Source organism: Ruegeria sp. SATB045 (assembly GCF_059613525.1).
Map to the genome: position 1 here is coordinate 1 of NZ_JBXWSR010000021.1, position 57,671 is coordinate 57,671.

Sequence of the window (57,671 nt, forward strand, 5' to 3'; positions counted from 1 at the left end):
CCGCCGCCGGTTCCGCCACCGCCGCCGCCGGTTCCGCCACCGCCGCCGCCGGTTCCGCCACCGCCGCCGCCGGTTCCGCCACCGCCGCCGCCGGTTCCACCACCGCCGCCGCCGGTTCCACCGCCGCCGCCTGGGTTCGTCGGGCCACCGCCTGGATTAGTTGGGCTACCGCCTGGGTTCGTTGGGCCACCGCCTGGATTAGTTGGACCACTGCCACCGGTACCACCGCCGACAGTTGGGCCCTCGCCAGGATTTGCGTTTCCATCACCGGATCTTTGATTGTTTGAAATGCTGGCGGTGGGAATATCAGTCAACACCGCTGCGAAAGCCGGACAACTTTCCAATGTTCTGGCCAAGATGTCATCAAAATCAGGCCTGCGTTGCAGGTACCTCAACATTCTGGATTCAACGACCTCACACGCACAGAGCGTTTCCGTGTCAACGGACTGGCGAGCTGTTTTAATAGTGCACCTCTCGGCAGCCGTAGCTGCCGTTGTCGACACAATTGGAATAGTTGCTGACACAAAAACAATAGATAATAAACGACTTTTAACGCGCATGATTACGCCCCCTGGTACTCTTTAACTTGTGCTACCTGAGCACACCGTTGCCACAATTTAAACATAAATAGATCAATCCCTCGCCGTATTTTCAAGATGTGTGACAACAAGAAAACGGGAAAAAACTCCCGTTATGGTGGAACGATGTTGAAAAACAAAAGAAAAGCCCGCCGGGGTGGCGGGCCTTGTTTTTGTTAATTTTGCATTAATGTACGCAAAAATGTCACTAAAGGGGCAATGTTTCCAAACAGTGAACTATTTCACTGAAAGGTCTACGCAGATTTTGCCATGCGCTTGCGTTCGTGCGGATCCAAAAAGCGTTTGCGCAACCGGATGGCGTTAGGCGTCACCTCAACCAGTTCGTCATCGTCGATATAGGCGATGGCTTCCTCAAGTGAGAACTGAACATGAGGTGTCAGGCGGACGGCGTCATCCGATCCGCTGGCACGCACGTTGGTCAGTTTTTTGCCCTTAAGTGGGTTCACTTCCAGATCATTGTCCCGTGAATGCTCTCCGATGACCATGCCTTGATAAACATCCGTCTGCGGACCCACAAACATGCGGCCACGCTCTTCGAGGTTCCACAGGGCGTAGGCGACGGCCTGTCCGTTCTCCATCGAGATCAAAACACCAGCGCGGCGGCCGGGAATCGGGCCTTTGTGTGCCGCCCAGCCGTGGAACACGCGGTTCAGAACACCGGTTCCGCGCGTGTCGGTCAGGAACTCTCCGTGATAGCCGATCAGTCCGCGCGAAGGCACATGCGCTATGATGCGGGTCTTTCCTGCACCGGCGGGGCGCATTTCGACCAGCTCGCCTTTACGCGCGCCTGTGATCTTTTCAATCACAGCACCGGAGTATTCATCGTCAACGTCAATCGTGACTTCCTCAATGGGCTCCAGACGCTGGCCGTCTTCTTCGCGGAACAGAACCTGCGGGCGAGAGATGCTGAGCTCGAACCCCTCGCGGCGCATGTTCTCGATCAGAACACCCATCTGCAATTCGCCGCGGCCTGCAACCTCGAAGGCTTCGCCGCCGGGAGTGTCGGTGATGCGGATGGCGACGTTCGATTCGGCCTCTTTCATCAGGCGGTCGCGGATCACGCGGGACTGCACCTTTTTGCCGTCACGACCGGCCAGAGGCGAGTCGTTGATGCCGAAAGTCACGGTGATAGTCGGCGGGTCGATCGGTTGGGCGGGCAGGGCCTCTTCGACCTGAGGTGCGACCAGCGAGTCGGCTACGGTGGCTTTACTCATGCCCGCGATGGTGACGATGTCACCAGCTTCGGCCACGTCGATGGGCTGTTGCGCCAGGCCGCGGAAAGCAAGGATTTTTGAGGCACGGAAGTTTTCGATCAGCGTGCCGTCGCGCGACAGCGCCTTGAGGCTGTCACCCGCTTTCAGCGTACCGCTTTCCACACGGCCGGTCAGGATACGGCCGATAAACGGGTCGCTTCCCAGCGTGGTGGCCAGCATACGGAACGGCTCGTCTTTCTTTTCGGCTTGTTTGGGGGCCGGGACGTGGTCCACGACCAGATCAAACAGCGCGGTCAGGTCCTTGCGGGGGCCGTCCAGCTCCATATCGGCCCAGCCAGACCGACCCGAGGCATACATGGCTGGGAAGTCCAGCTGATCGTCATCGGCACCGAGGTTGGCGAACAGGTCAAAGCACTCATCCAGTGCGCGGTCAGGTTCGGCGTCGGGCTTGTCGACCTTGTTCAACACCACGATCGGGCGCAGGCCCAGCGCCAGCGCTTTCGAGGTCACAAACTTGGTCTGGGGCATCGGGCCTTCGGCGGCATCGACCAGCAGAACAACACCGTCGACCATCGAAAGGATACGCTCAACCTCGCCACCGAAATCGGCGTGGCCGGGTGTGTCAACGATGTTGATACGGGTGCCTTTCCACTCGACCGAAGTCGCTTTGGCAAGGATGGTAATCCCGCGCTCGCGCTCCAGATCGTTGCTGTCCATGGCGCGTTCCGCCACAGCCTGATTTTCCCGGAACGCGCCGGATTGTTTAAGCAGCTCATCCACCAGGGTCGTTTTGCCGTGGTCAACGTGAGCGATGATTGCGATATTGCGCAGGTCCATGAGGTCAGCCTTTGAACGGGAAGTTGCCGCGCGCATAACGCGACGCGGCAAAATATGCCAGCCCTAACCGCCCGTCAGTGACCCGTAGTGTTGGAAAACAGGTGAATAACCAGAATTCCAGACAAAATCATGACCAAACCTATCACTGCGGGCCAGTCCAGCCTCTGCCCAAAAACGATAAAACCGATCACAGCAATCAACACAATGCCCAAGCCCGACCAGATGGCATAAACGATCCCAACTGGCATAAACTTTAGGGTCAAGCCAAGCAGATAGAACGCGATTGCGTAGCCAACCACGACCAATACAGAGGGCCAGAGCCGCGTGAATTGCTGACTGGCTTGCAACGCGGTTGTGCCAATTGTTTCTGCGACCACTGCAAAAAGCAGGAAAAGATAGGCTTTGGGCAAAATAAGTCTCGGATTGAGTGTTGTTGAGCTCGTTGAACACAGATTTCAGGCATCTGGCAAGTTGTTTCGTTTGTTCCTGTGCACAAGTGAGGTGAGGTCAGGATAACCATACTGTTTTTACACGAGCTTTTTGAGATACTGTTCGACCAGTTATCAGTGTTTTTTTAATCAGTAAGCTATGACGAATTTTGCTAAATCTGTCATCGTCGTATCGGCGATTGTTGTGGCGCTTGGGTGGCTAGCTGGCGGGGGGTCCGCTGAGAGAAGCGCAGCCAAAGATGTTGAGCGGGTAAACGGTTCTCAGGTTTGAGCGTCCGCTGGTACTTGGGGGGGAAAGAGGCGACGTGCCTCTTTCTCTTTTACAATTCAAGTGGTCAACTTTTCTGAGAAATAGTTCTTGAGCTGTGGTTCCAACCAATTCCATAGTTGCGGCGCGCCACGGGTAATCGGGGTGCCAACGCGCGACTCGATCTGCGCGAATGTCACATCGTAGTCGACCCATGATCCGCCACCGGTGGCAAGGTTGCCAACAGGTGTTTGAAAGCGGTCGACAGCCTTTGCAAATTTGGCATCGGGGCTCTCGGCGGCTTCAAACTCAAGCCACAAGGCTAGGCATTCAGTTCTTTGCTGGTTCGGCAATAGCCCGAACAGCCGATCGGCCGCCGCTTGTTCCTCGGCTGCTTGCGCCGCGTGGTCGACATGACCATGAATTGGATGATCACCTGCGTCGATTTCGACGATGTCGTGCAGCAGCAACATCCTTAAAACGCGACCAATGTCGACGTAAAATTCGGCGCAGTCTGCTAAGACCCAAGCGAACAGCATGATGTGCCACGAATGCTCGGCCGAGTTTTCAAATCGATCACCAGACAAAAGCCTGGATGCGCGATAGACGGATTTCAGTTGATCGCATTCCGCAAGGAACGGCAGCCTATCAGAAAACTCTGAACGTGGAGCAGGTTGGCCGTCGAACAAAGCGTAAGCGGCCTTGAAAGCGTCAGGAAGAGCGGTCTCGAGATAGGCCGCGCGTCCACCGTTCAGATTGTCGCAGACGACCGTCAGATGCTCTGGTTTGGGTTCCGGAGCGTTTAGGACCTGAAACAGGGGTTGGCAGCGATCAAGGCATTTTGCGAATTTCGCATCGGGCGTAGAATCCGCTTCGAACTCCTGCCAAAGCGTCAGAAAAGCGTCGGATTGGTCATCGGGTAACATTCCGAACAGTTCCTGAGCGGCGTTCTGTTCAGCGCGCTCAACCGCCTTCCAGTCGGTTTTCAGATGGATGGGATGGTCACCGACGATGATTTCGACCAGATCATGCAGCAAAAGCATCCGAATGACCCGGTCAATCCGAACATTTGCGTCGGCAAGGGGGGCCATTACCAGTGCCCACAGCGCCAGATGCCAACTGTGTTCCGCCGAGTTTTCTTGCCGGGATTGATCCAGCAGCGTGTTCGCGCGTTCGACCGATTTCAGCTGGTCCGCGCGTTTCAGGAATTCTATTTGCGCGGACAGCCGATCCATCATTTCTTTTCTATCGCCTTAACTTTCTTGCGATGTTCCGCAAGGCGCTGGATCACGAATTGGCGGGCCTGACGCTCAGACAGCCGCACTCGAATTTCGGTCAGAAATGCCTCTTCCAGCGACTGTGAGGATGCCCCAAGCAGCTCGCCAACTTCGACATAAAAGCGATCCTCGCCGGTTTCATCCATCACCTTCAACGTGTCTTCGGCCAGTCTGCCGGCAAGTGTGGTGACTGTATCCGACATCAGCGTGTGTTCTCGGTCAGGCGGCGCTTCACGTAGTCACTGACATCTGTGATCAACGTGTCCATGTGGCGATCCTGGAAGAAATGGTCGGCGCCTTCCACTTCATTATGAGTGATTGTGATGCCTTTTTGCTCGTGCAGCTTGTTGACCAAGGCAGTGGTGTCTGCGGGCGGGGCCACGCGGTCCGACGACCCATTGATGATCAAGCCCGAGGACGGGCAGGGTGCGAGGAACGAGAAATCATACATGTTCGCCGGAGGAGACACGCTGATAAAGCCAGTGATCTCGGGGCGGCGCATCAGCAGTTGCATCCCGATCCACGCCCCGAAGGAAAACCCTGCTACCCAGCAGTGTTTCGAGTTGTTGTTCATCGATTGCAGGTAATCCAGTGCGGATGCCGCATCGCTGAGCTCACCCACGCCCTGATCGTACTCACCCTGGCTGCGACCCACGCCACGGAAGTTGAACCGCAGAACGGTGAACCCCATGTTGTAGAACGCGTAGTGCAGGTTGTAGACCACCTTGTTGTTCATCGTCCCGCCGAATTGTGGATGCGGGTGAAGCACGATGGCGATCGGTGCGTCTTTTTCCTTTTGCGGGTGGTAGCGGCCTTCCAGGCGGCCTTCTGGTCCGGGAAAAATCACCTCGGGCATGTGTGCGATGGTCCTGTCTTTTTCTTCTGGGTGCCCGGAAATACTTGACGATAATCGTCGGACACCTTAGAACGGTTCTAATTGTGATACTGGGCGCATGAGCGCTGCTTGTCGGAGATACGCACTGGCAGCGGCGGCGTCAATGATTTCGCGCGTAAACTGCCATGAGGGAATGCAAATGAAGCTGTCGACCAAGGGTCGTTATGCGATGGTGGCTCTTGCCGATATCGCCCTTCAGCCCTCGGACGGGCTGGTGACACTCAGCGAGATTTCAGCACGGCAAGACATTTCTCTGCCCTACCTCGAGCAGTTATTCGTCAAGCTACGCAGGGCCGAGCTGGTGTCTTCGGTTCGGGGGCCGGGTGGTGGTTATCGCCTTGCCCGTCCAGCGTCCGAGATTCGCGTTGTTGAGATTTTGGCCGCCGTTGATGAAACAGTCGATGCTTTACAAAAAGGCGCTGGCGCAACCGGAGCTTTGTCCGGCAGCCGGGCGCAATCCCTAACCAATCGTCTATGGGAGGGCCTGAGCGCCCATGTGTATGTGTTCTTGCATCAAACGCGCCTTTCGGACGTGATCAAGAATGACCTCGCACCTTGTCCGGCCGTACCCAGCCTTTTTGCAGTTGTGGACGAATAGGATGGCATTTGCTGAAAACGAACTTCTGCGCTCCGAAAAGGTGAATCCGTGAATCGTATTTACCTGGATCACAATGCCACCACACCTCTGCGTCCAGAGGCTCGCGAGGCGATGATCTCCGCAATGGAGATTTGCGGCAATCCATCCTCGGTCCACGCTGAAGGGCGCGCAGCTAAGGCGCTTGTCGAGCGCGCAAGAGCACAGATTGCGGCTGCCTTTGGGGCCGAAGGGGCTGATGTCGTGTTTACTTCGGGTTCGACCGAAGGGGCTGCGCTGACACTAGAGGGGCGGGGCCTGCATGGGGCTGCAATCGAACATGATGCGGTCCGCGCGTGGACAGTGGAAGATTTGAGCGTGTCGAAAGAAGGTATGGTTGCGGTTTCAGCGCCGGACCAATCGACGCTGCAATACGCGAATTCCGAGACGGGTATCGTTCAATCATTGCCAGCAGGGTTGGCGGTGACCGATGCGACTCAGGCGTTTGGAAAATTACCAATCGCGTTCAACTGGCTGGATGCCCAGATGGCATTGATCTCGGCCCATAAGCTTGGCGGTCCAAAAGGCGTTGGCGCGGTTGTGATGAAGCGCGGAACCGATCTGCCCGCCCGGATCAAGGGTGGCGGTCAGGAAATGGGACGTCGCTCCGGGACAGAAAATGTTATTGGAATCGCAGGGTTCGGGGTCGCAGCTGAAGCGGCCGCGCGCGATCTGGCCAATGGTGTTTGGGAGCAGGTCAAAGAATTTAGAAATATTCTAGAAAAGGCCCTTGAGGCCGGTTCTAAATCTACTATTTTTGTCGGGAAAGATCAGGAACGCCTGCCGAACACTCTGTGCTTCGCCACGCCCGGTTGGAAGGGTGAGACGCAGGTCATGCAGATGGATCTGGCTGGATTTGCGATTAGCGCAGGTTCGGCCTGCTCCAGCGGCAAGGTACGCGCAAGTGCGGTACTGACCGCGATGGGATTTGACGAGGTCACAGCTGCCAGCGCAATTCGCGTCTCGCTGGGGCCTGCGACAACGGAAGAAGATGTGCTGCGTTTCGCTGAAACGTGGCTTGAAAAAGAGAAAAAGCATCGCGCGTGGGCCGCGTGATCAGACGGAGGGTGTCTTATGGCCGCTTTGGACCAGACCCAGGTAAAAGAGGGTGTCGATCAGGAAACCGTGGATGCGGTGCGCGAGGTCGGAACCTATAAATACGGCTGGGAAACCGATATTGAGATGGAATACGCGCCCAAGGGCGTGAACCCTGATATCGTCCGCCTGATCTCGGAAAAGAACGAAGAGCCAGAGTGGATGACCGAATGGCGTCTGGCCGCGTTCGAGCGCTGGACTCAGATGGATGAGCCGAACTGGGCGATGGTCAGCTATCCCAAGATCGATTTTCAGGACCAGTATTACTATGCCCGTCCCAAGTCGATGGAGGAAAAGCCCAAGTCCTTGGATGAAGTCGATCCTAAGCTGCTGGCTACTTACGAAAAGCTGGGTATCCCTCTGAAAGAACAGATGATTTTGGCGGGTGTCGAAGGTGCCGAGGATGCCCCGGCTGAGGGTCGCAAGGTTGCCGTGGACGCGGTGTTCGACTCGGTTTCTGTTGGAACGACGTTTCAGGAAGAGCTGAAGAAAGCGGGTGTGATCTTCTGCTCGATCTCTGAGGCTATTAAAGAGCACCCCGAATTGGTCAAGAAGTATCTGGGTTCGGTGGTTCCGGTCTCGGACAACTTTTATGCCACGCTGAACTCGGCCGTGTTCTCGGATGGCTCGTTCGTTTACATCCCGCCGGGCGTGCGCTGCCCGATGGAGCTGAGCACCTATTTCCGTATCAACGCGGAAAACACAGGCCAATTTGAACGCACGCTGATCATTGCCGATAAGGGCTCGTACGTGTCGTATTTGGAAGGCTGCACCGCACCCCAGCGCGATACCGCACAGCTGCACGCGGCTGTGGTCGAGATCATCATCGAAGAAGACGCCGAGGTGAAGTACTCGACCGTTCAGAACTGGTTCCCCGGTGATGAGAATGGCAAGGGTGGCATCTATAACTTTGTGACCAAACGCGCCGATTGCCGGGGCGACCGGTCCAAGGTGATGTGGACGCAGGTCGAGACCGGTTCGGCTGTAACCTGGAAATACCCGTCCTGCATCCTGCGGGGCGAGGAAAGCCAGGGCGAGTTCTATTCGATCGCCATCGCCAACAACTATCAGCAGGCCGATACCGGCACGAAGATGGTTCATCTGGGCAAGAACACCAAGTCGCGCATCGTGTCTAAGGGTATCAGCGCGGGTAAGGCGCAGAACACCTATCGCGGTCTGGTTTCGATGCATCCCAAGGCTAAGAACAGCCGCAACTATACCCAGTGCGACAGCTTGCTGATCGGCGACAAATGCGGGGCGCATACGGTGCCTTACATCGAGGTCAAGAACAACTCGTCCCGTGTGGAGCATGAGGCGACGACGTCCAAGGTGGATGACGATCAGCTGTTTTACTGCCGACAGCGCGGTATGGACGAGGAAGAGGCCGTGGCGCTGGTGGTAAACGGGTTCTGCAAGGACGTGTTGCAGGCATTGCCGATGGAGTTTGCCATGGAAGCACAACAGCTTGTTGCGATCAGCCTTGAGGGTTCGGTCGGCTAAAGCCGCATCATTTCGAAATTCACAAAATATCGGGGCCGCGCGGTCCCTTGCGCTACGCAAAAGGGTAAAAAATGCTTGAAATCAAGAACCTGCACGTGAAGCTTGAGGAAGAAGAAAAGCAAATCCTCAAAGGTGTCGATCTGACGGTCGAGGACGGTAAGGTGCACGCGATCATGGGGCCGAATGGCTCGGGCAAGTCGACGCTCAGCTATGTGCTTTCGGGGCGCGACGGGTATGAAGTGACCGATGGGTCGGCGACTCTGGACGGCGAAGATCTGCTGGAGATGGAACCGGAAGAGCGCGCCGCCGCTGGTGTCTTTCTGGCGTTCCAATACCCGGTCGAAATTCCGGGCGTGGGCAACATGACCTTCCTGCGCACCGCCGTGAATGCCCAGCGCAAGGCGCGCGGCGAGGATGAGCTGTCGGCGGCTGACTTCCTGAAAGAAGTCCGCGCCAAGGCCAAGTCGCTGAAGATCGACGCAGACATGCTGAAACGCCCTGTCAATGTTGGCTTCTCGGGCGGTGAGAAAAAGCGCAACGAGATCCTGCAAATGGCGATGCTCGAACCCAAGATGTGCATCTTGGACGAAACCGACTCGGGTCTGGATGTGGACGCGATGAAGCTGGTGGCCGAGGGTGTGAACGCGTTGCGCGACGAGGGACGTGGGTTCCTGGTGATCACGCACTATCAGCGTTTGTTGGATCACATCAAACCGGACGTTGTGCACATCATGGCGGACGGCAAGATCGTCAAAACCGGTGGCCCCGATCTGGCGCTGGAGGTTGAAAACAACGGTTACGTAGACATTCTGGCCGAGGTGAACTGATGGCATTGCCCGAAGTGAAACAAACCGCAACCGAGGCGCGGCTGGCCAATCTGGTCATGCCCGACGCCGGTTGCACTCGAGCCGCGCGCGAAGACGCGCTGGCCCGTGTGCTGGAAATGGGTCTGCCCGGTCGCCGGGATGAGTATTGGAAATACACCCGCCCGGATACGCTGGTAGCGCCCGAGGCCCCTCGGGCCGCGCTGTTCGACCCGGATGAGGCCATGCTGTTCGCCGATCTGGACCGTTTGAAGATCGTTTTCGTTGATGGTGTTTTCAGCCCCGAACTGTCTGATGATTTGACGCTGGAAGGTGTCACTATCGATCGGATCGAGGATATCTGTTTCAAGGATATTCATTGGGCGAAAGAGCTGTACGGCGTGCTTGAAGCGCGTGGTCAATCGCCTGTGCAACGTCCTCTTGCGGCGCTGAACACGGCCTTCGCGGCGGATGGGATAGCGATCCATGTCTCGGGCAAACCGTCCAAGCCGATCAGCTTCATCTATCGCCATGCCTCTGAAACCTCGGACGCGATGCTGCACCATATCATCCGTGTCGAAAGCGGGGCCGAGGTGACGATCCTTGAAAACGGCCCGGCGGCTTCGCGTTTCAACAAATGCATGGAGATCGACATTGCCGATGGTGGGGTGTTGCATCACGTGCGGGCGCAAGGCCGCGATCACGAGCGTCGTGCCGCGACCCACATGTTCACGCGTCTGGGGCAGGAATCGGTCTACAAATCTTTCACCCTGACCGTGAATGGCGTGCTGACGCGCAACGAACAGGTGGTCGAGCTGACCGGAGACGATGCGGTAGCCCATGTTGCCGGTGCGTGCGTTGGTGACGGCGATTTCCATCACGACGATACCGTCTTCATCACTCATGACGCTGTGAATTGTGAAAGCCGTCAGGTGTTCAAGAAAGTGCTGCGCAACGGCGCGACAGGTGTGTTCCAGGGCAAGATCCTTGTGAAGGAGGGCGCTCAGAAGACCGATGGTTATCAGATCAGCCAGTCTCTGCTGTTGGATGACGACAGTCAGTTCCTCGCCAAGCCCGAGCTAGAGATCTATGCGGATGACGTGGCGTGTTCGCACGGCTCGACCTCAGGTGCGATTGATGAAACGGCGCTGTTCTATCTGCGCTCGCGCGGGGTTCCGACCAAGGAGGCAACCAACATGCTGACGCTGGCGTTTCTGGCCGAGGCCGTGGATGAGATCGAGGACGATGCCCTGTCGCAGGCCATTGTCGATCGCCTTGAAGGCTGGATGTCGCGGCACAGCTAATGCCGGTAACGTCGGATATAGTGGCCACGTATCGGGGGCCGGGGCGCGTTGTGCGCCGGCTTCTTGAACTGGGACAGCGCGAAGATCGGGCTCTGGTCTTTGTGATGGCGTTTTGTGTGGTCGCGTTCATCGCGCAACTACCCAGTTTGTCCCGCCGTGCGCATCTTGAAGGTCTTGAGTTGAACATGCTTATGGGCGGTGCGCTTTTGGGCACTGTCATCATCCTGCCGCTGTTTTTCTACGCATTGGCCTTTGTGTCATATGGCGCGGCACGGCTGGTCGGAGGCAAAGGATCAGCCTATGGCGCCCGGGTGGCGCTGTTCTGGGCGCTTTTGTCGTCGACACCTTTGGTGTTGCTGAATGGCCTTGTGGCAGGCTTTATCGGGCCGGGTCCGGCATCGACGGGTGTTGGATTGATCTGGTTTGTGGTCTTTCTGTGGTTCTGGCTCTCGGGCCTCAGACAGGCGCAGAGGGTGTCGCAATGACAGTTCAGTCCGTACTAAACCTAGCTGTTCTAACAGTGACCAAACCTTCTGATGCCGCGCGGCGATTACTGGCTTTGCAGCCAGGGCGCGAGGTTCTTTGGCTGGCATTTTTCCTGGCCATCGTGATGAACAGCTTGGGCCAGGTTGGTATCCAGCAGCTTGTCCCGGTGCCGCCAGGTGAAATCGCCTTACCACCCGAGCCTGTTGTCCTGGGTTTGCTGAGGTCGGCAGGGGCAATGATGTTCAGTATCGTTGCGTTTCTTGTGATCGGGCGCTTTCTTGGCGGGGTGGCCACGTTCAACGACTTCATGATCCTGATGGTCTGGTTGCAGTTCCTTCAGGTTGCAGCGCTGGTCTTAACGCTGGTGGTTTCGTTGGTGTTGCCCTTCTTGCTGGTGATGTTTGTGGTGGTGACTTTGATAATCAGCCTTTACGTCACACTCCATTTCATCAATGAAGCGCATAAGTTCGGTTCGATCTTAAAATCCTTTGGGGTCATCGTGTTGTCTGCACTGGTTGCAGTCCCATTTGTCCTCGTGTTGGTGCCCAGCGGCCCTGTCTAGGGAAGAAAATACCATGTATGACGTACATAAAATCCGTGCGGACTTTCCGATCCTGTCCCGAGAGGTGAACGGAAAGCCACTGACATATCTGGATAACGGAGCATCGGCGCAGAAGCCGCAGGTTGTGATTGATGCAGTCACACGCGCCTATGCCGAGGAGTACTCCAACGTACACCGTGGACTGCACTATCTGTCCAATCTGGCGACCGAGAAATACGAATCCGTGCGCGGCACCATTGCGCGCTTTCTGGGCGCGGCGGATGAGGATGAGATCGTTCTGAACTCGGGTACGACCGAAGGCATCAATCTGGTCGCTTATGGTTGGGCGATGCCGCGCCTGGAGGCCGGGGATGAGATCGTGCTTTCCGTGATGGAACACCACGCCAACATCGTCCCTTGGCATTTTCTTCGGGAACGGCAGGGCGTTGTCCTGAAATGGGTTGACGTGGACTCTGAAGGAGGGCTGGACCCTCAGGCTGTCATTGACGCTATTGGCCCCAAGACCAAGCTGGTCGCCGTCACTCAGTGTTCAAATGTTTTGGGCACTGTGGTTGATGTAAAGGCGATCACCCAAGGCGCGCACGCCAAAGGTGTCCCGGTTCTGGTCGATGGCAGCCAGGGTTCAGTACATATGCCGGTCAATGTTCAGGACATCGGTTGCGACTTTTACGCGATCACCGGGCACAAGCTCTATGGCCCATCCGGGTCTGGTGCGATCTACATCAAGTCCGAACGTATGGCTGAGATGCGTCCCTTTATCGGGGGCGGCGACATGATCAAAGAGGTCAGCAAGGATCAGGTGATCTATAATGATCCACCGATGAAGTTCGAGGCCGGAACGCCGGGTATTGTGCAAACCATCGGGTTGGGCGTGGCGCTGGACTACATGATGGATTTGGGGATGGAGAACATCGCTTCTCATGAAGCGGGTATTCGTGATTACGCGATGGAGCGGCTGACGGGGCTCAACTGGTTGCAGGTTCAGGGCACCCGTGCTGACAAGGCCGCCATTTTCAGCTTTACGCTGGACGGGGCGGGGCACGCGCATGATGTTTCCACCATTCTGGACAAGAAAGGCGTCGCGGTGCGCGCTGGTCATCATTGCGCCGGTCCGTTGATGGATTTCTACGGAGTCACTGCCACCTGCCGGGCGAGCTTTGGCCTCTATAACACAAAAGAAGAGGTCGACACACTGATCGACGCGCTGGAATTGGCGCATGATCTGTTTGCGTGAAACCTGACTTATCCGGGCAGATTTGCAGTTGCACCCGGATCGGAACAAGGTTAGCTAACAGCCAAGGCACCTGTAGCTCAGCTGGATAGAGCGCTGCCCTCCGAAGGCAGAGGCCAGAGGTTCGAATCCTCTCAGGTGCGCCATTATTCCGCTAAAACCGGTTTGAAAAGATTGGGTGTTTCCATTTTGGGAGTTCCCATGCATTTGGTTTTTCGGAAAACTTGCGGGCTTTTGGGAAAAGCTCTTGTTCGGTCTCTATCAGGGGATCAACGGAACTTTGAGGTTCGACTGTCGATGTTGAGCGAGAAACACCGGCCACGTGTGGCGACTATTTGAAAAGGACCCGCATGAACGGGCCCTTTGTTGGTTTACATCTACCGGTGTTTCACTCTTCGTAGACGATCTTCCATGCGCCGTCCTCTACAACGCTCACATAGACCGAGTCTGCGCCCTGGTGATCATCGGGGCCGTAGGTGATATGGTTGCCAACCAGCTCGTCCTGATAGTCCAGAGATTCCATTGCGGCGATAAAGCTTTCATGAGTCAGGTCGGGGCCGGCGGCCTCAAGCGCCTTGACCATCATTTCGGCGGCCGAATAGCCCAGCATGGAAAAGCCAACCGGGTCTTCGCCGGTCGCAGCTTTGTATTCTTCGATGAAGGCGGCCGGGGCAGGCTCATCAGCGCGCGCCCATAGATCTTGCCAGGACGCGGCCGCATAGAACCCGTCTGTCACACCACCAGGTACCTGCGCCACAACGGTCAGAAAGCTGGCGGACGTTCCGAGGAACTTCATATCAGCCAAGCCCATCTTTTTGGCCGTTCCAACCACGGTGATCGCCTGCCGTACGCCCAGCGCCATGGTGACGATATTGCATCCTTCTTCCTTGAGCTTGCTTAAAGATCCAACGAAATCCGTTTCATCCGGCTTATGCGTGGTTTCCGCCGCGAAGGCGATCCCGGCCTCTTCGGCACCGGCTTTGCTGCCTTCCAGAATTTCCTCACCGAAATCGGTTGGCAGATACATGGTGCAGACCTTTTGCCCTCCGAATTGCTCGGCCAGGTATTTCACGCCCACGCGGCTTTGGTCGAAATAGGTCGAGAAGGACGTGAATTTGTTGTCCATCGGTTCCTGCAGCATCTGCCGCGCTGCGGTCAAAGGCGCAACATTGGGAATACCTTTAGGGTCTAATAGCTTGAACCCAGCAACGTTCATGGGTGTGCCCAGCGATTGCAGCATCGCAAACACTTTGTCGCGGTTCAGCAGCTTGTTATAGCCCTGCATCGCACGCGGCATCTGGTACCCGTTATCCTCGACCACGAAACGGATTTTGCGACCATGCACGCCGCCTTCTGCATTCACGCGGTCAAAAACCACATTCGCGCCCTTGGTTGCGGGAACACCCACAGCGGCGAAAATACCGCTCAGGTCGTTGACCGAGCCGATGACGATTTCATCGTCGCTCACACCCTGCGTCTCGGCATTTGCGATTGTTGCCGCAGCCGTCAAAGCGGTGGCGGCCGCCAGTCGTTTGATCACGTTCCTCATGTTTTTCCTCCCTTTGGGTAGACCCTTATCTATTTGTACATGTCTTCAATCAGATGTGCGTGTTTCTTCTCAACAAAGCTGCGTTTGAGTTTCATCGTGGCGGTCAGTTCTTCGTCATCAGCGGTCAGCAGCACGTTGATCAGGCGGAAGTCCTTGATCTGCTCGACCCGCGCGAATTCCTTGTTGACGGCATCAATCTCGGCCTTGATCTGATCCAGCACCTCGGGCGCGGCGCAGAGTGAGGCAAAGTTCGAAAACGGCACCTTGCGATCCTGCGCGAATTTTTCGACGTTTTCTTGATCGATCATGATCAGTGCCGTTAGATATTTGCGCGCATCCCCGATGATCACCGCGTCCGAGATGTAGTGGCTGAACTTCAGGCGGCTTTCAATTTCGGCCGGGGTGATGTTCTTGCCGCCCGCCGTGATGATGATGTCCTTAAGGCGGCCGGTTATGGTCACAAACCCGTCGGCGTCGATCTTGCCCATATCGCCGGTGCGCAGCCAGCCATCGGCGGTGAATGTTTCAGCGGTTTTAGCATTGTTGCGCCAATAGCCCTGAAAGATGTTCAGACCCTTAACCTGGATTTCACCGTCATCCGAGATGCGCACGTCATTGCCAGGCACTGCACGGCCGATGGTGCCGACCTTGTTGTCTTCGGTGGTGTTCAGCGTCGCCAGACCCGCGGTTTCGGTCATTCCGAACCCTTCGACCAGTGGCACACCAATGGCCCAGTACCATTTCAGCAAATCTGCCGAGATGGGCGCGGCCCCGCTGCCGCCGCGGCGCAGTTTGTCCATCCCCAGCATCCGCCGCAGATTACGCAAGACCAGCCGATCCCACAGCCAGAACTGGGCGGCTACACCAGCGGGCACCGGTTTGCCGGCCAGCAGGTATTCGGCCCGTGCAAACCCGGCTTTCAGTGCCATGCCAAACGCGGCGCGGCCTGTGGGGGTGGCCTCTTGCGTCAGGATTTTGACCTGCGAATAGATCTTTTCCCAAACGCGCGGCACGGCGGTGAATGTGCTGGGCGAGACCTCTTGCAGGTTGGCAAAGACGGTCTCGGGGCTTTCGGCGAAATTCACCACGCATTTCGCGGCCAGCGGGAAATAGACCGACACGTCGCGTTCAAGGATGTGGCACAGCGGCAGGAAACACAGCTGCTCATCAGTTTCGAACGTGGGCAGGGAATGTGCCCCGGCCTCGATGGCGGCCAGAATATTCTCATGGCTCAGCATCGCGCCTTTGGGCGCCCCGGTGGTGCCCGAGGTGTAGACCAGCAAGGCCGTGTCCTGCGGCGAGGCCCGCGCGATCTCGGTGTCGAACCGGGTGGGGTCTTCGGCCTCGGCCTGCCGTCCGATCTCATAAAGGTCGGCGATCATCATGCAGCGGTCGTGGTTCAGATCGTGCAGGCCCTCATCCTCAAGGATGATGACGTTCAGCAGGCTGGGAAGCTCGGCCTCAACCTCGAAAAACTTGTCCAGCTGTTCCTCGTTCTCGACAATCAGGAACCGGCTGTCACTGTCATTCACAAGGTATTTCAATTGCTTGGCAGAATCCGTGGTATAGACGCCCGAGGCGATTCCGCCGACGCATTGAATGCCCATATCGAACCACGCCCATTCCTTGCGGTCTTCGGACAGGATCGAGACGACCTCGCCCCGTTGCAGCCCCAGTTTGCGCAGGGCCAGCCCGATCCACTTGGCGTGTTGCCAGTAATCGGCCCAGGAATAGGATTTCCAGATGCCGAAATCTTTCTCACGATGCGCAGTGCGGTCGCCCAGATCGGCGCAGCGTTTCTGGAACAGGTGACACAGGGTCGTGCATTCATCCACCAGCACCGGGCGTTGTCCGGGGGTGGCGTTGAGCTGGATTCCGTTGATCTTGGTCTGAGGGGGCAGGGTGCTGATATTCATGCCGGTCACCTCCATGTCTTTTTGCGCTTCCAGCGGCGGTTTTCCCGCGCGCCTTCTTCCTGCACGCCCAGATAGAAGTTCTGGATGTCCTCGGATTGCATCAACACGTCCGCCGCGCCGTCCATAACGATGCGCCCGACCTCCATCACATAGCCATGATGGGCCAGTTCCAGTGCCGCATTGGCGTTCTGTTCGACCAGCATCATGGTCATGTTCTGTTCGTCATTCAGGCGTTTGAGGATGTCGAAAATCTCCTGTACCAGCAGCGGCGACAGACCCAGCGAGGGTTCGTCCAGCAGCATGATCTTGGGGTTCGCCATCAGCCCGCGCCCGATTGCCAGCATCTGTTGCTGTCCGCCCGAAAGGGTTCCGGCCTCTTGATTTCGGCGTTCCTTCAGGATCGGGAAGTAAGAGAATACCAACTCGCGGTCATGGTCGATCTGCCCCTTGTCGGTCGCCGTAAAGGCCCCGAGGCTGAGGTTTTCGTCCACGGTCATCAGGGGGAACACCTCGCGCCCTTCGGGGACATGGACGATGCCTTTTTGCACGACCTTATGCGGCTCGGACCCTTGGATTTCGTCGCCATCAAAGGTGATCTTGCCCTTTTCGGGGTCCATCACGCCGGACACGGTCTTCATCAGCGTCGTCTTGCCCGCGCCGTTCGCACCCAGGATCGACACGACCTGCCCCGGATGCACGTCCAGCGACACGCCGCGAATGGCCATGATCGGGCCGTAGAAGCTTTCGACATTGCGGATGGTCAGGATCGGCGCGCTCATGAGGCTTTCCCCAGATAGGCTTCGACCACCGCCGGGTGGGATTGCACCTGAGCCGGTGTTCCCAGCGCCAGCATCGCACCATCAGCCATCGCCAGCACCCTGTCGGACACGCCCGAGACCAGCCCCATATCGTGTTCCACCATCAGCACCGTGATCCCCATCTGCCGTCGGATGTCGTCGATCCACCAGCGCATATCCGTCGTCTCCTCGACCGACAGGCCCGATGCCGGTTCGTCCAGCAACAGCAACTTGGGATCGGTGGCCAGAGCACGGGCGACCTCGACCACTTTGCGCACACCGTAAGGCAGGCCCGAGATCATCTTGTCGCGATAGGCCTGCAGGTCGAGGAAATCGATGATCTCTTCAACCTTTTCGCGGTTTTCCAGCTCTTGCCGCCGGGCCGAGGTCAGGAACAGAACCTCGGACAGCAGGTTGGTTTTGCGGTGCCGGTGCCGCCCGACCAGCAGGTTTTGCAACACGGTGGCGTGTTCGAACAATTCGATATTCTGGAACGTCCGTGCCACTCCATAAGTCGCCACGCCCGAGGGTTTGACCTGCAGCAGATCATGCCCGTCAAAGCGGATCGACCCGGCAAACGGGTCGTAGAAGCGCGAGATCAGGTTGAACACGGTCGATTTGCCCGCACCATTGGGGCCGACGATGGCAAAGACCTCGCCTTCCTCGACCGAAAAGGACAGGTCATTCACCGCCGTCAGGCCGCCGAATTTCAGGGTGACGTTTTCGAACGCGAGCAGGCTCATCTCAGGCGCTCCGTCTTGAGGTAGGATTTCTGACGCTTGAACATGTCCTTGCGGTAGAAGGGGAACAGCTCGAACCAGGTGCGGATTTTCAGCCAGCGGCCATACATGCCCATCGGTTCAAACAGGATGAAACCGATCAGGATCATGCCGAAAATGCCGAATTCCAGCCCCGGAATTGCGACGGTACTGCCGCCGAACAAGGCACCCACATATTCCTTTGAGATCGACAGGAATTGCGGCAGGAACCCGATTACGATGGCACCCAGAAACGCGCCATGGATCGACCCCAGCCCGCCGATCACGATCATCATCAGCAGCTGGATCGAGATCAGGACGCTGAACGTCTCATTGTTGAACGCGCCCGCATACATCCCCATCAGCGCGCCCGCCCAACCGGTGACGGCGCAGGACAGCGCGAATGAAATCATCTTGGTGCGCGCGATATCTACGCCCATCGCCTGTGCCGAAACCTCGGAATCCCGCACCGCGATAAAGCTGCGGCCCAAGGGCGCGCGCAGCAGGTTGATGTAGCCCAGCGTCACCAGAAATGCGACCGCCAGCACCAGCCAGAAAAACGGGGCGGGGGTGCCCCAGCGGTCGATCGTCAGGCCAAATATATCGACGCCGCCTATGAACTTGCCACCAACGCCGCCGGTGATCGGCTCGGCCAGGACGATGACATCATCCATCAGGATCGACAGCGCCATGGTGAAAATCGCCAGATAGATGCCGTGCAGTCGCAGAGCAGGGATGGCCACCGTCACACCTGCGATGCCGGTCAGGATACCGGCCAGCGGAAAGGCGATCAGGAAGGGCACACCGGCCTCAAGCAGGATAACATTGGCATAGCAGCCAAAGGCTAGAAACGCCGCGTGACCCAAACTGACTTGCCCCGTGTGGCCCGTCAGAACCATCAGGCCCAGACCGGCGATGGCCCAGATCAGGACGTTGGTCAGCTCACCCAAATAGAAATCGTCCAGCAACCATGGGGCTGTGGCCACTACGACCAGAAGGATCAAGTAGAGGGTCAATTGATAGCCGTCTTTCCACGGCCGGATATCCTGCATGTAGTTGGCTTTGAATACAATCCGCATCTGCCTAGACCTTCTTGATCCGTACCTGGCTGAAGAGCCCGTTGGGGCGGAAGATCAGCACTGCCAGCAACAGCGCATAAGGTGCGATCTGGCTGTATCCGGCCGCGATATAGCGGCTGGCAAAGGGCTCAATAACGCCGACGATCAACCCTCCAGCCAGTGCGCCGGGCAGGCTGCCGAACCCGCCGATCACAGCGGCGGCAAACGCCTTGATACCCAGCAGACCCGTGGTCGGATCGACCGAACCCTTGGCGGCAAACAGGATACCCGCAATCCCAGCAACCACGCCCGCCAGCCCCCAGATAAAGCCCTGCACACGCTTGACGGGAACGCCCATGTAGTAGGCGGCCAGCTGGTTCTGCGAGGCGCCCTGCATTGCCAGTCCCAGCTTGGTCCGGCTGAAAAACAAATACAGTCCCCACGTCAGCAGGATGGTGACGATGATGACGGCCACATCCTCCATCCCCAACACAAGCCCGCCGAACCGCACCTCTTTCCCGGCCAGCGGGTTCTGCAGCGTCTGCGGCTCGTGCCCCCAGATCAGCCCGGCGACAAATCGGATCACGAAGCCAAGGGCGATTGTCAGGATCACCACTGCCGTCTGGCTTTCGCCGAACAGCCGCCGAATGATCAGCCGATCCACCAGATACCCCAACGCCCCCATGATCCCCAATGAGATCGGCAGCGCGAGCCAGAAGGGCAGCCCCATATATTCGGTATTGGTCAGCCCGATGGTGACAAAGGCTCCCAGCATCATGAAATCGCCTTGCGCGAAATTCACCGCTTCGGTCGCCTTGTAGATCAGAACAAACCCGAGCGCGATCAGGCCGTAGACACAACCATTGGCCAGCCCGCTGATCAGCAGCTGTGCGTTATCCAAATTTACCTCCCAATGCCGGTTTGTCCGGCTTTTTGGTGCCTCTGACCATCCTCCTTGGTCCGACGCGTTATTCTACTATGGCGTGATGATCACCTTTCCGTCACCCTTTTTTAGAGCATTAGCCAGATTTTTAATCACATCCTTCAACGCAACCCTCTGGGAAACGTCGGTTTTCCAGCGCCCATCGGCGAACCGCGCCTGTACCTCGGCTACCACACGCATCTGATCGGCGGGTGGTGTGGTGGTCATCCACTGCGTCAGCCAGAACCCCTCGATCTGCTTGCCCATAAAGATCAGTTGACCCATCTGTGTCAGCTTGGGCAGGTCAGAGCTGAGCTTGCCATAACACACCCAGCGCGCGCCGTTGGGCATGGCGCAAAAGACCTGTTCTGATATCTGATCGGCTACGGCATCCAGAAACACACGAGGCTTCAGGGCGTGGCCAAGCGCGACCAGTTTCGTTCGCATCTCGGGGTCGGACGTGACCAGAACCTCATGTGCGCCCAGCTCTTTCAAGGGTGCAATCGCATTGTCGCGGCGGACAAGCGCGATGGGCTTCAACCCCAGGTCTAGGCCCAGACTGCACATCAGTTTGCCCAACTGGCTGGTCGCGGCGGAAACGATAAAGGCATCTCCTGCATTTCGCGCGATATCTATCATCGCCATTGCGGTCATGGGGTTCACGATCTGCGCTGAGCCGTCCTCGTCCGAGATGTCGGGGCGCAGTGGTATACACATCATCGCTGGTGTCGTGATGTACTCGGCCCATGCCCCCGCCTGCGCGGCCACAAAAGCCACACGCTGTCCTTGCAGGGCTTCAGCCCCTGCTCCGGTTGCAACTACGTCGCCGCAGCCCTCGAACCCGGCGGCTGTGCCTTGAACGCGGGGCTGGCCGTATTCACCCTTGATGAAGTGAATATCCGACGGATTAACAGAAGCCGCGCGCAATTTGATAAGAACCTCTCCAGGACCTGGCACAGGAACTTGCATCTCGGCTGCTGCCAGCCAGTCAGCGGCGTCATTAATGGTCGGACCGGTAGCCGTTTCGGAATAGCCATCATGGGTTTGAACAACCGCATACATGGTCGAGGGAAGGGTGGTCATGATCTATCCTGCACTTTTATAGGGCCGCCCCTTGTACTCGGCAGATTGCATCGAAAAGGGGCGGCACCAAGTTTGAGTAGCCAAGCAAACGGTTATCGAAACGTCAACTTTGCTGCTTGTTGACGTTACAGGAGGTCTGCCTGAAACTCTGATGTGCAGGCAAACTCTGCGCCTTCGCCGGTCGTGATCACTGTTGGGTAAGAAGTGCCCTCAGTTCCTCGAGCTTGGCGGCAAACACTTCGGGAGAAGCCTTGATTTCGTCCAGAATGGCTATCGCGCGAGTTTTCAGATCATTGGTCAGTGCGCTGTCCTTCACCGATGCGACCATTTTGTCATAGTCAAAGTTTTGAACGGCTAACGTGCCGTCCTCGATCCAGCTGTTCAAAAGATCCTGACCTTGGCTGGCCAAGGCGGCGACATCTTCGGACGCCTGATTTGCCAAGTCGGTCGCGGATTGCTCGACCTGGTCGGACGCGTTTGCAGCCTGTTCTGCAACGGATTCAACAGCGTCGCTGACCGCATCACCTGCGTCCTGAGCCGCGGATTGCAACTGTTCGGCCGGCGTGGGCTCGGGTTGTGTGAGATAATAGTAAATACCGGCGCCAATACCGGCAACGAGAACGCCGAGAACAAGAGTACGTGACATAGTAGTCTCCTGATTTATGAATAAGAATGAGATGTGGAAACGCTAAGAGAAATTTAAGGGGAAAACCTTAAGCACCGCAGCAATTTAGAAAAATGAGCCATGCTACGCCCATCACTTGTCAGCGCGTGGCAAGAAAGTGCCGCAAAGTTGCCTCGCGTCCAAGCGATTGTACGAAGCATGGCGGACAGATGGCGGCTCGAACCGTGTTGGGACTTGCACACATGACGGTTTTCGAGACCCTTTTCGAAATCAAATCAGACGTTCTTGCATCAAAAAAACGGTTTTAGTGGCCGTAAAATAGGCAGGTTGGGCTCAGGAAACCGCGTCACGCTATTTTCTAAAGTCCGTAGTGGCGGATGTTTAACGCACTGGAAACCAAATTGCTTGAAACTTTTATTGACAATATCTTTCCGTAAAATAATTTTAGTAACTAAAATAAAATATGGGTGGTTTGAAAATGTATCTCGGTCTGGACTTGGGAACATCCGGTCTTAGGGGAATTCTTGTCAACGACGCGGGTATCGTTGAAGGTAGTGCCGAGTCTAGAATTCTCACGTCTTGCCCAAAGCCTGGTTGGTCCGAACAGTCGCCTTCGGACTGGATAGAGGCTTGCAAAGAAGTTGTCCTTCAGCTTCGTGAAGCACACGGAACGTCGTTTTCCGCGCTGCGTGGCATTGGTTTGAGCGGACACATGCATGGTGCGACCCTTCTGGATGCCAATGGCGACGTGTTGCGGCCCTGCATTCTTTGGAACGACACAAGGGCTTCGAGAGAAGCAGAGATTCTTGATCAATCACCCGGTATGCGTGCCAGTTCAGGCAATATCGTTTTTCCGGGTTTTACGGCGCCCAAGTTGGAATGGGTTCGTGCAAATGAACCTGACCTGTTCGTCAAAATTGCCAAAGTTCTGCTACCTAAAGACTACTTGCGGCTCTGGCTGACAGGGGATTACGTCAGTGACATGTCTGACAGTGCGGGGACTTCATGGCTGGACGTAGGTGCACGGCGATGGTCGGAAACTGCCCTGGAACAAAGCCACATGAACATCAAACAAATGCCCCGATTGGTCGAAGGCAGTGATCCGGGAGGAGAGTTGCGGTCCGAGTTGCAGAAAGAATGGGGGGTGTCTGGACAAGTCGTGATTGCTGGCGGAGCAGGGGACAATGCCGCTGCTGCCTGTGGGATAGGCAGTATCAGCGACGGAACTGGCTTTTTGTCTCTCGGAACCTCGGGTGTGCTGCTGGTGTCCAGGGACAAGTATGCTCCAGCGCCAGAAACAGCTGTACACTGTTTTTGCCATTCTGTCCCTGACAGGTGGATTCAGATGGGTGTTATCCTGTCTGCGACAAATAGTTTGAACTGGCTCTCCCGCAACCTTGGCCAGCCCGTTAGCGACTTGGTCGCTGCGCTGCCTGCTGATCTGGATGGCCCATCAGAGATCACGTTTCTACCTTATCTTTCAGGTGAGCGGACGCCGCACAATGACAGTGCAATCCGTGGTGCGTTTCTGGGTGTGGATATTTCCTCGGAGGCCACCGATTTGACGCGGGCAGTCATGGAAGGCGTCGCCTTTGCAATGCGGGACTGCCTAGAGGCCCTCAAGAGTACCGGAACAAAACCAACGAGCCTTTTGGCCGTTGGCGGCGGTGCGCGATCTCATTATTGGTTGAAAAGTCTGGCCACTGTGCTCAATACGCCCCTGGCCTTGCCGCAGGGCAGTGAGTTCGGAGCCGCCATCGGTGCCGCCCGTCTGGCAATGTGCTCGGTCACTGGTGCACTCCCGGGCACAATAATGACGTCTCCCAAAATCGACAGGGTCATCGAACCTCGTCAGGACTTGGTCGATGCTTTCGAAACCGAGTACCAACGCTACCGGCAATACTATTCGGCGTTAGCACCTTTTGCCAAACGATGAACACAAGACGGGACATATCTCCTCAGATCGACAGGGCCGTTCTGAGTGATGGCGATATGCGAGTGTCGCTGCTCAGCTACGGAGCCACAACTCAAAGCTGGTGGTACAAGGGTTTGCCAATGATCCTTGGATACGAGAACCCGCAGGACTATGTCGCCGACAAAAATTATCTGGGCGCAATCGTCGGGCGTGTCGCCAATCGGATCGGACAAGCGCATTTTGACATGGGAAACGTTCGTTATGAGCTTGACGCGAACGACGGTCAAAATTCTTTGCATGGTGGGCGCGCAGGGCTATCGCATCAGAATTGGGCTCTTGAGAGGATAACAGTAAACGAGGCCATATTGCGCCTCACTTCCCCAGAGGGTTCCGGCGGGTTTCCGGGAGAAATCAAATTTGAAGTGCGGGTAAGGCTGGACTACCCGCGTTTGACCTATTCCATTTCGGCGCAACCGGATCGGCCGACACCCATAAGTATAGCGCAGCACAACTATTACTGCCTGGGTGGAGCGGCGGGCATTTCCGAGCATTGTCTGCGGCTGACCTCAAGCCGCTATCTTCAAGTTGACAATCGGGGAATTCCCTCTGGCAAATTTGAGGATGCAAGTGAGGGTGAGATGCAATTCACTGTGCCGAAAGCGATCGGTGCCGCTTTGACGGACTTGGACAACTATTTCGTTTTTGACTGCACACGAGATAATGGGTTTCCGGTCGCTGACCTTACTGCACCCAACGGTTTGAAGTTGTCTGTCTGGTCAGACCAGGCAGGGGCGCAGGTTTACTCTGGCGCTCACCTGACGAAACCCTTTCACAAAAGCGCCGGTGTGTGCATCGAGCCGTCAGGTTATCCCAATGCGCCTAACATCCCCGAATTCCCGTCGATCATTTACACGCCCGAAACCCCTTACGAGCAGACCTTGATTTTGGAAATTTCCGAGGGTGGCACATGAGGTTTGCTGCTCCGATTATTGCTTTCGGCGTGGTGATTGCGTCCATCACGTCCGCAACGTCTCAGAACCTCGGTCCGAACCCAGAATTTGTTGAATCTGATCCGGCTAGTGTCCAACTTGGACGGCTGCTTTTCTATGACCCGATCTTATCCGGAAACAGGAACATCAGCTGCGCAACTTGTCACCACCCCAAGCTTGGCACGTCAGATGGGCTCTCGCTTGGGATCGGAGAAGGGGGTTCGGGTTTGGGGGCAGGGCGCAAAATTGACACTGACAACCCGCCGGAGCAACGCATTCCGCGCAATTCGCCGGGGCTTTGGAACCTTGGTGCAACCGAATTCACAACCTTCTTTCATGACGGGCGCCTTGAAACTGATCCGACGCGCGAGAACGGTATCAGGACGCCGCTGGGCACGCACATGCGGTCAGGTTTCAATTCAGCTTTGGCAGCTCAGGCAATGTTTCCAGTGCTTTCGCCCGATGAGATGGCAGGCCACTATTCCGAGAATGATGTCAGTCAGGCTGTACGTCTAGGGATGCTTACTCAGGAAGGGGGGGCGTGGGATCTGATTGCAGCTCGCGTCGCGGCCATCCCAGAATATGAACACCGATTTTCCTTAACCGCTCCTGGGGACGCGATAACGTTCTCGGCTATTGCGAATGTAATTGCAGATTTCATTGCGTTCGAATGGCGCGCCGACAACAGCCCGTTTGACCTTGCGATGCGGGGGGAAGCAGCATTGCCCGAAGAGGCACAGCGCGGCATGCAGTTGTTTTACGGGAAAGCAGGGTGCAGTACCTGTCATTCGGGCTGGTTCCAAACAGACCATAAATTTCACTCGATTGCGCTGCCGCAGATCGGACCGGGAAAAGCAGCGCGATTTGAAAGCCATACCCGAGATGATGGACGCCTGCGCGTGACTGGTGACGCAGAGGACGCGTTTGCGTTTCGCACGCCCTCGTTGCGCAATGTAACGCTGACGGCACCATATGGGCACAACGGCGCCTATGCACGGCTTGAAGATATCGTGCGCCATCATCTCAACCCAGAGGCTTCACTGCGGTCGTACACGTTGGAAATGGCGAAACTACCTTATTTTCCTGGTGCGCAGGATCAACGGTCATTGTTGAACCCAGAGAATTTGGATGCGATTGCCAGAAGCAGCGATCTGCCGAGGATAAGTTTGACGGATCAGGAGATCAGCGCACTTCTGAGCTTTTTGGGCAGCTTGGAAGATCCCGCAGAGCGCCTTGGAGTTCCGGATCATGTTCCAAGTGGACTGCCAGTCGATCAATGATCAGCGCTCAATGCGAATGATCTGGTTCGATTGATATTCCTTCCATGCTCCTTTTTCACCATCTGGCCAAATTACGCGAACTTCTATTGCTTCCGCATCCCCCAGCCCAAAATGATGCAGCCCTGCAATGCCGCTTGCATGCCCTCCACCGATTGTGATTTCTCGGGTTTCCATACCTGACGCAGTCTTGGCCTCGATAAAGCTGCCGACCGCGAAGCGATTTGACTTGTTTTGAGAAATGTCCAGCATCACCCAATTCTCGGTCTTAGGCTGGTTTTGGTAGACCTCAAGTTCCGAGCCTCGGTTAACCACCACCAGATCCAGCCAACCGTCATTATTGAGGTCAGCCAAAGCCGCACCGCGAGACTTGGCCATAGAGGCAATGCCAGCCTCGACAGAAGCTTCTAGAAATTGACCATTTTCCTTTTGTAAAAGCAGGTTGTTGGGGTCATCCAAAGCCGCATCTGGCATCTGCTCGACATTTCCCTTGGCGACGAAGATATCGTCCAGTCCGTCGTTGTTGACGTCCCCAAATTGTGCATGCCATCCGGTCGATGGGCGGCCGTCGCCTCCCGTGTGCGGCCTGTGAGCGGTCGCGCCTTTGCCGAAGGTGGCGTCGCGCCAGGTCGGACCACCGGCTTTGGGATCGAAAATCTGCAACTTCTGATCGCCCATCGAAGTCAGGTAAACTTCGGGAAAGCCATCTCCTGTCAGATCCCGCGAAGCGATGCCCATCCCCCAGATCGAGTATGGCAACCATCCGTCTTCTTTAGAATAAAGGCTTGGTGTTTCCTCCATTGCCCATAACTGCTCTTGGCCGCCGCGCACATAGTAATGGCGATCGTTGCTGACGCGCAGATCCGCTTGCCCGGTGCGCGACCAGTCAGAAAACAGAATAGAAAGCGCGCAATAGCCTGGTTCAAGGTGTTCCGGTGGCTGGTAGCTGTCACCAATTGGCCGGAATAGGACCGTGGGTCCGCAAGTTTCAAATGGGCCGTCGGGATTGCGACGATCAACATAAGTTCCGAAGGCCAGTGTTGGCAGGGTCTGATTGGTTTCCCATGTGGCAGAGAATCCGGTTGTCCAATGATCCTCCGATTGGAAGCCCAGGGTGCTGAAGCGGCGGAACTTGCAATCAGGCTCACCCTTCAAAAGCAAATCGGGGCCCACGCGCAAAACGGCCAGATCCAGAATTCCATCACTGTCGATATCCAGCGGGTAAGCCCCAGTTACGCCGGTTATGGCAAGCGGCTCGGGGGTGTCAGCGCGAAACGATAATCCTTCGCGCGATGTGTTTCTGAACAGTTTGGATGTGTTGGTGCCGCCCGCGGCAAAGAGTTCGGGCAGCTCATCGCCGTCGCAATCGAAAACAGCGACCCCGCCGCCCACAAAATGTTCCCAGCCGCCGGCATAGATATGAGAACCTATGTCATTCTTTTGGAACTGAGGAGCGCGACTTTCTGCACTGGCCGCAGATGCAAAAGCGAGCAGGATAAAAAGCTCAGGGCGCATTTGTTGCCAGCTCTTTTACCTTAAGGATCGAGACCTGCTCAATCCCGTACGCCGCAGCACCCTTAGCCCACATAAGATCGCCCCAGTGATGCGCTTTGATTTCCGGCAAGAGGGTGTCGACATTCACGACGCCACTGCGGATTCGGGCCATCACCTCGTCCGAATACAGGTGCTCCAAATCCATTTGAGTCCCGGACAGGATAATGCATTCAGGGTCAAACAGGTTGATCAGGTTGGATATCCCCAGACCAAACATCTGGCCCGCGCGGGTCAGAACGGACTTCGCTCTTTCGTCTCCGGATCGCGCGTTTTTGTGGATCTCTGCAACCGTTTCCGTTCCAGTGCCTTGATCGGCAACGGTTGCTTCCCGGATCAATGCATAGTCGCCTACATAGGCTTCAAGGCACCCTCGCTGGCCGCATTGGCAAAGCGCGCCGTCCAGTTGAACTTTGGTGTGGCCAAACTCTGCTCCGCAGCCTCTTTCCCCGCGATACAGCTTGCCGTCCAGCACAATTCCAAGCCCTACGCCGTGTTCGATCGTCACGACCAAAAAATTCTTAAGACCCTTGCCCAACCCGAAAAGTTGTTCCGCCTTTGCCACCAGGTTGGCATCGTTTTCTATAAAGGCAGGGCAGGGCAATTCTGTCTCCAGAAACTGGCTGAAGTCGACGTTTCTCTCGGTAAGGGATGAGGACCAGTGTACAAAGTTCCGTTCAGCGTCTACGAGACCGGCAATCCCGATTGACACTCCGGACAGGGAGTTCAGGGTCGCGTTGATCTGTGCACAGGCTAGATCTAAGGCCGTGCGAATGGTTGCTACGAATGCGCCTGGCGTCATCCGGACGTCATCCAGCCGATATTTGTATGACGTAACCTCGTTTCCTTCGAAATCTGCAAGGATGACCGAGATCATGTGGCGCGCGACTTTAAGGCCCGCAATAAGATAAGATCCGCCATCCAACTGAAGTAAAACTCTGGGTCGCCCCCTTTTGGCAGACTTGGATTGGTGTTCGGTTTCGATCTCTTTGATCAATCCTGCCGAAATGAGATCGGCTGTCGCTGCAGTAACTGTCGCCGGGCTGGTTTGCAAAGCGCTGGCGATATCGATCCGTGAAATCGAGCCTTCTGTCCGGATATGTTCCAGCACCCGAAGTCGGGTGATGTTCCGCTGGTCCGCGGCATTTTGAGAAGCTTTGCTTTTCAGCATCTTGGTCTCGCGAATCTGGTTCTTAACTCAGTCTATTTGGATTCCGCCCGCCCTAACAGAGTAAATATTTTACCCGCTGAATTAAATATGGTATTCAATTTCGTGAGAGCCGCGAATCGAAACACGATGGCTCGGCAAATGGGAGGAAAACATGAAAAGAATTCTCAGCTTCTCTGCTGTGGCCACGCTGTTAGCTTCGACCGCATTCGCAGAGCCAGTGGTCGGTGTGAGTTGGTCGAACTTTCAGGAAGAACGCTGGAAGACGGACGAAGCGGCCATCAAGTCCGCGCTTGAAGCAGGCGGCGCCGAGTACATTTCGGCAGACGCGCAATCGTCTTCCGCAAAGCAGTTGTCAGATATTGAAAGTCTGATTGCGCAAGGCGTGGACGCGCTTATCATTTTGGCGCAGGACGCGCAGGCAATCGGACCGGCTGTTCAAGCTGCGGCGGACGAAGGTATCCCGGTCATTGCCTATGACCGCCTGATTGAAGACGACCGTGCATTCTATCTGACCTTCGACAACGTGGAAGTCGGCAGAATGCAGGCCCGAGCTGTTTTTGAAGCCATGCCCAAGGGTAATTACGTGATGATCAAGGGCTCTCCTACTGATCCGAACGCTGATTTCCTCAGGGGTGGTCAGCAAGAAATCATCGGGGCTGCCGTGGACAGTGGCGACATTGTTATCGTTGGTGAAGCCTACACGGACGGCTGGTTGCCCGCGAACGCACAGCGAAATATGGAACAGATCCTAACCGCCAATGAAAACAATGTGGATGCTGTCGTGGCATCAAATGATGGTACTGCAGGCGGCGTTGTGGCAGCTTTGACTGCGCAGGGCATGGAAGGCATCCCGGTGTCCGGTCAGGACGGCGATCATGCAGCATTGAACCGTGTCGCGCTGGGAACTCAGACCGTTTCCGTTTGGAAGGATGCCCGCGAACTTGGTAAGGCAGCAGGTGAAATCGCAGTCGCGCTGAGTGGGGGAACAAGCCCCGCCGACGTGGAGGGCGCGGCCAGTTGGACGTCGCCTGGCGGTACCCAGATGAACTCGGTCTTCCTTGCACCTGTACCGATCACGAAGGACAACCTGTCTGTTGTTGTGGACGCCGGATGGATCCCATTGGAGGATTTGTGCCAGGGTGTCGAAAACGGACCTGCCCCTTGTAACTAAACTTCAAAGTCCCTGGCCCTGTCTGGGCCGGGGACCATTGCTGAATATGAAAGATCGGAAATGACCGAAACTTCGTCTCAGCCGATACCGGAAAAAGCAAAACCCAGCCTGTTCCAGCAGTTGGAACTGGATATGCGGCTTTTGGGAATGATCGGCGCGTTTGTCATCCTGTGTATAGGGTTCAACATCTTTACGGATGGACGATTCCTTACGCCTCGGAACCTGTTCAATCTGTCCATTCAGACGGTTTCGGTGGCCATAATGGCGTGCGGGATGGTGTTCATCATTGTCACGCGACACATCGACTTGTCCGTTGGAGCGCTGCTTGCAACGACGTCAGCCGTGATGGCAATGACGCAAACCGAGCTTTTGCCGCAGGTACTTGGGATGGGTTTGAACAACCCTGCAACCTGGGCGATCACCATTGTCGTCGGGCTGTTTGTCGGCACGCTGATTGGTGCGTTTCATGGCTGGATGGTTGGGTATCTGACGATACCAGCCTTCATCGTTACGCTTGGTGGGTTTCTGGTTTGGCGAAACGTGGCGTGGTATTTGACCAGCGGCCAGACGATTGGCCCTCTGGATAGTACGTTCCTGATGTTTGGCGGCACGAACGGCACATTAGGCACGACGACAAGCTGGCTGTTCGGCTTGTTCGCCACCGCAATCGCGATCTGGGCGTTGTGGAGCAGTCGTCGTGCAAAGGCGGCACATGGTTTTCCTGTCAAACCCGTCTGGGCAGAGGCCACTCTGGCCGGGATAATCGCAATTGCCATCCTTGGTTACGTTTACATCGTAAACAGCTACGCCATTCCGACGCGTCGGTTGCAGCGTATGTTCGAAGCGCGCGGAGAGACAATGCCAGAGGGGCTGGTCGTCGGATACGGTATACCGATTTCTGTCCTCATATTGATCATCGTAGCCGTAACCCTGACAATTGTGGCGCGGAAAACCCGGTTTGGACGCTACATCTTTGCCACCGGTGGAAACCCGGATGCGGCAGAGCTTTCCGGCATCAATACGCGGCTGCTGACCGTGAAGATTTTTGCACTGATGGGTTTCCTATGCGCCGTTTCTGCGGTGGTTGCTTCTGCACGCCTCGCGAACCATTCAAACGACATTGGCACGCTGGATGAATTACGGGTTATTGCTGCCGCTGTAATTGGTGGTACCGCGTTGTCCGGTGGCATCGGGACGATCTACGGCGCCATCCTTGGTGCATTGATCATGCAAGCGCTCCAATCTGGTATGGCCATGGTTGGCGTGGACGCGCCGTTTCAGAATATTGTGGTCGGCAGCGTTCTTGTGTTGGCCGTCTATATCGACATCGTCTATCGCAAACGATTGGGGGCCAAGTGATGCAAGATCAAGGCACGCAGAAAACACCCTCAAAATCTGGGCGCGGCTCCGGCGCAGCGCCATTGGTCGAAATGCGAGACATTTCGATCTCGTTCGGTGGGATCAAGGCTGTCGACCACGTGTCGGTCGATCTCTATCCGGGTGAAGTAGTCGGTCTGCTTGGGCACAACGGGGCTGGAAAATCGACGTTGATCAAGGTTCTGTCCGGCGCATATCAAATGGATCACGGCGAGATTCTGATCGATGGCAAGCCAGTCGAGATTGGCAACCCCCGTGACGCCCGCGCGAACAATATTGAGACGATCTACCAGACGCTTGCCCTGGCGGACAATCTGGACGCGACATCAAACCTTTTCCTGGGACGCGAGATGACGACGCCATTGGGGTTGGTCAACGATGCCGCCATGGAGGCCGAATGCCGAAAGATTATGGCGCAGCTCAATCCGAACTTTCAGAAGTTCAATGACCCTGTCTCTGCGCTGTCGGGTGGTCAAAGACAGTCGGTCGCGATTGCCCGGGCCGTCTATTTCAACGCTCGTATTCTGATTATGGACGAGCCGACAGCGGCGCTGGGGCCGCATGAGACACAAATGGTGGCCGACCTGATTCACCAGTTGAAGGCGCAAGGTATCGGCATCTTCCTGATTGATCACGACGTGCATGCTGTAATGGAGCTATGCGATCGCGCTTCGGTCATGAAGAACGGAAAATTGGTTGGGACCGTCGATATTGCAGACGTAACAGATGACGATTTGTTGTCGATGATCATTCTCGGCAAGCAGCCAGAACAAAAAGCAGAATAGGGGGCAGATATGCCAAGCGGATTTTTTGAAGGGATCGAAGAGATCCGGTTTGAAGGCGTAGACAGCGACAACCCCATGGCCTTCCGCCACTACAATCCCGACGAAGTTGTCATGGGAAAGCGCTTGGAAGACCATCTTCGGTTCGCGGTCGCCTGGTGGCACTCCTTCGCGTGGGAGGGTGGAGACCCCTTTGGCGGACCTACATTCGAACGCCCATGGCATCCTCAGGACGACATGGGACGGGCCCGATTAAAGGCGGATATTGCTTTTGAACTGTTCGAGCTGCTGGGTCAGCCCTTTTTCTGCTGGCACGACGCTGACATTCGGCCCGAGCAGGGCAATTTTGCCGATAACTTGAAAACTCTGGAAGAAATCACCGATTACATCGGTAAAAAAATGCAAACGTCCAGCACCAAGCTCCTTTGGGGTACCGCCAACATGTTTAGCCACCGTCGGTGGATGTCAGGCGCAAGCACCAACCCCGATCCGGATGTTTTTGCTTTTGCGGCAGCAACGGTAAAGTCGTGCTTGGATGCGACCCACAAGCTTGGTGGCGAAAACTATGTTCTGTGGGGCGGGCGTGAAGGCTACGAAACTCTGCTAAACACGGACCTGAATACTGAACTGGATCATATGGGCCGGTTCTTGAACATGGTCGTAGAGTACAAACACAAAATCGGCTTCAAAGGCACCATCCTTGTAGAGCCCAAACCACAGGAGCCGTCCAAGCACCAATACGACTACGACGCCGCGACCTGTATTGGATTCCTCAGGAAATACGGTTTGGAAAGCGAAGTGAAGTTGAACCTTGAGCAGGGACACGCGATCCTCGCCGGGCATAGTTTCGAGCATGAAATAGCAGTTGCCGCTGCCGAGGGGATGCTGGGTTCGATTGATATGAACCGAAACGACTATCAGTCAGGGTGGGACACGGATCAATTTCCTAACAACACGCCAGAGGTTGCTTTGGCATATTACTACATTCTGAAAGCCGGAGGTTTTACAACTGGTGGCACCAACTTTGACGCTAAAGTACGTCGCCAGTCGCTTGATGCAAAAGATCTTGTTGCAGCACACATCGGCGGAATGGACATCTGTGCAAGAGGCTTGAAAGCCGCGGCTGCTATGATTGAAGATGGCGGTCTGGAGGATGCGCTGTCTGAACGGTATTCCGGTTGGAACGCTCCGGAAGCGGCGTCTATGCTGAACAGTAGTCTCGAGGACATCTCTGCGCGAGTTTTACAGGACAATATCAACCCGGAACCACGATCTGGGTGTCAGGAAATTCTGGAAAACTATGTGAACAGGTTTGTTTGACCGAGGAAAAATATCAGCTGAAGTATTGTCAAAAGAACTTGGAGTGAACTGAGCAGAGGCTTTTGTAGTCATCACGCATGACTAAGTGATTGCAATCAGATCACTTTAAGCCGAAAGGATCACGTGCTGTTATAGTGCGCTTAAGTGGATCAGCGCTAATGGCCTGCCTAACGCAGGACGGAGGTTTTAAAGCTGCACTGGACGGCGCAGATGGCCAGTACCCGCCAACCTAAGCAGTAGTTTATTTGTCAACGCAACAGGCTGCAAAGGTTTTACTATTCGTTTTCGTCCAGACGCAGCGACCTGCTGGCTTGATGCGTCGAAAAACACGCGTGTTTTGAAAAGTAGGCGGCGGGACCAAGTTGCAATAGTTGCCTCACGCCCATTCCGGCAGTCAAGAAATGCAGGTTGGTAAGGTCAGTGCCCTCGCTGTTCATGGCTGAGCCGACTGATCGCGCTCAGGAGCCACGATCGATAGGCGGGAATTCCTCAGTCTCGACTGTGTTTTGGCATCTTTCTCAATTGATTTAGTCTGACATGTTCCTGCGGAATTTCAGCAAGGGTGCTTAACATAGAGTGCTGTTTCCTGCCTTGCCTCACACTTGTGTAAATCGCCCGGGTGCAAGCTGATGGCGACAATTAGTCTGGTGCAGTCGACAAAAACCGCAAAACTCAAAAAGTTATCCTGCGGACGCAGGGTATTTTTTGGTTGTCCGACTAAGTGTGAGAATAGAGCAAAGTCGCCGTAGTAGGCTTCAAAAGGAAAACAGTTGGCTTTAACAAAGTTCAAAAAGCCTATTAGTATGGCGGCTTTGATCCAAACTATCGCAACAACGGAAATCTCATCACGCCCGGAAATGCGTTGTTTTCCGTTTTTTGCGTAGGGATAGTGGCGGAGAGACAGGGATTCGAACCCTGGGTGGGCTTGCACCCACAACGGTTTTCGAGACCGTTTCCGATACAAAAACCGAAGTCGTCACATCAATAAAACAGGGGCTTTGTGGCGGCAAAATCAGCACATTCGGCACGGAAAGCGGGCAGGGGTGTCATAGAAAAGCGTCATAGTTATTTAAGGTGAGTGACCTTCGTCAGAGGTTGCCGAACGCTCGTTGAGCTTCCTTAGGGCGGAACCGCAATTTCTGGGGCAACTTTGCGTGACTTTCTAAGACCGAAGTCTTCTTCGCCCGACCAGTTAGTCTGGAAAGCCAAGCATTGCAGGCGGCACTCGTTTTTAGCATCATTTCAATCAAATGTTCCGCAAGGAACCTCGCGATCAACATAGTGGTGAGGCCCATAACAGCCTTCCGTACCGCGGTTATGCCAATTACCCTGGTGGTGCCCGCCTGTGCATCCGGACAAAGCTATTGTCACGGCTACTAAGGTGACCATTCCGCGAGAGCATCGTATCCAGTGGATCTGTTCCATGTGCCAACGACAGTACCGGCAATGAGGAAATCGGTGCCTTGACGCAAGTCAAAGTGCGCGCTGGTATTGCGACCTTCGCCATTGTTGAGCTGACAACTACCGTTGATAAAAAGTACCAGTTTGTCGGTGATTTCTTTCGAATTTGATAAATGGTTGGAGTTTTTTCTCGAAACTTGAAAGCCTGAGAGACCAACGTACTCTTCAATGGGTCGCAAGCAGCAGGGGTTGATGAGATAAATGCTGAACAGAAGACACTTACTTGCAACCTCTTTGGCCATGCTCGCACAGCCTGCGTTTTCTTCCTCTGCGTCGGCATCTACTTCTTCGCAATGGTCGGCATGGGATGCCAGAGTGACGCCGCCCAATTTCGATCCCGCGTCATCCAATCCTTGGGGGTTACACCCTCGTTTCCTACCTCAGCGTGTGCAAACCAACCGAGCGCTTGTTCCGGGTGACATCCATGTCGATGCGGTAGCGCGATATCTGTATTTCATCGAAGACGGTGGCACGGCAATGCGCTACGGCGTAGCTATTGCGCGGGGTAATCTCTATGAGCCCGGAGTCTACACAATCAAGCGAAAGGCCAAATGGCCGCGTTGGACTCCCACCGCCGAAATGATTGAGCGCGACCCTGATGAATATGCACAATTCGCAAATGGTGTGCCGGGTGGGCCAACAAACCCATTGGGATCAAGGGCGCTTTATCTCTACGAAGGTGGTCGCGACACATACTTGCGAATTCACGGAACACCCTATCCAAGATCTATCGGAGGTCGCGCAAGTTCCGGCTGCGTAAGGATGGCGATGCCACATATCATCGGACTGTATGACCGTGTCCGGCCGGGTGCAACGGCGCATCTCTATCCTCCCGAGCGGCATTTGACCGCGACCAGCTGATAGGTGCTTGTCAGGCGCGCGTGCAGATTGGGCGCCCTTCAATCGTCCTGAGTGGCAGGTAGGTCGTTTCAACCGGCCCCACGTAGCGATACCAATAGCAACCGTCCTCAGGCATGATTTTCACGGCGTTCAGGTCTTGCCCCGGAGCAGCAATCTGGGCAACGGCTTCAGGAACTCGGGAAAGCGTTCCGGGCTCGCTATCTGCAGATATTGACGTTGTTTCGGAACAAGCGCCAACAAACAAAAGTATGCTCATTGCTTGGAGTGCTTTGTTCAAGGACATGGTGTTTCGCCCACTGTGATTATCATTTTGTAGTATCTGATACCTTCGCATCGGTGGGTGATCTCATCAATTCACCAAGATCTATGCGATTGTTAGCGTTGCTTTTTTGTGTTCGGCCAAAACAAAAAAGCCAAGTTTTTCTCAAAGCAAAATGGCGTTACGCTGAAGAAAAGTTATTTTTTACAATGACTTGGTGATTTGAAGCCACCTCAAGAAACAAAGTCTCTGTGCCGACGGCAACGAAAATCCAGACGAAATCTCCCTTACGCAAAGCCTGTTGCTTGTTGACCTTCCAGCGCAGGAACCGGGCATACGAGCAAATTGAGTCGCGAAACACGTCGCGAAACACAAAAAGACCGTTTGGGATGGCAGGCATGAAGCAGAGCAAAGAAAGAAAGGCTGTTACGCGACGCGGAGTGATTGCCGCGTTTGCTGCGACGACGCTTTTTCCAGCACCGGCCGTTTTGGCCCAATCAACGGCAACTGAGGGGACGCGCCGCAATGTTTCATCATTCCGCGTTGCCAGATGGCAGGACCACTTTGATACCTTGAAGAACGGGGTTATCCTGTCCGATACACAGTCCAAGGTCCTGCAGTATTGGTCAGAAGATGAAAGCGTCTACCGGATGTATCCGACCAGCGTGCCGCTGACTGAAGATCTTACACGTCTGGGCTACACCACAGTTATTCGCAAAGTCGAAGGGCCATCTTGGCGACCAACGCCGGCAATGAAAGAGCGCAATCCCGCATGGCCCGACTACGTAGGCCCGGGTCCTGAGAACCCTCTGGGGACACATGCGCTCTATTTGAGCTGGCAATACTACCGCATCCACGGCACCAACGACACGCGCAAGATCGGGAGAAGATCCTCCAACGGCTGCATTGGTTTGTACAACGAGCAGATCGCGGACTTATTCAAACTGGCTACCGTGGGCACGCAGGTAAAATTGATCTGAGCTTGGTTGAAATGATTTTCCTGCCAGCTGCTTGAGTTCGGTGACTGACAACGACGTGAAAAACTGAGATGGACAAACTTACACTCTTGATAGGCGGGGTAGCGATCGCAGGTGCCGCCGCTATCGTCTACAATCTCAATCAGCAACCAACTGGCCATTCGATGATGCCACCTGATACGTCGGTGCTGGAGCCAGGAGACCCAATCCAATACGTCAATTTGCCAGAGCAGCTGAGCGAATTTGCTGCCGTCGGCAAAGTGGCATTCGACGCCAAATGTGCGGCGTGTCATGGCGCGAACGCAACTGGTCTGGAAGGGCTCGCGCCACCATTGGTGCATAAAATCTATGAACCAAGCCACCATTCGGACGAGTCATTTTTTATCGCGGTCCAGAATGGAGTTCGAGCACACCATTGGAAGTTTGGAAATATGCCTCCGGTCGATGGGTTGACCCGTGCAGATGTGAAAGGCATCGTGGCTTACATCAGAGAGTTGCAGCAGGAAAACGGGATTTTCTGAAAGTGACAAGCCGAATGCGCAGTGCAGTTCGTTACATCATCCTGTCATTGGTGCTGACCATTGGCGGGTTCCTTGCGACGGCCGATGCTGCTCATGCGCACGGTAGCAACTCTCATCACGTGAGCGTGCAAACTGACACCATCGATGTGGAGCACATAAAGCAGGGCCATCCCGGGCATTGCCATGGCGGAATGACTTGCAGTGCGGTCGGACTGTTTTTGACGGGCACGACTCCGACTTCTCCGCTCAGCTCGGAAAAAAGATTCTCAGTTCCGCGAACCCAGTACAAGGTTCTTGGTATCACGGCGTTTGACCCACCGCCGCCGCGTGTCCTGGTCTGACCAGTCGAATTGCGCTCAACATGGGCGCGTCGAAGCAGACGACAAGGACAAAACAATGAACATTCTAAAAATGACCACAGGCGTTGCCATGGTTTCTCTGTTCGCAGCCGCCGCCCTGGCGCATGGTGGCGCAACCGGCATCGTCAAAGAACGCATGGATGGTATGTCCGCGATGAAGGACAGCATGAAGATCCTTACGCCGATGATGCAGGGTAAAACGCCCTACAATGCGAAAACGGTACGAAGCGAGGCCAAGAAAATCGGGCGTCACGCTGGTGAGAGCATGACAAAACTGTTTCCAGAGGGATCTGATGGTAAACCCTCGGAGGCGAAATCGGAGATCTGGCAGGATTGGGGATCCTTTGCAGAATTGGCCAGCCTATTGGCAACCTACTCTGAAGGCCTTGCGCTTGCGGCGGACAACGGGTTGATGGAGTCCGGATCGGGCCATGGTTCGGGCATGATGGGCGGCGCATCCATGATGGGTGGCGGTTCTATGATGGGTGCCGGGATGATGGGCAGCAGTCCAAGTCAGGCACAACTGTCTGAAATGCCGGCGGATGGTGTGTTCATGATGCTGAGCCAGACATGCTCGGCATGTCACACGCAATTTCGGTCGGAATAGGAATGCGTCATGAGACCGATATTCCGATTGGGCCTTGCTGCCGCCGTTACGGCGTCAGCGGGACTTGTTGCCGTGATGGCTTGGCCGATTGGTCAGCCCCTACAATCGCTCGACATTCAGGGTGACGTTAACCGCGGGGCGTATCTGGCAAGGGCAAGTGGCTGTATCGCTTGTCACACAGATTTTGCCAACGGGGGCGCGCCCTTGGCCGGTGGGGTGGAGTTGGATACCCCGTTCGGCACGCTCTTTTCGCCGAACCTGACCACAGATCCTGACCACGGGATCGGTGACTGGACAATCGAGGAGTTTGCTCGCGCTGTGCGTCAAGGCGTGTCACCCGGCGGACAACCCTACTACCCGGCCTTTCCTTATCCGTTCTATGCCAATTTCACGGATCAGGATATCGCCGATCTCTGGGCCGCCTGGCAAACGGTTGCACCGGTAGCGGAACCGTCAAAAGAGCAAGAAATGGCGTTCCCCTTCAATCAGAGATGGGGCCTGAAGCTGTGGCGCGCGGCTTTTCTGGAACCACCCCGTACTGATCCCGTGCCGGGCAATGACGAAGTGTGGAACCGGGGTCGGCTACTGGTCGAAGGTGCCACGCATTGTGCGGCCTGCCACACCGGGAGGAACCTGGCTGGCGCAAGAAATTCGGACACGGAACACTTCAAAGGAAGTGACTCCCTGCCGGGCGGTGACAAGGCACCGGCCATCGACTTTGAGACCCTGCAAAAGCGTGGTTGGACGGTAGATGATTTGGCCTACGCGTTGCGCACCGGCGTCATGCCTGATGGCGATGTCTTCGGCGGCGCCATGGGAGAGGTCGTAAACTATGGCACCAGCTTTCTGACAGACGAAGACCGGAAGGCAATGGCGACCTATCTGCTGGATGTGCACGACGGGGGATAATCGAGTGAGAGATCAAATTTTCTTTGGAGGGAAGTCCTCATGAAGCTCAATCGCAGGCAATTCGTTGCAGGCTCGTCGGCACTAATCGCAGTGCCGACTATCGGGAGGGCGGCTACCGCCCCCCGAATAATCGAGGCGCGTTCAGGGTTGGCACGTGTTGCCCCCGGCAGCTATCCTGAAACCGAGATATGGGGATATGATGGCGGTGTTCCGGGCCCCGAAATTCGTGCCCGGCAGGGCGAAACGGTTCGCCGGACACTCCTGAACTCACTGCCTCAGCCTACGGCAATCCATTGGCATGGACTGCGGGTTCCAAACAACATGGATGGGGTGCCGGGTCTTACACAGGAGGCCGTGCAAACAGGCGGCGAGTTTCAGTATGACTTGCCTCTGAAGGATGCAGGAACTTTCTGGTACCACTCTCATAACCAGTCAACGGAACAAGTGGCCAGGGGCCTTTACGGCGCGTTCATCGTCGACGAAATGGACCCGCCGGACACGGATCATGACATTACGATCCTGCTGGATGACTGGAGGTTGGGTCAGGACGCCCAAATCGTCGATGATTTCGGCGCGATGCATGACTGGACGCATGCAGGCCGAATGGGAAACTACGTTCACGCACACATATCGCCCATGACAGAAGTTCTGACAAACCAGCGTTTGCGACTTCGAATGGTCAACGTGGCAACTGATCGGATCATGTATGTCTCCTTAGGCGGCGCAAACGGGAAACTGGTCGCTTATGATGGCATGCCTGTAAGGCAGCCGGAGGATTTTGAAACCCTTGTTTTCGGGCCTGCACAGCGAGCAGACTTAATTGTCGATGTTACAGCGGAATCGAGCGAAGCCGTTCAAATAACTCTTCACGAACGCGATGAATCGTTTGTCATCGCTGAGATCCCGGTTTCGGGAAGCGGAACATCTGCTAATCGCAGTGCAATAGAAGCCCTGCCACCCAACCCTGTATCCTTTCTCGAAGATGTTACTGTCGCTTTGACAGTTCCATTGGTGATGGAGGGCGGGGCGATGGGCGGACTGCGTCAAGGCACTTTTAACGGCCAAGTCATGAGCACCAATGAATTGGTTCAGGAAGGGCAGATCTGGACATTCAACGGTGTCGCCGGGTTACCTGAAAACCCGCTTGCTTCCGTTTCGCGTGGCGACATAGTCCGGATTCAGATGCAGAACGACACCGTCTTTCCGCACGCTATGCACTTGCACGGGGCGCACTTCCAGGAAGTTCTGCCGAACGGCAGCCTGGGGCCGCTGCGGGACACAATCCTGGTTGACCGGATAGAAACGCGGGAGATTGCGTTCGTTGCGGATAACCCGGGGGACTGGCTGTTTCATTGCCACATGCTGTCGCATCAGGCCGCTGGTATGAAGACCTGGCTGAGCGTGGCGTGATGAACAAGAGCGCAGCGAAATGGGCGTCACTGGCTGCTGTGGTGATCATTGTCGCGGTCGCTGGCTGGGGCCTGAGTGGGCGTTCGCAGAACAGTGCTTCGGCGGATTCGGCACGTGGTGCAGTTTTGTACGCCGAAAACTGCGCGTCATGCCACGGGGTAAATTTGGAGGGTCAGCAGGATTGGCAAACACCTGATCCGGATGGCGTCTTGCGGGCGCCCCCGCATGACCGAACCGGGCACACCTGGCATCACGGCGACAAGCTGTTGTTCGACTATACAAAGTTTGGCGGGGACCAAACTTTGAAACAGATGGGTGTCGCGGACGTCAAAAGCGGCATGCCAGGCTTCGGGGACACTCTGTTGGATCAGGATATCTGGGACATCCTCACCTTCATCAAGGAGAGTTGGCCGGATCGGGAACGCAAGCTGCAAGAGCAGCGCACCAAGGCAGAACAAACGGAAGGAAACTGATGTGAACCTAATACTTGCAGTGCCCGCAGATACTTTCCGGGATATTTAGGTTCGTCATGGATGATGAGAAAGAAAGTCAACCTCATCACTTGACCTTCCTCTTGCTGGAACCCTTATGTTGCCGGTCAGCAGACTACTTTGTGGTGACAATATGACTGAAATTTCACATGCACGGTTTCAAGTTCAGGGTATGAGCTGTGCTTCTTGCGTAGGGCGCGTTGAGCGCGCATTGAAAGATGTGCCAGGGGTAGATGCCGCTTCGGTTAATCTCGCCAGCGAAAGCGTTCAGGTCGATTTCCGCGATCCAGCCGATAAAGCGGCCATTGCTGATGCGTTAAACAGCGCCGGATATCCGGCACAGACGGAAGAGGTAACGCTGGATATTCAGAACATGTCCTGCGCATCGTGCGTGGGGCGCGTTGAACGGGCATTGCAAGCGGATGATGGCGTCTTGTCCGCGTCGGTCAATCTGGCCACTGAAAGTGCAACTGTACGTTATGCTGAGGGAGTCACAACACCCGAAGCCATCGCGGCGCTTGCGGCATCTGCTGGCTATCCGGCGAGCCTGCGATCCGCGACGCGGACCGAACCACAAGACCGCAAGGCGGCAGAGATCAGCTATTTGGCGCGGCGAACGAGCTTTGCCGCTTTGCTCGCTTTGCCGGTTTTCGTACTTGAAATGGGCTCGCATGTTATTCCGGGCATGCACCATCTGATAGCGAGCACGATCGGCATTCAGAACAGCTATTACCTGCAATTTCTTCTGACCACGCTCGTTCTTTTTGGCCCAGGATTGCAGTTCTATACCAAAGGATTCCCTTCCTTGTTCAAAGGCGCGCCAGACATGAACTCTCTGGTGGCTCTGGGCACTTCGGCGGCTTACGGGTTCTCGCTTGTTTCCACCTTTGCGCCGGGTGTTCTTCCCGCCGGAACCGCAAACGTCTACTACGAGGCCGCAGCGGTGATCGTGGTTCTCATATTGCTGGGGCGGTTCCTCGAGGCGCGCGCCAAGGGGCGAACTGGTGAAGCGATCCGAAAACTGGTCGGTCTGCAGGCAAAAACAGCGCGAGTTGAGCGCGACGGATCGGTTGTCGAACTACCGATCGAGCAGATCGTTGTAGGGGATATTGTGCACGTTCGACCGGGCGAAAAAATCGCGGTGGACGGTGCCGTAGTGACCGGCGCGTCATATGTCGATGAAAGCATGATCACCGGCGAGCCGGTTCCTGCCGAAAAGACCGAGGGCGCAACTGTGGTGGGCGGAACAGTCAATGGCGCGGGCGCATTGACGTACCGGGCTGAAAAGATCGGCGCAGACACTATGTTGGCCCAGATCATTCAGATGGTCGAACAAGCACAGGGTGCCAAGCTTCCGATTCAAGGCTTGGTTGACCGCATCACGCTGTGGTTCGTGCCGGTAGTGATCGCTGTGGCCGTAATGACTGTGCTGGTTTGGATGCTGTTCGGACCCGATCCCGCGCTCAGCCTGGCGTTGGTAGCCGGGGTTGCGGTACTGATCATTGCTTGCCCCTGCGCCATGGGGTTGGCCACACCCACCTCAATAATGGTCGGCACCGGACGTGCGGCTGAAATGGGCGTCCTGTTTCGAAAGGGTGATGCCTTGCAAATGCTGCAGGAAACCACTGTTGTTGCGGTAGACAAGACAGGGACCTTGACCGAAGGACGTCCCGAGCTGACCGACCTGATCGTGGCAGAAGGAATGACCGAGGATGAGGTTCTGCGCCTTGTGGCGGCCGTCGAGGTTACATCTGAACATCCAATCGCCACGGCCATCGTGCGCGCGGCTGAAGCCCGTGGTCTGGAGCTTCCCAAGCCAGAAGACTTCACGTCGATCACCGGCTATGGGGTAAGCGCCTCAGTCGAAGGCCATACAATCCTGATCGGGGCCGACCGCCTGATGAGTCGCGAAGGGGTAGAAATGGGCGCGTTGTCTGATCGGGGCGCTGAACTCGCAATCAACGGAAAGACTCCACTTTATGCCTCCGTAGACGGAGTTATCGCAGCCGTCATCGCCGTAGCGGACCCAATCAAGACCACCACGCCAGACGCAATTGAAGCTTTGCACGGTCTGGGGCTGAAAGTAGCGATGATTACCGGCGACAATACCGCTACAGCCAAATCCATCGCGGCGCAGCTTGGCATCGATCATGTCGTGGCCGAGGTTCTGCCCGAGGGTAAAGTATCCGCGTTGCAAGATCTGCGCTCAAATGGCGGAAAACTGGCCTTTGTAGGTGATGGCATCAATGATGCCCCCGCTCTGGCGGCGGCTGACGTAGGAATTGCGATCGGGACAGGCACTGACATCGCCATCGAGGCGGCTGACGTCGTTCTGATGTCAGGCGACCTCACAGGCGTGGTCAACGCCTTCGATATTAGTCAGCGCACCATGCGTAACATCCGCCAAAACCTATTCTGGGCGTTCAGCTACAACACGCTACTCATACCGGTTGCAGCGGGGGTGCTCTATCCGTTTGGCGGCCCGTTGCTGTCGCCGGTTCTGGCTGCAGGTGCCATGGCGCTGTCCAGCGTATTTGTCCTGACCAACGCGCTGCGGTTGCGCTGGGTTAAGCCGATCAAAGATGGGCGAGAACAGATCTCGCAGAATGAAGAGCAGGCGCTGCGATCAGCGCCTGCTGAATAGAATAGGAGAACCGCTGTGAATATCGGAGATGTAGCAGAACGTTCGGGTCTGCCTGCCAAAACCATCCGCTATTACGAGGATATCGGATTCATCAAACCCAGGCGCAGCCTGAATGGGTATCGCCATTTCGACGAAAAAGAACTGCATAAACTGGCCTTCATCGGGCGGGCCCGTTCCTTGGGCTTCACTATTGAGGATTGCCGTTCACTACTGGCGTTGTACGAAGACAAAGAACGCGCAAGCGCAGACGTTAAAGAAATAGCCAAACAGAACTTAAAAGAGATCGACGATAAAATTGCCGATCTGAAAGCCATGCATGAAACGTTGTCTCATTTGATCAATGAATGTGCCGGAGACCACCGTCCCGACTGTCCAATTCTAAAAAACCTGGGCCAAGCATAGTTGCCCTCGTTGTTTGATCTGCCTCCAAGATGGGCAATAACTTTCTTTAGCCGCGGCATTCCGCCGTTTTCGAATGACTGCGGCATTAACAAATGTAGTTTTGTTATCTTCGGGCTTGTACGTTTGCCACCATCGCACTACGTCCACGATATGGTGAGTGATTTGATCACTGTTTTGAGAAAAACGCTTTTGTTGTGCGTCTGCCTGGCGATTACAGTCGTCGGCACGGTTGCGTATGCAAACAATGATTTTAAGACCGCAGACACACACAACCAACACGACATTTCGATCGCTTCAAAAGCAGCAGAATTCAAACACGACCATAGCCCTTTACATTCTACAACTGATCAACGTCACGCGGATGACCACGTGAACCATGGCGGGGAATGCCATTCCGGTATCTGTTGTGTTGGTGAATATCCGACCCACGTAGGGCTTGCGGTTTTGGCTGAAGCTTTTGGCCAGAAAAACCGTAACATGGATACCGACATCCACAACTCTCAAGCGCCCCTGACGCCCGATCGCCCTCCACAAATCTCCTAACATCCACAGGCCCGCAAGCGCGGGTTTTCATGTTGTTTCGGTTCGAGCGTGCACTGCGACCGTCAGGAGATTATTATGCGTGGAAGATATGCGGCACTATCAGTACTTGCCTTGGCGTTTGGCCTGGGTGGAGGTGTCATTCTTGAAAGACTGTACCTGAATCCAATTGATCAGGGCCAGTCGAACGAACCAGAGGTCCTTTATTGGGTAGCTCCGATGGATCCGAATTTTCGGCAGCCTGGACCTGGAAAATCGCCGATGGGTATGGACTTGATCCCGGTTTATTCTGGGCAGGAACCTACCGGCGACCCTGAAGAAGTCACCTTGAGCGCTGCGGAAATCAACGCAATTGGTGTGCGAACTGCGGTTGCACGAATGACTGATATCGAACCTCGCATCGAGACGGTGGGTTTCGTCGGCTTTGACGAACACCTGACCAATCACGTTCATACGCGTGTTGAAGGTTGGATTGAGCAACTGAAAGTTCGAGCGGTCGGTGATCGGGTTGAGAAGGGGCAAGTATTATTTGAACTCTTTTCACCACTGATCGCAGCTGCGACCGGCGATCTTGTACGCGCAGTCGAAGCTGGTGACCCGCGGATTTTGGACGCGGCGCGCAATAAGTTGATCAGCCACGGTATGTCCGCTCGTCAGGTTGCTGAGATTGAGGCGGGCGGTGAGTTGGTTCGAAATGTGGAAATTGAGGCACCTCAAAACGGTGTCGTCATAGCTCTGAATGCCGCCGATGGCATGTACCTGCAGCCAGGCACGCTTGCTTTTTCGGTAACCGATCTTTCTGAAGTATGGCTGATCGTTGATGTCTTTGAACGAGATATTGCACGTTTGTCGGAAGATATGCGCGCGATAGCAAGGTTCGAGCACCTACCCGGTCGCACCTTCGAAGGCGACATCGACTATGTTTACCCTGAGCTTGATCCGCAAACCCGAACCCTTCCCGTAAGGCTTAGTTTCGATAACTCAGAGGGCGTACTGCGGCCGGGCATGTTTGGCAGTGTTAGCCTTATACCGGATGAAAGCCGGAATGTTCTCACTGTTCCATCAGAGGCGCTAATTCGTACTGGTTCGGCGGAACGCGTCATCTTGAAAACAGGCGATGGTACCTTTCGCCCGAGACTGGTGACTACAGGTCTTCGAGACAGTTTCGGCGAGGGGGGACGAACAGAAGTTCTACAAGGGCTTGAACCCGGCGAGGAAGTTGTCGCATCCGCACAGTTTCTAATCGACAGTGAAAGTGCTTTGAGCGCGGGCTTCACGCGTATGGCACCAACGGATACCGAACCAGCACGCGGGGCAGGTACCCTGGTTTCACTCGATGCCGAAAATCGTATGGCAACTGTTCGTCACGATGTTCTCGAAAGCCTCGATTGGCCTGCAATGACTTCGCAGTTTCCGGTGAGGTCTGGTGTGTCGCTCGACCGTTTGAATGCTGGCGACGCAGTTGCTTTCGTGATCGCGCGGGGTGCGGATGGGCTTCTGAGCCTGATGGAGCTTGCACCAGACGATGGTATTGCCGGAACTGGAGCCGGAATCGCGCGCGCCGTCACTTCTGACGGCAAATTGACGCTCGAGCACGGACCGATCCCCGAGCTCGGTTGGCCCGCCATGACAATGGATTTGCCTGTTGTGGGAGTAGATCTCACTACCGTGCCAATCGACATGCCAATTGAGTTTGATCTGGCTGAGGGAGAAGGGGGGATGTTCTCGATTGTGGCAGTTCGCGAAGAGGGCTCGCCGCCGACGGATTCAGTTGAACCCGAAGAAACCATCACGACTTCTGCTCCACCGATTGTAGTCACCGGCACGATCAACCTCGTTAATGCTGAGGCAGGAACTGCAACCATCACTCACGGGCCGATGACTGAGATCGGGATGCCGGGCATGACCATGGATTTCCCAATAGAGCCAACATTGGACTCAAACATGCTCGAAGTCGGTTCTGAAATGACTCTGACTTTCGCGCGTGCAGATGGCATGACAATGGTGTTGGCTGCGGCAACGCCTATTGCACCGCCGCTTCAGGTTTCTGGCCGTATTAACAGTATCGACCCGAACGCGCGTACCGCGAACGTAACACACGGTCCAATGGTCGAGATCGGCATGCCGGGCATGACCATGGACTTCCCAGTTGCGGAGGGGATTGATGTTTCTAACTTGCCTGTAGGGATTGATGTTTCTTTGATCCTTCGCCGCAATCCCGACTTTTCGATGACGCTGTTAGAGGTCGCGCTTGATGGGAGTGTTACGCAGTGATCACGGCCATCATTCGTTCTTCTCTCGCCAACAGGTTCGTCATCTTGGCCCTCGCATTCATGATAGGAGTTGCGGGTATTTGGGCCATTCGCGAGACGCCGGTTGATGCAATCCCGGATCTTTCGGATGTCCAGGTAATTGTTCGCACGCCATATCCCGGGCAAGCACCTCAAGTTGTCGAAAACCAAATCACATATCCACTTGCGACAGCCCTATTGGCCGTACCCGGTGCAAAAGACGTTCGCGGGTTCTCGTTCTTTGGAGACAGCTTTGTATACGTCGTCTTTGAGGACGGGACGGACCTCTACTGGGCGCGGTCGCGTGTGCTTGAATATTTGGGCCAGATTACCGGCAGTTTGCCTGAAGGCGTGTCACCACAACTTGGCCCCGATGCGACAGGGGTCGGGTGGATTTATCAGTACGCGCTGGTTGACAGAACCGGAAATCATGATCTGGCTCAGCTCAGGACTCTGCAGGATTGGTTTCTGAAATACGAATTACAAGCCGTGGAAGGCGTCTCAGAAGTCGCCACCATCGGTGGAATGGTCAAACAGTACCAGGTCGTCGTCGACCCAAACAAACTACGTGCCTATGACATAACACTTGCGCAACTGAGGACGGCTATTCAGGCGGCCAACCGCGAGACGGGCGGTAGCGTCATTGAGATGGGTGAAGCCGAATTCATGGTCAGGTCCTCTGGCTACATTGACGAATTGTCAGACCTTGCAAGCGCGCCGTTGATGGTCAACGAGCGCGGCGCCGCTCTAACGCTTGGAGACGTTGCTGAAATCCGCCTGGGGCCTGAAATGCGCCGTGGTGTCGGGGAGCTCGACGGGCAAGGAGACGCGGTTGGCGGAGTGGTCATCCTGCGATGGGGTGGGAACGCATTAGCGACGATCAAAGCGGTGGAAGCGCGCATAGAAGAGTTGCGTTCAAACCTGCCGGAAGGGGTCGAAATCATAACGACCTACGACCGATCTGGTGTGATTGAGCGCGCTATCGATAACCTCCAGAAGAAATTGACGCAGGAATTCATCGTCGTTGTTCTTGTGTGCGCGGCTTTTCTACTTCATCTGCGGTCATCCCTCGTAATTCTTCTGTCGCTCCCTCTGGGAATCTTTGCCGCATTTATTCTGATGAAGGCGCAAGGAGTAAACGCAAACATCATGTCGCTCGGCGGCATAGCCATCGCTATTGGTGCGATGGTCGACGCATCGATTGTGATGATCGAGGCGATGCACAGGCGGTTGGAAAAAGAAAAGCTCACAGCAGAGAACCGATGGCGGATTGTGCAAGAGTGCGCTTCTGAGGTGGGACCAGCCCTTTTTTATTCTCTGGCGATTATCACGGTTAGTTTTTTGCCTGTTTTCGTTCTGGAAAATCAGGAAGGTAGGCTCTTCTCGCCACTCGCTTATACCAAGACCTACGCCATGGCTGCAGCCGCCATCCTTTCGATAACGCTGGTTCCGGTCTTGATGGGTTACTTTGTAAGGGGGCGTATTCTACCGGAGCGAAAAAATCCGCTAAATCGCTTGGTTGTGTTCGTGTACCGCCCATTTCTGGACGCGGCAATTGCCTGGCCATGGGCAACAACACTGTTGGCCGGCGTTCTGGTGACGTCCATGTGGTACCCGTACCAGAGAATTGGCTCTGAATTCATGCCCGAGTTGAACGAAGGTGATTTTCTCTACATGCCGAGCTTCTACCCCGGGATCTCGACGGGAAAAGCCCGTGAGGTACTGCAGCAGACCAACCGCCTGATAGCTACCGTGCCTGAAGTCGAAACTGTTCACGGTAAAGTTGGGCGTGCGGAGACTGCAACCGATCCGGCACCACTGACAATGGTGGAGACCACAATCCAACTCAAGCCGGAAGAAGAATGGCGCCCCGGCATGACAATGGAGAAAATCCGAAATGAGCTTGATCGTATCGTTCAGGTTCCGGGCGTTACAAATGTTTGGATCCAACCTATCAAGAACCGCATCGATATGCTTGCGACAGGTATCCGTACTCCTGTCGGTGTCAAAATATCCGGCACCGACTTGGAGGTCATTACAGATATAGGGATCGAAGTAGAACGTGCGGTCGCTGATATTGATGGAACGGCTTCCGCCTACGCAGAGCGACCTGTTGGCGGGCGTTTCATCGAAATCGACGTCAAACGAGATGCCGCCTCCCGATACATGATGAGTGTTCGAGAAGTTCAGGACGTAGTTCAGACCGCAATTGGCGGTATGCAAGTGTCGGAATCTGTGGAGGGGCTGGAGAGGTTTCCTATAAACCTACGGTACCCTCAAGCATGGCGAGACAGCCCGGAACGGCTCGAAAATCTTCCTGTCGTCACACCGTCGGGTGCTCATGTACCACTGTCCGCTCTCGCCGATATTCGAATAGTTGACGGGCCGGGAATGATACGATCAGAGAACGCTCGACGAACTGGGTTCGTGTTTATTGACATCGCGGGGCGCGACCTGGGCGGCTATGTGGCCGAAGCACAAGAGGTGGTTGCAGAAAAGGTCAACCTGCCTCCGGGTTATTCGCTGACCTGGTCGGGGCAGTATGAGTACATTGAGAGAATGCAGGACAGGCTGACGATCGTTGCTCCTGCAACCCTGCTAATCATCACGCTAATGCTTTTCTTGGCGTTCAATCGGGTGATTGAGGTCGGGATAATTCTTGCGGCGCTCCCGGTCGCATTGGCAGGTGGGGTTTGGTTCCTGTGGTATCTTAATTTCGATATCTCAATTGCTGTGCTCGTGGGCTTCATCGCTCTGGCGGGAGTTGCGGTGGAAACAGCGATTGTCATGTTGTTGTACCTCAATCTTGCTTGGGAGAAACGTCGTGGGCTGGCGCAATCGGAACAGCGAAAGCTGACACGTGACGATATCGAAGACGCGGTGTTCGAAGGAGCCGTTCTTCGGGTTCGGCCGAAGGTAATGACTGTAGCCACGATCTTTGCAGCATTGATACCCATCATGTACGGCACCGGTACAGGCTCTGAAATCATGCAGCGGATCGCTGCGCCGATGATTGGGGGCATGGTGACAGCGACCCTTCTTACGCTTTTCGTCATTCCCGCAATATTCGTGATTTGGAAACGGCTCGCGCTCAATCGCGTGAACCGAGAGATCTCCCACACGATCCAGGAAGGGCCCCCTGCGCTTCCGGCAGAATAATACCCACAACCTTGAAACAGGAGCATCTGATGAGAACTTTGACTGCTATTGTGGCCCTATTGGCCGTGTCTACGACAACCAGCATCGCGCAAACGAACCAGGGCATGGACCATTCCAACATGTCCATGTCTTCCGAACAGATGGAAGGGGCGGTTCACGCAAAAGCTTTGGTGAACTCAATTGGCGACGAAACCGCTAACGTTAGCCATGATCCGATCCCCGAGATCGGGTGGCCCGCGATGACGATGGATTTGCAGCTTCTTGAGAATGCCCAGATGATGGGTGAGATCAGCGCCGGTGACGAAGTCACACTGATGTTGGTCAAAAGCGATGGTGGTATGTATGCGATCGGCGCGATTATGAAGAATTAAGTCACATCTACGGCAGTAAATTCCGAATGAATTGAGTGCACGGCCGTTGCACTCATACATCCGCGACGCTGCAAACTAAAAACAAGTATAGTGGGAGCCACCCGACAATAGGATCGTTTTCCTACGATCTGTGGCTCCGCTCAAAAGAGTCGGTCCAATGTTGGATAAACTTGTTTTGTGCTTCCTGTTGGTTATTTGAAAACCCCTTGGATTCAGCACTTTCCGACCTCTCAAAAAGGATGATTTAGACCATCAGTTCGGCACTAAGGCTCAAATTAGGGATCAGAACATGACAGAAAACCATGAGATCGGAACCCACGCGAACGTTGTCACCGAGGTCGCTTATGTCTGCCCAATGCATCCTGACGTGCGCCAATCTGGGCCGGGCGACTGTCCCAAATGCGGAATGCATCTTGTACCTGAGAACGCCGTAGACAAACATGCGCATCACAGCGACGAATTCGCGGAAACTGCCAGCAGTGAATATGACATCGTTCCGGCAGGGTACGACGGACCCGTTTATACCTGCCCGATGCATCCGCAGGTGCGGCAAACCAATCCTGGGTCCTGCCCACTCTGCGGCATGGGGTTGGAGCTGGAAAGCGCGGCGATGGTGGACGAGGGGCCGAACCCGGAACTGGTGGACTTCACCCGGCGCCTATGGGTAGGTGCGGCTCTGACGCTTCCGCTTTTGGTTTTAACTATGGGCCCCTTTGTGGGGCTCTCAGGCGTGCGCGAGGTATTTGGTGAGCGCACAACACTGTGGATCGAACTGGTGCTTGGCACGCCTGTTGTTCTGTGGTGCGGTTGGCCGTTTCTGGAACGGGGTTGGAATTCGTTTCGCACCATGAATCTGAACATGTTCTCGTTGATTGCCATGGGGGTTTCGGCCGCGTGGCTTTTCAGCGTTGTCGCCATATTGATGCCCCACATATTCCCGGACGGTTTTCGAGATTCAGAAGGCCATGTTGGGGTCTATTTCGAAGCGGCTGCAGTCATCATTACACTTGTTCTTCTCGGTCAGGTGATGGAGCTGCGGGCCCGCGAAGGCACCGGGAAGGCGATCCGCGCTTTGCTGGACATGGCCGCAAAGACCGCCCGTATTATCCGCCCTGACGGTAGTGAAGAGGAAGTCCCGCTTGAAGAAGTACAGTTAGGCGACCGACTTCGCGTGCGCCCCGGCGACAAGGTGCCAGTAGACGGAGTAGTGCTCGAAGGACGCTCATCTGTTGATGAAAGCATGATCTCTGGCGAGCCGGTTCCAGTCGAGAAGGTACACGGCGAGCCGGTCACAGGGGCCACAATCAACGGCACCGGTAGCCTTGTGATCGAAGCAACCCGAGTGGGCTCCGACACAATGTTGTCTCAGATAGTCGAGATGGTGGCCAACGCGCAGCGCTCACGCGCACCGATCCAGAAATACGCCGACAAAGTTGCCGGATGGTTCGTGCCAGCGGTCATTGGCATTGCTCTAATGGCCTTTATAGTATGGGCAGTCTGGGGACCGGCTCCGGCGCTCTCCTACGCCTTGATCGCAGCGGTGTCGGTACTGATCATAGCTTGCCCTTGCGCGCTTGGCTTGGCCACTCCGATGTCAATCATGACGGCCACGGGGAGAGGTGCACAAGCCGGAGTTTTGATCAAGAACGCCGAAGCTCTGGAACGGTTCGAGAAGGTCGATACTTTGATCGTCGACAAAACTGGCACGCTGACCATGGGCAAGCCAAAGCTTGTGGCTGTATTACCCGAACCTGGCCATGACGAAGTCGAGGTGCTGCGGCTGGCCGCAACGCTGGAGAAGGGCTCGGAGCACCCGTTAGCTGAGGCAATCGTCACAGGAGCCGAGGAACGTAGCGTGGCCCTGTCCGACGCCAGTGACTTCGAGGCGGTGACCGGTAAAGGCGTGAAAGGCACGGTGGATGGCCGCCCCGTCGCGCTCGGCAACCTGAAACTGGTCACCGATCTCGGACTCGAGGCGGCCGAACTGACGGCCAAGGCCAATGCGCGTCGGGATGACGGCGAAACGGTGATGTTCGTGATGCTTGATGGTTCAGTGGCGGGGTTGGTCAGCGTCGCCGACCCGGTCAAGGAAACAACACCTGCCGCCCTCAAGGCACTGCACGAGCTCGGCTTCCGGATCATCATGGCGACTGGCGACAACGAACGCACTGCAAATGCGGTGGCCGAACGTCTGGGTATCGACGAGATTCGTGCCGACGTTCTACCCGAGGACAAGGCCCGAATAATTCGCGAACTGCAGGAGAAAGGCGCAAAGGTCGCCATGGCCGGTGACGGGGTGAACGACGCACCCGCTTTAGCGCAGGCCGATGTAGGCATCGCAATGGGGACTGGCGCTGACGTGGCAATCGAAAGTGCAGGCTTCACGCTGGTCAACGGTAGCCTCGATGGCATCGTGCGCGCCCGAAGGCTGGCTCGCGCTGCCATGCGCAATATCCGGCAGAATCTATTCTTTGCCCTGATCTATAACGCCTTGGGCGTTCCGGTGGCGGCGGGTCTTCTGTTCCCGCTTTTCGGCATCCTGATCAGCCCGATGTTCGCCGCCTTCGCTATGAGTGCTTCATCGATTTCAGTGGTACTGAATGCGCTACGTCTGAGGGGGGCGAAAATATAAACCCAAGTTTTCCACTTGTCGGTTTTCTGAGGGCATCACCTGTGCTTTGCTATACTGGTTTCAAGATTTAATGGTTGCTTTGCCTTAAATCATCAAAGTCGCGCTCACCCCATCCAAGCGGCTGCGACATGCAGGCGGTGCGCACCGAAAGCAAGCAGATGCAAGGTGGCTGATGATCACCCGCTTGACACATATCATGGCTCTTGCCAGCGAATTCGGTCATAGAACCCAATATCACAATGTAGGCGCGCACACGGAAGGAAATGACATGACCGCCACGAAACTTGACCGCCGCCTTTTCTTAGCCGGCCTCAGCGCTTCTGGCATCGCTCTGGCCTCGCCTACAGTAGCATCGACCAAACCACTGATGCAGGTCCTCAAGGACCCCGAATGCGGGTGTTGCGCCGCCTGGATTAACATCATGCGGCGCGAGGGGTTCGAGGTGGAGGTGCAGAACGCTTCATGGGAGACTTTGACTGGATATAAAGCTACCATGGGTGTCCCGGAGGACATGGCATCCTGTCATACCGGCCTGATCGAGGGCTACGTGATCGAAGGCCATGTCCCACCAACCGATATCCGGCGCTTGTTGGCCGAGCGCTCCGATGCGGTCGGGCTGACAGTGCCAGGCATGCCCTATGGCTCACCCGGTATGGGGCCGGAGAGTGAGCGAGAAGCCTATTCGGTCTTCCTGATCCGCAAGGATGACACCACGGAAGTGTTCAACCATTACGAGGCAGCTTGATCGGCAACGTTAACGTATACTGCAAACGGAACCGCCGTGCGTTTGAAACTCTTTACGGTTGCCGCGAATGGCGGCGATTGAATCGTACCTCGAGATGTACATTTGGTTGAGAATAGTTCGGTAAGTCATCAGCAAAAAAGAAAGCCAAGCCGCTAAAATGTGTTAGCCGCCTTCTTTTTCTGATTTAAGCCGATACTGCTTTCCGCGGACTATAAGGAAGGCAGATAGGCAAACCCGGCAGAGCAGTCTTTCGAAGAGTGCTTTCGCCACGTTAAGTTGCTGGAGCGTGGAGATATGACGGTCGAAAGAAAGGAACACTGGGACGTCGTATATGGCGAGAAGTCCGAGGCCCAGTTGAGTTGGCATCAGGATGATCCACGTCTCTCACTCGAACTGATCGAGATGTCTGGCGCAACCGCGAATTCATCAGTCATCGACATTGGCGGAGGAACATCCCGTCTTGCGAGCTCTCTACTCGCTATGGGGCTCCACGATATCACAGTCCTCGATCTATCGCAGGTCGCCTTGGATACAGCCCGGAACCGGCTTGGACAGGCCGGTGAAGCCGTGAAATGGATTTCGGCAGACATCACTTCTTGGGTGCCTGATCGCCATTACGACCTGTGGCACGATAGGGCGGTGTTCCATTTCCTTGTCGATCCAGCGGAGCGGGCGGCCTATCTGAAAAGTCTACCAAGAGCGGTGAGTGTTGGCGGCCATGTGATCATTGCCACCTTTGCGCCAGATGGGCCGGAGAAGTGCAGCGGCCTGCCGGTCGTCCGATATAGTCCAAGCGACCTCGCCGAGATACTGGGCGAAAGCTTCGAGATCGTGGCGCACCGCCATCACCTGCATCAAACTCCCTCTGGCAAAAGACAGTCCTTCCAGTTCAGTCTTTTCCGCCGCCTCCGCTGAAGCCGCAGATGAAACTTGTCGAGAAGCGAACTACCGAAAACGCCTTCAGGACTTGGCAAAAAAACAACTTGCCAGATATGTGATCGGCAAGTTGCATTTGCTCTATTTCCAATTTTGAAAAGACGGAGGTTAACAATCGCTGGGGCTAAGCGAATACTCCATCAAATCCGCCCAATGGCTTCGAATTGAATGCTGTTAACATCCAGCCTTCTGCCTCTTCAAACACATAGAGTTTCTCGGGTGCCAAACGTTCTCGCAGAACGTCATAAATGGTTTGCATGAACTCCTGCGGCAAGTTGGAGTGTTCGACCGAGAAGTTTACAACTCCATCGAACCTCACTTTTTCAATCAAGGGCATCAGACCAGGGCGACCAAAGTTATCGCTCCAATCGCCGCGGAAACAAAGCAATCCCAAAACGGAACACTCGTTCATTGATAGCGTGAACCGAATGGTCCGACCATCTTGGTCCAGGAGCAATGCTCCATTGGCAATAGTATTAACCGTATATTTCGACAGGTACTCTTTTAAAGTCATAGGTTTCTCTTTGATTGCGGTTTGTCTCGTAAACAGGAAGTGGGATCAGAACTGGAAGCGAGAAGTAATTTTTTGAACATTTTTTGCTCGACGGTTGTCAGTCCTGAAAAAATCCAAACCCAAATGGGCCGCAGGCCATTTGTTGATTTCCTGATTTCAGGCACTTCCAAGACTTCGTGGTCAGAAAATTTGTTTAGTGGCAGTAGTTTATAGAACCCTGTGTCGCATCGATCCGGGATAATGAAGCGATCCTCCGGGTGACAAAGATCACGTTCCGGGTCTCGCGCACCGTCGATCCGGTGTTTTCACACACCTATCAAACCGTCTTTGGAGCGGGCGTGTCGGTACGACTTGTTCGACATACGAATTACGGAGAACGACATGCCCAAAGACAATGGCCGCTTCATCATTTCTCGTCCGATGGCTGAATACATCAAACTATCGCCGCTGGGACCCAGTGCAAAAAAGCTGCTGATCGCGCTAATATATCTGCAGCATCTTGAAGAGGATGAATGGCCGAAGGTCGTGCTCTACGAGGAGCCGATCAGGTATGAATACGCAGACAAGTACCTTTGTCGGCACTACCACACGGTGAATACATTTCGGAAATTGGGTTTTGCGCCAAAGTCCAAAAGTGCTCGTTTCCTCGACAATGCGATCCACGATCTGCAAATGAAGACGGATCTCTTCGACGTGTTGGAAGTTCAGGCGGGCAAACCAACAGTCCTTGTTTGGCAGTTTTCTATTTATGCCGCCGCAATGATGTCCACGCGAAGATCCTATGCACTCATGCACACTAAAGACATCGCCCGCATGAACACCGATTTAGAGCCCGGTTTCATCACCTTGTTGACACTGCACGAAAAAATGGATTGGCCGGAATTCTCGCTCTTTCAAGCGGTTCTTCACAATCGTGGTTGGGAAGGTTTTCGCGACGCTCCCATACCTGACATGCGAGGATTCAAGCCTAAACTGAAGCGGCTCCTGAGAAAGTGGAGCGCTCTCAAGTCTCATGAATACGCTGCCGTGATCTGTCAAAACGGTGAAGGTCCGGGCGTCACCGATGTCCGCATCCGTGTTCGCCACGAAGGAACAAAGTGGTCCGAAAACAGTTTTCACAAAGTCTCCATCCGCGACGAGTTAATAAAGATCCCCATAGTTCCTAATTGTTAGGCGCCGGTCTTCCACGGCGATTGGAGAAAAGGTTTCGGCAATTTTTTCCCAGATCGGCGTTGTGGACCCATCTGATCTTTATGAAGCGACTATCCACACTCAGAATCCACTCCGCAGCGCTGACCGGCTTGCCAAGCCTGTCCCAGACCCAGATATCGAACCGATGGCAACTGCATTCGGACACGGTGCGCCGGGTGCTGCGCGAATACAGCATCCGTCCTGCACCCGGGCCATGGAAGCGGCCACGCTATGCCATCACGGATGTCTGGCGGGTCGAAGGCGTGCCCCATGCCAAGATGCTGGATCAAGATCAACATCCGGCGCTGCTTGAGCCACTGCTGACCGGCAAAGACCTTGCTGCGGAACTCGGCTGCGTTCCGGCAACCATCCGCAATTACGCCCGCGATAACATCATTCCAAGTCTCCGGATTGGTGGCTCGATCCGGTTCCGGAAGCACCAGATTGAGGGGCTTTTTGATGCTGTGTGAGGCCGAAAACACCGCAATTCGCACCTTTGCCCGATCTGGAAAAAATGAGGAATACGCCCACAAAACCTCACCTCAATACGTTTTGTAGCCCTTTTCCTCATTTCGTTTCCAGAGTGCCGAAATTCGCAAAAAGAACCTCAAAACGCATCTCAGAAGATCACCCGAATTTCCAAGAACAACCGCGTCACTATCGCCAAAAAACAACACCAATGATGGAGGCACTAATGCAGATGACCCTCGAGCAAGCCGTCGAAAAACTCGACGCCGGAGATTACCCATATTCGCATGCAAACGCGAAAAAGATCCGGGGATCCGCAAACAAATGTAGGAAATTGCCAGCGTATAATTGTCCGCTGGCGATGATCCCGATCGATGTCGATGCCTTCGTCAAACGATGGTCAAGTCACATCGCTAACAAGGATGCGCCCGAAGGATTCGACACTTTCAAGCAGTTTGAAACGTGGCACGGCAACGTAAAGAGCCTGATGGCGCACGCGTCAGGATTGCGCGCCGAAGAAAAGCGTTTG

Annotated in this window: 53 protein-coding genes and 1 tRNA gene (1 of these 54 running past the window's edge); 35 read left to right on the top strand and 19 right to left on the bottom strand. The window is 55.3% G+C overall.

The window, feature by feature from the left end; all coding sequences use genetic code 11:
* The 6 genes from AC2FNR_RS11515 to AC2FNR_RS11540 all read right to left on the bottom strand — a co-directional run.
* The coding region (locus AC2FNR_RS11515; RefSeq protein ID WP_496849131.1) for a hypothetical protein at window positions 1–265 on the bottom strand (265 nt) is incomplete at its 3' end.
* A gap of 567 nt (window positions 266–832) precedes the next feature.
* Entirely contained in the window at window positions 833–2,650 is a 1,818-nt protein-coding gene (gene typA / locus AC2FNR_RS11520; RefSeq protein ID WP_209197279.1) for a translational GTPase TypA, read from the bottom strand.
* Between the two features lie 74 nt (window positions 2,651–2,724).
* Window positions 2,725–3,060 (bottom strand): DMT family transporter, encoded by a 336-nt coding sequence (locus AC2FNR_RS11525; protein ID WP_170354226.1) that lies wholly within the window; start codon window positions 3,058–3,060, stop codon window positions 2,725–2,727.
* A gap of 366 nt (window positions 3,061–3,426) precedes the next feature.
* Window positions 3,427–4,584 carry an HD domain-containing protein gene (locus AC2FNR_RS11530; RefSeq protein WP_496849132.1) on the bottom strand — a complete coding sequence of 386 codons (1,158 nt, stop codon included), beginning with the start codon at window positions 4,582–4,584 and terminating at the stop codon, window positions 3,427–3,429.
* Complete coding sequence (locus tag AC2FNR_RS11535; RefSeq protein WP_170751284.1) at window positions 4,581–4,826, bottom strand: hypothetical protein; 246 nt, start codon at window positions 4,824–4,826, stop codon at window positions 4,581–4,583. The genes AC2FNR_RS11530 and AC2FNR_RS11535 overlap by 4 nt, the downstream gene beginning before the upstream one ends.
* Complete coding sequence (locus AC2FNR_RS11540; protein WP_142633729.1) at window positions 4,826–5,479, bottom strand: alpha/beta hydrolase; 654 nt, start codon at window positions 5,477–5,479, stop codon at window positions 4,826–4,828. Before AC2FNR_RS11540 ends, AC2FNR_RS11535 begins: the two co-directional genes overlap by 1 nt.
* A 178-nt stretch (window positions 5,480–5,657) precedes the next feature.
* Between AC2FNR_RS11540 and iscR the strand changes: the two genes are divergently transcribed.
* The 9 genes from iscR (at window position 5,658) to AC2FNR_RS11585 (ending at window position 13,279) form a co-directional block, all read left to right on the top strand.
* Window positions 5,658–6,116, top strand: a complete 459-nt coding sequence (gene iscR, locus AC2FNR_RS11545; RefSeq protein WP_170354223.1) for a Fe-S cluster assembly transcriptional regulator IscR — start codon at window positions 5,658–5,660, stop codon at window positions 6,114–6,116.
* Between the two features lie 48 nt (window positions 6,117–6,164).
* On the top strand, window positions 6,165–7,208 hold the full coding sequence (locus AC2FNR_RS11550; protein ID WP_496849133.1) for a cysteine desulfurase family protein: 1,044 nt from the start codon (window positions 6,165–6,167) through the stop codon (window positions 7,206–7,208).
* 18 nt (window positions 7,209–7,226) lie between these two features.
* Window positions 7,227–8,747: a Fe-S cluster assembly protein SufB gene (gene sufB / locus AC2FNR_RS11555; protein WP_170782412.1), complete on the top strand. Its 1,521-nt coding sequence runs from the start codon at window positions 7,227–7,229 to the stop codon at window positions 8,745–8,747.
* A 71-nt stretch (window positions 8,748–8,818) separates the two neighbouring features.
* The gene (gene sufC, locus AC2FNR_RS11560) at window positions 8,819–9,574 is read left to right on the top strand and encodes a Fe-S cluster assembly ATPase SufC (protein WP_496849134.1); all 756 of its coding nucleotides are present in this window, start codon (window positions 8,819–8,821) and stop codon (window positions 9,572–9,574) included.
* Window positions 9,574–10,854, top strand: coding sequence for a SufB/SufD family protein (locus AC2FNR_RS11565; RefSeq protein WP_496849135.1), 1,281 nt, complete (start codon window positions 9,574–9,576; stop codon window positions 10,852–10,854). The genes sufC and AC2FNR_RS11565 overlap by 1 nt, the downstream gene beginning before the upstream one ends.
* Window positions 10,854–11,339 (top strand): YIP1 family protein, encoded by a 486-nt coding sequence (locus AC2FNR_RS11570; RefSeq protein WP_496849136.1) that lies wholly within the window; start codon window positions 10,854–10,856, stop codon window positions 11,337–11,339. Before AC2FNR_RS11565 ends, AC2FNR_RS11570 begins: the two co-directional genes overlap by 1 nt.
* The gene (locus AC2FNR_RS11575) at window positions 11,336–11,902 is read left to right on the top strand and encodes a YIP1 family protein (protein ID WP_496849137.1); all 567 of its coding nucleotides are present in this window, start codon (window positions 11,336–11,338) and stop codon (window positions 11,900–11,902) included. Before AC2FNR_RS11570 ends, AC2FNR_RS11575 begins: the two co-directional genes overlap by 4 nt.
* A 13-nt stretch (window positions 11,903–11,915) precedes the next feature.
* Window positions 11,916–13,136 (top strand): cysteine desulfurase, encoded by a 1,221-nt coding sequence (locus tag AC2FNR_RS11580; protein ID WP_353389804.1) that lies wholly within the window; start codon window positions 11,916–11,918, stop codon window positions 13,134–13,136.
* A 66-nt stretch (window positions 13,137–13,202) separates the two neighbouring features.
* Window positions 13,203–13,279, top strand: a tRNA-Arg gene (locus AC2FNR_RS11585).
* A gap of 242 nt (window positions 13,280–13,521) precedes the next feature.
* Here the strand turns inward: AC2FNR_RS11585 and AC2FNR_RS11590 are convergent.
* The 8 genes from AC2FNR_RS11590 to AC2FNR_RS11625 form a co-directional block, all read right to left on the bottom strand.
* The gene (locus AC2FNR_RS11590; RefSeq protein WP_209197246.1) at window positions 13,522–14,682 is read right to left on the bottom strand and encodes an ABC transporter substrate-binding protein; all 1,161 of its coding nucleotides are present in this window, start codon (window positions 14,680–14,682) and stop codon (window positions 13,522–13,524) included.
* Between the two features lie 29 nt (window positions 14,683–14,711).
* Window positions 14,712–16,598, bottom strand: a complete 1,887-nt coding sequence (locus tag AC2FNR_RS11595; RefSeq protein WP_496849138.1) for an AMP-dependent synthetase/ligase — start codon at window positions 16,596–16,598, stop codon at window positions 14,712–14,714.
* A 5-nt stretch (window positions 16,599–16,603) separates the two neighbouring features.
* Window positions 16,604–17,377 carry an ABC transporter ATP-binding protein gene (locus AC2FNR_RS11600; RefSeq protein ID WP_496849139.1) on the bottom strand — a complete coding sequence of 258 codons (774 nt, stop codon included), beginning with the start codon at window positions 17,375–17,377 and terminating at the stop codon, window positions 16,604–16,606.
* On the bottom strand, window positions 17,374–18,138 hold the full coding sequence (locus tag AC2FNR_RS11605) for an ABC transporter ATP-binding protein (protein WP_496849140.1): 765 nt from the start codon (window positions 18,136–18,138) through the stop codon (window positions 17,374–17,376). Before AC2FNR_RS11605 ends, AC2FNR_RS11600 begins: the two co-directional genes overlap by 4 nt.
* The gene (locus AC2FNR_RS11610; RefSeq protein WP_496849141.1) at window positions 18,135–19,232 is read right to left on the bottom strand and encodes a branched-chain amino acid ABC transporter permease; all 1,098 of its coding nucleotides are present in this window, start codon (window positions 19,230–19,232) and stop codon (window positions 18,135–18,137) included. The genes AC2FNR_RS11605 and AC2FNR_RS11610 overlap by 4 nt, the downstream gene beginning before the upstream one ends.
* A gap of 4 nt (window positions 19,233–19,236) precedes the next feature.
* Window positions 19,237–20,112 carry a branched-chain amino acid ABC transporter permease gene (locus tag AC2FNR_RS11615; protein WP_170751263.1) on the bottom strand — a complete coding sequence of 292 codons (876 nt, stop codon included), beginning with the start codon at window positions 20,110–20,112 and terminating at the stop codon, window positions 19,237–19,239.
* A gap of 75 nt (window positions 20,113–20,187) precedes the next feature.
* Complete coding sequence (locus AC2FNR_RS11620; protein ID WP_496849142.1) at window positions 20,188–21,216, bottom strand: alcohol dehydrogenase catalytic domain-containing protein; 1,029 nt, start codon at window positions 21,214–21,216, stop codon at window positions 20,188–20,190.
* Window positions 21,217–21,403: 187 nt separating this feature from the next.
* Complete coding sequence (locus tag AC2FNR_RS11625; RefSeq protein WP_170724299.1) at window positions 21,404–21,862, bottom strand: hypothetical protein; 459 nt, start codon at window positions 21,860–21,862, stop codon at window positions 21,404–21,406.
* 457 nt (window positions 21,863–22,319) lie between these two features.
* Between AC2FNR_RS11625 and xylB the strand changes: the two genes are divergently transcribed.
* From xylB to AC2FNR_RS11640, 3 genes are read left to right on the top strand one after another with little or no spacing between them, the layout of a single operon-like run.
* Window positions 22,320–23,777: a xylulokinase gene (xylB, locus tag AC2FNR_RS11630; protein WP_496849143.1), complete on the top strand. Its 1,458-nt coding sequence runs from the start codon at window positions 22,320–22,322 to the stop codon at window positions 23,775–23,777.
* Window positions 23,774–24,727, top strand: a complete 954-nt coding sequence (locus tag AC2FNR_RS11635) for an aldose epimerase family protein (RefSeq protein WP_496849144.1) — start codon at window positions 23,774–23,776, stop codon at window positions 24,725–24,727. Before xylB ends, AC2FNR_RS11635 begins: the two co-directional genes overlap by 4 nt.
* On the top strand, window positions 24,724–26,025 hold the full coding sequence (locus AC2FNR_RS11640; protein ID WP_480865559.1) for a cytochrome-c peroxidase: 1,302 nt from the start codon (window positions 24,724–24,726) through the stop codon (window positions 26,023–26,025). Before AC2FNR_RS11635 ends, AC2FNR_RS11640 begins: the two co-directional genes overlap by 4 nt.
* On the opposite strand, the gene AC2FNR_RS11645 is transcribed toward AC2FNR_RS11640, so the two are convergent.
* Complete coding sequence (locus tag AC2FNR_RS11645) at window positions 26,026–27,537, bottom strand: CRTAC1 family protein (RefSeq protein WP_496849145.1); 1,512 nt, start codon at window positions 27,535–27,537, stop codon at window positions 26,026–26,028. It lies immediately after the preceding gene.
* A complete protein-coding gene (locus tag AC2FNR_RS11650; protein ID WP_496849146.1) occupies window positions 27,527–28,744 on the bottom strand; it encodes an ROK family transcriptional regulator in 1,218 nt (405 codons plus the stop codon). The genes AC2FNR_RS11645 and AC2FNR_RS11650 overlap by 11 nt, the downstream gene beginning before the upstream one ends.
* Window positions 28,745–28,895: 151 nt before the next feature.
* Here AC2FNR_RS11650 and xylF point away from each other — a divergent pair, with 151 nt between their 5' ends.
* Genes xylF through xylA form a run of 4 tightly spaced genes read left to right on the top strand, consistent with a single transcriptional unit; the run spans window position 28,896 to window position 33,394 of the window.
* Entirely contained in the window at window positions 28,896–29,915 is a 1,020-nt protein-coding gene (xylF, locus tag AC2FNR_RS11655) for a D-xylose ABC transporter substrate-binding protein (RefSeq protein ID WP_170354203.1), read from the top strand.
* Window positions 29,916–29,975: 60 nt separating this feature from the next.
* Complete coding sequence (locus tag AC2FNR_RS11660; RefSeq protein WP_170751253.1) at window positions 29,976–31,274, top strand: sugar ABC transporter permease; 1,299 nt, start codon at window positions 29,976–29,978, stop codon at window positions 31,272–31,274.
* Window positions 31,274–32,077, top strand: coding sequence for an ATP-binding cassette domain-containing protein (locus AC2FNR_RS11665; protein ID WP_496849147.1), 804 nt, complete (start codon window positions 31,274–31,276; stop codon window positions 32,075–32,077). The genes AC2FNR_RS11660 and AC2FNR_RS11665 overlap by 1 nt, the downstream gene beginning before the upstream one ends.
* A 9-nt stretch (window positions 32,078–32,086) precedes the next feature.
* Window positions 32,087–33,394, top strand: coding sequence for a xylose isomerase (gene xylA, locus AC2FNR_RS11670; protein WP_496849148.1), 1,308 nt, complete (start codon window positions 32,087–32,089; stop codon window positions 33,392–33,394).
* 1,376 nt (window positions 33,395–34,770) lie between these two features.
* Here xylA and AC2FNR_RS11675 read toward each other — a convergent pair.
* Window positions 34,771–35,184, bottom strand: a complete 414-nt coding sequence (locus AC2FNR_RS11675) for a hypothetical protein (protein ID WP_496849280.1) — start codon at window positions 35,182–35,184, stop codon at window positions 34,771–34,773.
* Here AC2FNR_RS11675 and AC2FNR_RS11680 point away from each other — a divergent pair.
* Window positions 35,096–35,716 carry a L,D-transpeptidase gene (locus AC2FNR_RS11680; RefSeq protein ID WP_496849276.1) on the top strand — a complete coding sequence of 207 codons (621 nt, stop codon included), beginning with the start codon at window positions 35,096–35,098 and terminating at the stop codon, window positions 35,714–35,716. The two genes, AC2FNR_RS11675 and AC2FNR_RS11680, sit on opposite strands and share 89 nt — an antisense overlap.
* Window positions 35,717–35,726: 10 nt before the next feature.
* Here the strand turns inward: AC2FNR_RS11680 and AC2FNR_RS11685 are convergent, their stop codons facing one another.
* Window positions 35,727–35,972, bottom strand: coding sequence for a hypothetical protein (locus AC2FNR_RS11685; RefSeq protein ID WP_496849149.1), 246 nt, complete (start codon window positions 35,970–35,972; stop codon window positions 35,727–35,729).
* Between the two features lie 392 nt (window positions 35,973–36,364).
* Here AC2FNR_RS11685 and AC2FNR_RS11690 point away from each other — a divergent pair, with 392 nt between their 5' ends.
* The 15 genes from AC2FNR_RS11690 (at window position 36,365) to AC2FNR_RS11760 (ending at window position 54,948) form a co-directional block, all read left to right on the top strand.
* Window positions 36,365–36,955 carry a L,D-transpeptidase gene (locus AC2FNR_RS11690; protein WP_496849150.1) on the top strand — a complete coding sequence of 197 codons (591 nt, stop codon included), beginning with the start codon at window positions 36,365–36,367 and terminating at the stop codon, window positions 36,953–36,955.
* A gap of 68 nt (window positions 36,956–37,023) precedes the next feature.
* Window positions 37,024–37,473 carry a c-type cytochrome gene (locus AC2FNR_RS11695; protein ID WP_496849151.1) on the top strand — a complete coding sequence of 150 codons (450 nt, stop codon included), beginning with the start codon at window positions 37,024–37,026 and terminating at the stop codon, window positions 37,471–37,473.
* A 396-nt stretch (window positions 37,474–37,869) separates the two neighbouring features.
* A complete protein-coding gene (locus tag AC2FNR_RS11700) occupies window positions 37,870–38,439 on the top strand; it encodes a c-type cytochrome (protein ID WP_496849152.1) in 570 nt (189 codons plus the stop codon).
* A gap of 9 nt (window positions 38,440–38,448) precedes the next feature.
* Entirely contained in the window at window positions 38,449–39,348 is a 900-nt protein-coding gene (locus tag AC2FNR_RS11705) for a c-type cytochrome (RefSeq protein ID WP_496849153.1), read from the top strand.
* Window positions 39,349–39,387: 39 nt separating this feature from the next.
* Window positions 39,388–40,758 (top strand): multicopper oxidase family protein, encoded by a 1,371-nt coding sequence (locus tag AC2FNR_RS11710; RefSeq protein WP_496849154.1) that lies wholly within the window; start codon window positions 39,388–39,390, stop codon window positions 40,756–40,758.
* Window positions 40,758–41,231, top strand: a complete 474-nt coding sequence (locus AC2FNR_RS11715) for a c-type cytochrome (RefSeq protein ID WP_496849155.1) — start codon at window positions 40,758–40,760, stop codon at window positions 41,229–41,231. The genes AC2FNR_RS11710 and AC2FNR_RS11715 overlap by 1 nt, the downstream gene beginning before the upstream one ends.
* A 151-nt stretch (window positions 41,232–41,382) precedes the next feature.
* A complete protein-coding gene (locus tag AC2FNR_RS11720; RefSeq protein ID WP_496849156.1) occupies window positions 41,383–43,893 on the top strand; it encodes a heavy metal translocating P-type ATPase in 2,511 nt (836 codons plus the stop codon).
* 15 nt (window positions 43,894–43,908) lie between these two features.
* Window positions 43,909–44,295: a Cu(I)-responsive transcriptional regulator gene (cueR, locus tag AC2FNR_RS11725; RefSeq protein WP_496849157.1), complete on the top strand. Its 387-nt coding sequence runs from the start codon at window positions 43,909–43,911 to the stop codon at window positions 44,293–44,295.
* Between the two features lie 9 nt (window positions 44,296–44,304).
* Window positions 44,305–44,838, top strand: coding sequence for a hypothetical protein (locus AC2FNR_RS11730; RefSeq protein WP_496849158.1), 534 nt, complete (start codon window positions 44,305–44,307; stop codon window positions 44,836–44,838).
* Between the two features lie 111 nt (window positions 44,839–44,949).
* A complete protein-coding gene (locus tag AC2FNR_RS11735; RefSeq protein ID WP_496849159.1) occupies window positions 44,950–47,109 on the top strand; it encodes an efflux RND transporter periplasmic adaptor subunit in 2,160 nt (719 codons plus the stop codon).
* A complete protein-coding gene (locus AC2FNR_RS11740; protein WP_496849160.1) occupies window positions 47,106–50,285 on the top strand; it encodes an efflux RND transporter permease subunit in 3,180 nt (1,059 codons plus the stop codon). Before AC2FNR_RS11735 ends, AC2FNR_RS11740 begins: the two co-directional genes overlap by 4 nt.
* Before the next feature lie 29 nt (window positions 50,286–50,314).
* Window positions 50,315–50,656 carry a copper-binding protein gene (locus tag AC2FNR_RS11745; protein ID WP_496849161.1) on the top strand — a complete coding sequence of 114 codons (342 nt, stop codon included), beginning with the start codon at window positions 50,315–50,317 and terminating at the stop codon, window positions 50,654–50,656.
* 355 nt (window positions 50,657–51,011) lie between these two features.
* Entirely contained in the window at window positions 51,012–53,288 is a 2,277-nt protein-coding gene (locus tag AC2FNR_RS11750) for a copper-transporting P-type ATPase (protein WP_496849278.1), read from the top strand.
* Window positions 53,289–53,556: 268 nt separating this feature from the next.
* Window positions 53,557–54,033, top strand: a complete 477-nt coding sequence (locus AC2FNR_RS11755; RefSeq protein ID WP_496849162.1) for a DUF411 domain-containing protein — start codon at window positions 53,557–53,559, stop codon at window positions 54,031–54,033.
* Between the two features lie 294 nt (window positions 54,034–54,327).
* Window positions 54,328–54,948 carry a class I SAM-dependent methyltransferase gene (locus AC2FNR_RS11760; RefSeq protein WP_496849163.1) on the top strand — a complete coding sequence of 207 codons (621 nt, stop codon included), beginning with the start codon at window positions 54,328–54,330 and terminating at the stop codon, window positions 54,946–54,948.
* A gap of 145 nt (window positions 54,949–55,093) precedes the next feature.
* On the opposite strand, the gene AC2FNR_RS11765 is transcribed toward AC2FNR_RS11760, so the two are convergent.
* Window positions 55,094–55,483, bottom strand: coding sequence for a hypothetical protein (locus AC2FNR_RS11765; protein ID WP_496849164.1), 390 nt, complete (start codon window positions 55,481–55,483; stop codon window positions 55,094–55,096).
* Between the two features lie 381 nt (window positions 55,484–55,864).
* Between AC2FNR_RS11765 and AC2FNR_RS11770 the strand changes: the two genes are divergently transcribed.
* The 3 genes from AC2FNR_RS11770 to AC2FNR_RS11780 all read left to right on the top strand — a co-directional run.
* Window positions 55,865–56,656, top strand: a complete 792-nt coding sequence (locus AC2FNR_RS11770; protein WP_496849165.1) for a hypothetical protein — start codon at window positions 55,865–55,867, stop codon at window positions 56,654–56,656.
* Window positions 56,657–56,736: 80 nt separating this feature from the next.
* Window positions 56,737–57,144, top strand: a complete 408-nt coding sequence (locus AC2FNR_RS11775) for a helix-turn-helix domain-containing protein (protein ID WP_496849166.1) — start codon at window positions 56,737–56,739, stop codon at window positions 57,142–57,144.
* 224 nt (window positions 57,145–57,368) lie between these two features.
* A protein-coding gene (locus AC2FNR_RS11780) for a hypothetical protein (RefSeq protein ID WP_496849167.1) crosses the window boundary here: on the top strand, window positions 57,369–57,671 show its 5' portion. The gene runs 156 nt beyond the window's last position; 303 of the gene's 459 nt are visible here — the first part of the coding sequence; its start codon is at window positions 57,369–57,371; the stop codon falls past the right edge of the window.

Bases quoted from the DNA above. Each gene is read 5' to 3' on its own strand.
- typA (WP_209197279.1), bottom strand. From the start codon at position 2,650: ATGGACCTGCGCAATATCGCAATCATCGCTCACGTTGACCACGGCAAA.
- AC2FNR_RS11530 (WP_496849132.1), bottom strand. From the start codon at position 4,584: ATGATGGATCGGCTGTCCGCGCAAATAGAATTCCTGAAACGCGCGGAC.
- AC2FNR_RS11535 (WP_170751284.1), bottom strand. From the start codon at position 4,826: ATGTCGGATACAGTCACCACACTTGCCGGCAGACTGGCCGAAGACACG.
- AC2FNR_RS11540 (WP_142633729.1), bottom strand. From the start codon at position 5,479: ATGCCCGAGGTGATTTTTCCCGGACCAGAAGGCCGCCTGGAAGGCCGC.
- iscR (WP_170354223.1), top strand. From the start codon at position 5,658: ATGAAGCTGTCGACCAAGGGTCGTTATGCGATGGTGGCTCTTGCCGAT.
- sufB (WP_170782412.1), top strand. From the start codon at position 7,227: ATGGCCGCTTTGGACCAGACCCAGGTAAAAGAGGGTGTCGATCAGGAA.
- sufC (WP_496849134.1), top strand. From the start codon at position 8,819: ATGCTTGAAATCAAGAACCTGCACGTGAAGCTTGAGGAAGAAGAAAAG.
- AC2FNR_RS11565 (WP_496849135.1), top strand. From the start codon at position 9,574: ATGGCATTGCCCGAAGTGAAACAAACCGCAACCGAGGCGCGGCTGGCC.
- AC2FNR_RS11570 (WP_496849136.1), top strand. From the start codon at position 10,854: ATGCCGGTAACGTCGGATATAGTGGCCACGTATCGGGGGCCGGGGCGC.
- AC2FNR_RS11575 (WP_496849137.1), top strand. From the start codon at position 11,336: ATGACAGTTCAGTCCGTACTAAACCTAGCTGTTCTAACAGTGACCAAA.
- AC2FNR_RS11580 (WP_353389804.1), top strand. From the start codon at position 11,916: ATGTATGACGTACATAAAATCCGTGCGGACTTTCCGATCCTGTCCCGA.
- AC2FNR_RS11590 (WP_209197246.1), bottom strand. From the start codon at position 14,682: ATGAGGAACGTGATCAAACGACTGGCGGCCGCCACCGCTTTGACGGCT.
- AC2FNR_RS11595 (WP_496849138.1), bottom strand. From the start codon at position 16,598: ATGAATATCAGCACCCTGCCCCCTCAGACCAAGATCAACGGAATCCAG.
- AC2FNR_RS11600 (WP_496849139.1), bottom strand. From the start codon at position 17,377: ATGAGCGCGCCGATCCTGACCATCCGCAATGTCGAAAGCTTCTACGGC.
- AC2FNR_RS11605 (WP_496849140.1), bottom strand. From the start codon at position 18,138: ATGAGCCTGCTCGCGTTCGAAAACGTCACCCTGAAATTCGGCGGCCTG.
- AC2FNR_RS11610 (WP_496849141.1), bottom strand. From the start codon at position 19,232: ATGCGGATTGTATTCAAAGCCAACTACATGCAGGATATCCGGCCGTGG.
- AC2FNR_RS11620 (WP_496849142.1), bottom strand. From the start codon at position 21,216: ATGACCACCCTTCCCTCGACCATGTATGCGGTTGTTCAAACCCATGAT.
- AC2FNR_RS11625 (WP_170724299.1), bottom strand. From the start codon at position 21,862: ATGTCACGTACTCTTGTTCTCGGCGTTCTCGTTGCCGGTATTGGCGCC.
- xylB (WP_496849143.1), top strand. From the start codon at position 22,320: ATGTATCTCGGTCTGGACTTGGGAACATCCGGTCTTAGGGGAATTCTT.
- AC2FNR_RS11635 (WP_496849144.1), top strand. From the start codon at position 23,774: ATGAACACAAGACGGGACATATCTCCTCAGATCGACAGGGCCGTTCTG.
- AC2FNR_RS11640 (WP_480865559.1), top strand. From the start codon at position 24,724: ATGAGGTTTGCTGCTCCGATTATTGCTTTCGGCGTGGTGATTGCGTCC.
- AC2FNR_RS11645 (WP_496849145.1), bottom strand. From the start codon at position 27,537: ATGCGCCCTGAGCTTTTTATCCTGCTCGCTTTTGCATCTGCGGCCAGT.
- AC2FNR_RS11650 (WP_496849146.1), bottom strand. From the start codon at position 28,744: ATGCTGAAAAGCAAAGCTTCTCAAAATGCCGCGGACCAGCGGAACATC.
- xylF (WP_170354203.1), top strand. From the start codon at position 28,896: ATGAAAAGAATTCTCAGCTTCTCTGCTGTGGCCACGCTGTTAGCTTCG.
- AC2FNR_RS11660 (WP_170751253.1), top strand. From the start codon at position 29,976: ATGACCGAAACTTCGTCTCAGCCGATACCGGAAAAAGCAAAACCCAGC.
- AC2FNR_RS11665 (WP_496849147.1), top strand. From the start codon at position 31,274: ATGCAAGATCAAGGCACGCAGAAAACACCCTCAAAATCTGGGCGCGGC.
- xylA (WP_496849148.1), top strand. From the start codon at position 32,087: ATGCCAAGCGGATTTTTTGAAGGGATCGAAGAGATCCGGTTTGAAGGC.
- AC2FNR_RS11680 (WP_496849276.1), top strand. From the start codon at position 35,096: ATGCTCGCACAGCCTGCGTTTTCTTCCTCTGCGTCGGCATCTACTTCT.
- AC2FNR_RS11685 (WP_496849149.1), bottom strand. From the start codon at position 35,972: ATGAGCATACTTTTGTTTGTTGGCGCTTGTTCCGAAACAACGTCAATA.
- AC2FNR_RS11690 (WP_496849150.1), top strand. From the start codon at position 36,365: ATGGCAGGCATGAAGCAGAGCAAAGAAAGAAAGGCTGTTACGCGACGC.
- AC2FNR_RS11695 (WP_496849151.1), top strand. From the start codon at position 37,024: ATGGACAAACTTACACTCTTGATAGGCGGGGTAGCGATCGCAGGTGCC.
- AC2FNR_RS11700 (WP_496849152.1), top strand. From the start codon at position 37,870: ATGAACATTCTAAAAATGACCACAGGCGTTGCCATGGTTTCTCTGTTC.
- AC2FNR_RS11705 (WP_496849153.1), top strand. From the start codon at position 38,449: ATGAGACCGATATTCCGATTGGGCCTTGCTGCCGCCGTTACGGCGTCA.
- AC2FNR_RS11710 (WP_496849154.1), top strand. From the start codon at position 39,388: ATGAAGCTCAATCGCAGGCAATTCGTTGCAGGCTCGTCGGCACTAATC.
- AC2FNR_RS11715 (WP_496849155.1), top strand. From the start codon at position 40,758: ATGAACAAGAGCGCAGCGAAATGGGCGTCACTGGCTGCTGTGGTGATC.
- AC2FNR_RS11720 (WP_496849156.1), top strand. From the start codon at position 41,383: ATGACTGAAATTTCACATGCACGGTTTCAAGTTCAGGGTATGAGCTGT.
- AC2FNR_RS11745 (WP_496849161.1), top strand. From the start codon at position 50,315: ATGAGAACTTTGACTGCTATTGTGGCCCTATTGGCCGTGTCTACGACA.
- AC2FNR_RS11750 (WP_496849278.1), top strand. From the start codon at position 51,012: ATGCATCCTGACGTGCGCCAATCTGGGCCGGGCGACTGTCCCAAATGC.
- AC2FNR_RS11755 (WP_496849162.1), top strand. From the start codon at position 53,557: ATGACCGCCACGAAACTTGACCGCCGCCTTTTCTTAGCCGGCCTCAGC.
- AC2FNR_RS11760 (WP_496849163.1), top strand. From the start codon at position 54,328: ATGACGGTCGAAAGAAAGGAACACTGGGACGTCGTATATGGCGAGAAG.
- AC2FNR_RS11765 (WP_496849164.1), bottom strand. From the start codon at position 55,483: ATGACTTTAAAAGAGTACCTGTCGAAATATACGGTTAATACTATTGCC.
- AC2FNR_RS11770 (WP_496849165.1), top strand. From the start codon at position 55,865: ATGCCCAAAGACAATGGCCGCTTCATCATTTCTCGTCCGATGGCTGAA.
- AC2FNR_RS11775 (WP_496849166.1), top strand. From the start codon at position 56,737: ATGAAGCGACTATCCACACTCAGAATCCACTCCGCAGCGCTGACCGGC.